The organism is Allobosea sp. FG18, from assembly GCF_057809495.1.
Window position 1 is genome coordinate 168768 of the sequence record NZ_JBMDKB010000008.1, and the last position, 42469, is coordinate 211236.

A 42469-nucleotide genomic window follows, 5' to 3' on the forward strand; every position below is an offset into this window, starting at 1 on the left:
AAGGCCAGGGCATCAGGGCCGTACCGTCAGCCCGGATTTCGATCTCCGTGCCGAAATGCAGATCACGCCAGCGCCCGACCAATCGCGCATCGAGCGGCGTATCGGCCGGCACGCGAGCGAGCGAGCGCTGCACGCCGCCGATCAGGCCGGTGAGGCGATCCTTCCCTTCCTGTTTCAGGCGGATGTCGAGATAGGCCGGCAGGCTGCGCAAACTGCCGTCGCCATCGGTGATCAGACGCTCGAAACCACCCATATAGCTGATCGAATCCGTGGCGAGCTCGGCCCAGAACGGCCCTTCGTCGCTGACGAACAAGCCTGTTGGCGCATTCGCGATCGTGGGGAGTTCCTGCCCGAGCAAGCTCGCCAGCACGCTCAGAGCCGGCCAGAGCGCCTCTTCCTCGCGATTGGTCAGCACGACGACGCCGACGCCATGGGCCGGCGACATCCAGAAATGGTTGCGGTAGCCGGCGAGCGAGCCGCCATGGCCGACGATCTTGGCCTCGCCTAGCCGGCTGCAGACCAGGCCCAGGCGGTAGACGCTCTCGCTGCCGTCAGCGAAATGGCGCGGCGCGGTCAGGCGCTCCAGCATGCCGGCGAGCGGGCCTCGGCCGGCCAGCAGACCCGAGGCCCAGCCGGCGAGGTCGGCGGCGGAACCGACGATGCCGCCCGAGGCCGAAAAATGCGGGCCGTTATGGCCACGCCGCCAGGACGTCCCATCGTTCCAGTAGCCCGTGGCGAGGCCGGGCACGATCTCCGAGCCGTCATAGGGCAGGCGGAAGGAGGCACTCAGCTCGCCCGAGAGTTCCGCGACAGTCTCCTTATAAGGCTTACCGGTGACCTGCTCGAGGATGCGCTGCCCGAGCCGCCAACCGGTGTTGGAATAGGCCATCTCGGTGCCGGGCTCGGCACTCAGCGAAGGCAGGCGGCAGGCAAACGCGAAGACCTCCTCCGCGCTCAGTGTCGCGGTGAAGGGCACGCCCTGCTGCCAGAGGGACTCCATCATGTCCGGCAGGGCGCCGGTCATGTCCAGCGCCCGGCCGAGTTCGACCGCGGCGAGCGGCGCCGGCAATTCGCCGAGCCAGCGGCCGAGCGGCGCATCCAGCGGGATGCCGGCGCGCAACAATGCCACCGCCAGGATATGCTTGCTGATCGAGGCGAAGCGGTTCGGCGTCTGCGGCGTGAAGGGCACGCCGTATTCGATGCTGGCGAGGCCGCCGGCAAAGGCTTCGCGCACGCCGTCGCGGTCGAACAGCACGACGGCGCCGCCCGGCCCCGCCGCACCCTGCCAGTTCGCGACGATCTCCTGCGCGCGGGTCGCGGCGCGGGTCCAATCCAAAGCCATGTCGTGCTTCCTCAACCCTGCGGCCGGACTTCGCCGAGCAGATTGCGCAAGGCCCGCATGAAAACGCGCGCGCCGGGGCCGATCGCATCATCCGGAAAATCGAAATCCGGATTGTGCAGATGCGCGGTCTCACCCGAGCCGAGCAGGAACATCGCCGATTTGGAGCGGCGCCCGAACAGGCCGAAATCCTCCGAGCCGCGCGAGGGCGGCGTCGGGCCATGCGGCACCTTCTCCTCGTCCATCGCCCGGCGCAGCATCGCGACGGCTTCCGGCTCGTTCTCGCAATGGTGGAAGATGTCGTGATAGCTGATCTCGACAGTCAAACGACCGGCCTCGGCCGCCTCGCGCGCGAGCTTCTCGGCGGCTTCGCAGAGCGCGCCCATCTGAGCGTCGTTGACGGTGCGCAGCGTCGCCCAGAGTTCGCCATGGCCCGGCGCGATGCCGAAAGCCTGCTCGCCGATCTCGACATGGGTCACGGTGACCAGCCGAAAATTGGCGTCGAGTGGCCCGCCCGGCCCGAGCGCGGTCAGAGCGGGGATCAGCGTCGCGATGGCCGGCGCCGGCGAGCGGCCGTGCTCGGGCGTCGAGGCATGCGATGTCTCGCCGGTCAGGATGATCTTGATGCCGCGCGAGGCGCAGTTGGCTGCGCCTTCCGAGATACGGGCGTGACCGACCGGGACGCTGGGGCGGTTGTGCAGGGAGAAGGCGTAATCCGGCACGATCTCCTCGAATTTCGGATCGGCCATGACGGCAGCGGCGCCCGCGCCGGTTTCCTCGGCCGGCTGGAACAGCAGGATCGCGCGGCCCTTCTTCGGCGGGTTGCGCTGCAGGCCACGCGCGAGGCCTGCAAGGATGGTCATATGACCATCATGCCCGCAAAGATGGCCCTTGCCGGGGATTTCGGAGCGGTGCTCACTGTCGGAGATTTCCTCGATCGGCAGCGCGTCGAGCTCGGCGCGGATCAGCACGGTAGGGCCTGGCTCGGTGCCCTCGTAGATCGCCGCGACGCCGTGGCCGCCGAGTTCGGTGACGATGCGGTTCGGGCCGGTCGGCTTCAGGAAATCGACGATGGTCGCGGCGGTCTCGCGCTCCTCGCCCGAGATTTCAGGCCTGCGATGCAGCCGATGCCGGAGATCGACGAGATCGACCATATCGCTGTTGGTCAGAAACACGGATGAAGCCTCCCGGGCTGTTTCGCCGGCGGATCACCGGCTCTTTCCCGGAAAGGTTCGACACTTCAGCCGCTTCGGCAACCCGCGTCATCGCCGGGGGCGGCATGCGCGGGCGCGGGATCAGGGCCTTTTCCAATTTCTCCGAAATCGCGAAAGGCCCTGAATTCTTGTTTATCGCATTTTCTTCACGCGAACCGGTGCCCACTTCGCTCGAAAATGCTCTAGTTCCCGAGTTCGGCCTCGACCTCGGCGTCGAAGGCTTGCGCCAGCATGGCGCGGCAGGCCTCGGCCTGCTGGCGCGCCGAATCGAGCGCGATATGAGGGAGAATCTCGGCGAGATCGCGCAGGGCGAAATCGACGGCCGACATCAGCCCGAGCACCGGCTCGGCGGCAGCAGCCGGCTGCTGCGGAAGGCGGAACGCAATGACCTGACCCATAGGCATACTCACGCTGAAAGCGAATCGGCCTTCAGTGTGCGGGGGCAGTCTTCAGAAAGTGGTTAACGGCGGAATTGCGGCAGAGCCTTCGGCTTAACCATAGCCGTGCAGGCTGGCGCCATGGCGCTTCAGCCAAGCCTCCGCCTCCTCGGTATGAGGGCAGAGCTTGTGGGTCAGCGCCCAGAAGCGATGCGAGTGGTTCATCTCCCTGAGATGCGCCACCTCATGGGCCGCGAGATAATCGAGCACCGGGGACGGCGCCAGGATCAGGCGCCAGGAGAAGCTGAGGTCCCTTTGAGAGGAGCAGGAGCCCCAGCGGCTGGTCGTGTCGCGGATGGTGATCTTGCGGGCGGAGATGCCGAGCGTCGCCGTGTGGCGGCGTACGGCCTTCTCGATATCCTCGAGCGCGAGCTTCCGCAGGAAATCCTTGACCCGGCGCGAAACATGGGCGGCATCGCCGGCCACTGCGATCACCGGCGCGCCGTCGGCATCGCGCGTCGCCTGCGTCAGCCCGCGCGCCTTCGACCAGTGCACGATGCGATGCGGCACGCCGCGCAGCGGAATGCTCTGGCCGGGCTCGAACAGCACCGGGCGCGGGCGCTTGGCCATGCGCGCGGCGATCCAGCCGCCATGGTTCTCCGCGAAGGTGCGGCCTGCCGCGAAATCGGCACGCTCGGGCAAGGTCAGGGTGATCTCGCCGGTTGCCTGCGAGACGCGCAGCGTCATCCGCCGTGCAGCGGCGCGGCGCTTGATCAGAACGGCATAGCGCGCGCCGGCATGCACGACCTCGATCCGGTCGGGATCCGGCTGGCGCCTGAACAGGGAGATGCGCATCGCCTGCGATTGTGCGGGATTCGCGGGCGATGGGAAAGGGAGGTCTTAGCGGACGACCTTGAGCGCCTTGCGCTGCTCCTTGGCGCTGTCGCCGCGACGCTCCTTGGCCGCTTCCATGTCGAGGCTGACCATGAAGTCGGAGATGCGCGGCTGGATTTCGGCACGGAAGCGCGAGCCGTTGAAGACGCCGTAATGTCCGACCTTCGGCTGGAGATAATGGGCGCGCTTGTCGTCGGGGATGTTGACGCAGAGATCATGCGCGGCTTGCGTCTGGCCCACGCCGGAGATGTCGTCCATCTCGCCCTCGACCGTCATCAGCGCGACGCGGCGGATGGCGGTGAGATCGACCGGCTTGTCGCGATGCATCATCTCGCCCTTGGGGAGGGCATGCTGGACGAAGACGGTGTCGACGGTCTGGAGATAGAACTCGGCGGTCAGGTCCATCACCGCCAGATACTCGTCGTAGAAATCGCGATGCTTCTCGGCGGAATCGCCGTCGCCGCTGACGAGATGCTTGAACATGTCGTAATGGGCGGTGACATGGCGGTCGATATTCATCGCCATGAAGCCCGAGAGCTGCATGAAGCCCGGATAGACCTGCCGGAACGCGCCCAGGCTCGGGAACGGCACGACGGTGATGCAATTGCGGCGGAACCAGTCCGTGCCGCGCTCCATCGCGAGCTGGTTGACGGCGGTCGGCGAGCGGCGGGTATCGATCGGGCCACCCATCAGCGTCATCGAGCGCGGCGCGCAGGGGTCAGATTCGGCCTCCATGCGGGCGATCGCGGCGATGACCGGCACAGATGGCTGGCAGATCGCCATGACATGGGTGTCCGGGCCCAGCATCTGCAGCATGCCGATGACGTAATCGATGTAATCGTTAAGGTCGAAGCGGCCCTCGGAGAGCGGCACCAGGCGGGCATCGACCCAGTCGGTGATGTAGACCTCATGGCCAGGCAGGAAGGCCTCGACCGTGCCGCGCAGCAGCGTGGCGTAATGGCCCGACATCGGCGCGACCAGCAGCACCTTCGGCTGCGGCTTGCGGCGGCTGGATGGAATCTTGCGGTCGAAATAGACCAGCTTGCAGAAGGGGCGCTCCCAGACGACGCGCTCCTCGACCGCGACCTTGACGCCGTTGATCGTGGTCTCGTCGAGGCCGAAGGCGGGCTTGCCGTAACGGCGCGTCATGCGCTCGAACAATTCGCAGGAAGCCGCGACGCTGCGGCCGAACGGCGTGTAGGTCAGCGGATTCGCCGGATTCTTGAAGGCCAGATGCATCGCATCCGAAACCCCGCGCACCGGGCTCACCATCATGTGAACCGCTTCGTAGGCATGGTAGGCAAACGACATGGCGGCCCCGTACATACGATCCAATGTCCTTCTGGCGACGCAGCATGCGATGATGCGACGCAGCATCGCACCTTACGTTGATTTTGTTCTCATTCAACCCGGCTAAAGGCTAAGATTTTCCTGCGATGTGGATGAAGCAGGCAAAACTGTTGGCAGGCGCCGCGCAGGAGATCCTCGAATCTTGAGCTTCCCGGACCTATCCGCCCCGGTTCTGGCGCGCTCCAGCCGTCACCTGCGCCTCGATACGCTGGTCCGGCTGCGCTGGCTTGCCATCGCAGGCCAGAGCCTCGCCGTCGCCGGCGTGCATTTCGGCCTCGGCTTCCCCCTGCCCTTCGGCTGGTGCTTCAGCGTCATCGCGGTGTCCGCCTGGCTCAATATCGCGCTCCGCATCCGCTTTCCGCTGAGCCACCGCCTGCAGGACAGGGCCGCGACCGCCCTGCTCGGCTTCGACATCGCCCAGCTCGCGGCCCTGCTCTTCATGACCGGCGGCCTGCAGAACCCGTTCGCGATCCTCTTCCTGGCGCCGGTGATGATCTCGGCGACGGCGCTGCCGCCGCAGCGCACGCTGGTTCTCGGCCTGCTGGCGATGGGGCTCGCGACCCTGCTCAGCCGCTATCATCTGCCCTTGCCCTGGGCTGGCGCCGACCGGCCGGTGCTGCCGGCCTTCTACCAGCTCGGCAACTGGGTGGCGCTCGTGCTCGGCCTCGCCTTCACCGGCATCTACGCCTGGCGCGTCGCCAAGGAGGCGCGCGACCTCTCCGACGCGCTCGCGGCGACCGAACTCGTGCTGGCGCGCGAACAGCACCTGTCGCAGCTCGACGGGCTCGCCGCCGCCGCCGCGCATGAGCTCGGCACCCCGCTCGGCACGATCGCGCTGGTCGCCCGCGAACTGACCCGCCTCGCCCCGCCCGATGGCGAGATGGCCGAGGACATCGCGCTGCTGCGCGAGCAGGTCGAGCGCTGTCGCGGCATTCTCGGCAAGCTCTCCAGCCTGCAGGACGAGGATGCCGGCCCGCTCGGCCAGCTCACCCTGCGCCTGCTGATCGAGGAGACCGCCGGACCGCAGCGCCCCTTCGGCGTGCCCTTCGAGATCACCATGACCGGCAACAAGCCGGAACCGGTCTGCCGCCGCAATCCCGGCATGATCTACGGCCTCGGCAATATCGTCGACAATGCCGTCGATTTCGCGCGCTCGACCGTGGCGATCACGGCGGAATGGAACCAGAGCCAGGTGGTGCTGGTGATCGCCGATGACGGGCCGGGCTTCCCGCCCGACGTGCTGATGCGGGCGGGCGACCCCTATCTCTCGCGCGGCTCGGGGGAAGGTCGCGCCGGCGGCGGCCTCGGACTCGGGCTCTTCATCGCCAAGACGCTGCTGGAGCGAGGTGGCGCGACCCTGGAATTCTCCAACCGGCCAGCGCCCGCGAGCGGCGCTTCGATCCGGATCACCTGGTCCCGTGACGATTTCGAAGCCGATCTGCCGGTTGATGGGGGTACCCAGGCGAACGCATCGGCCTTAAATGAACCTGGCTGAGCGGGCTTCACAGGAAGCTTGACGACCAACCGAAACCCTAATGCGCGCAGCCGCAGCGCGCCGAGAAGCGGCAAGGAGAAGACGATGCAGGATGCAGCGAGCGAAATCGACAGGCCCGACCCGGCGGCCGACATGTCCCTTCTGCTGGTGGACGACGACAAGCCGTTCCTGACCCGTCTCGCCCGCGCCATGGAGGGCCGCGGCTACGCAGTCCGCATCGCCGACAGCGTCGCCGCCGGCATCGCTGCCGTGGAAGAGGCCGCTCCGGCCTTCGCGGTGATCGACCTGCGCCTCGGTGACGGCAACGGCCTTGACGTGATCGCGCGTCTCAAGGAGCGCCGCCCCGACGCGCGCGGCGTCGTGCTGACCGGCTACGGCAATATCGCGACCGCCGTCAGCGCCGTGAAGCTCGGCGCCTTCGATTTCCTCGCGAAGCCCGCCGATGCCGACGAGATCCATTCCGCGCTCGCCGCGCAGCGCGATGCCCGCCCGCAGCCGCCGGAAAACCCGATGTCGGCCGACCGGGTGCGCTGGGAGCATATCCAGCGCGTCTACGAACTCTGCAGCCGCAATGTCTCGGAGACGGCGCGCCGCCTCGGCATGCACCGGCGCACGTTGCAGCGCATCCTGGCGAAGCGCGCGCCACGCTGATCCGAGCCGGCCTTCAGGCCGAGCCCTCGGGGTCCTCGACCGCGGCCAGACGGCTGGAGGCCAGCCGCGCCAGCGCGATGGTCAGCATCTTGCGGCGCGCCGCGCTCAAGGGATGGCGCGGCGGCTCGCGCAGCAATTCGCCGCCATAGGCGTCGGCGACGATCAGCCCGACATCGTCGGGCAGGATCTCGCGCGGGAATTCCGGCGCGACGGCGAAGAGGAAGCCGTCGCAATAGTCGCGGTAATCCGGCCACTTGCCGTCGACACGATAGTCGGCGATGCCGGACTTGACCTCGACGACCCAAAGCTCGCCCGAAGGCGAGAGCGCGACGATGTCGCCGCGCCGGCCATTGGCGAAGGTCATCTCCTTGACGATGGCGTAGCCGCGCTCGCGCAGATGCCGCGCCGCGCCACGGCAGACGATGCGCGTGATATCGGGCCGCGCCGGTGGCGGATTGAGAACGGAATCCGAGAGAGACATACACGTATGTTCCCTCTTTGTTTCTCAGAATGCAAGCCGGGTCTTATACCGGCAGGCAGCCATCCGTGCCGGCGCCGCAGACCAGCGCACAGACCTTCTCGCCACCCGACAACGCAACGCGCCGCGACTGGAGCGCTGCCAACGCTGCCGCGCCCGACAAGTCGGCAGCGATACCGAACTCGAACCAGAGCGCTTTCGCCGCCTGTTCCATCTCGGCATCGGTGATCAGCACGATCTCGTCGACATTGCGCGCCGTCGCCTCGTAGATCGCCTGATCGGTCTGGCGGCAGGACATGGTGGCGACGCGGGTCTCCAGTCGGTCGAGCGCGACGAGACGGCCGGCGGCGAGGCAGGCATGGAGGGTCGGCGATCCCACAGGCTCGATGCCGATAATCCGCGTCTGCGGACGAAGCGCCTTCACCGCCGTCGACAGGCCGGTGATCAATCCGCCCCCGCCGATGGCGACGAGGATGACATCGACATCCGGCATGTCGTCGAGGATGTCGAGGCCGAGCGTGCCCTGCCCCGCCACGACAACCGGATCGCTGAAGGGATGGGCATAGGTCGCGCCGGTTTCGCGGGAATGGGCGAGCGCGGCGGCGTTGGCATCGTCCCAGATCGCGCCGACGATATGCACGTCCGCGCCCCAGTCGCGCAGCTTCGCGATCTTGTCCGGCGCGGCATTGGACGGCAGGAAGATCGTCGCGCGCACACCGAGGACATGGGCGGAACGGGCGATGGCGAGGCCGTGATTGCCGCCGGATGCGGTCACGACGCCGCGCGCGAGTTCATCCTTCGACAGGGTCAGGAGCCGGTTCATCGCGCCGCGCGCCTTGAAGGAGCCGGCGGCCTGCAGCAGTTCGAGCTTCAGCGTGACGTCGCCGCCGAAATCGCTGCCGCGCGTCCTGGTGTAGGGCAGCGTCGGGGTTTTGCGAATGTAGGGCGCGATGCGCTGGCGGGCGGCGCGGATATCGTCGAGCGCGATCATCACAGGGTCCCGCGATAGGGCGCCGCGACGATCAGGCAGCAATTGCCCGGCTTCACCCGGCCCGGCTGGCGCCGGCCGTAGAGGATGCCATCGGCGGCGTAGTGCAGCGTCTCGGGCGGGCGCGTCGGGTCCCAGGTGCAGTGGATGCGTCCGGCCGGCTCGCCGGCGCTGACCTTGGTGCCATTGGCGTGGAAGGGCTCGAAGATGCCGTCCGCCGTCGCATAGACGTAGGCGGAGATGCCGGGCAGTTCGAGGATCTGGCCGTCGCCGCGCTTCGGTTCCGGCTTCTCGCGCACAACAACACCAAGATGATCCAGCACATTGGCGACGCCGCGCCGGCAGACCGAGAGCGCCTCCAGCGAGACCGTTCCGGCGCCGGCCATCTCGGTGCCGACCGTGACGAGCCCGGCGCGGCAGGCGGCGGCGGTCGCGGTGCGGGGCTCGCCGAGATTGCTGATGACGACCATCATCGGCGCGTCGAAGGCCTGGACGGCCGCGACATTGCGCTTGTGCAGGGCAGGATCGTCGGTCGGCTCGACGATGGCGCTCGGGATGATGTCGAGCGAGGAGCCACCGGAATGCAGGTCGAGGAAGGCGTCGCCGATCGGCAGGATATGGTCGCTGACGAAGGCCGAGATCTGCTGGGTGATGGTGCCGCGCGGATCGCCCGGGAAGGTGCGGTTGAAGTTCAGCCCGTCGACCGGCGAAGTGCGCTGGCCGGCCATCACGGCATGGACATTGTTCGCCGGCATCAGGATGAGGCGGCCCTGGACGCGGCCGGGATCGAGATCGCGGATCAGGTCGCAGATCGTGATCGGCCCCTCGTATTCGTCGCCATGGTTGCCGCCCTCCATGATCACGGTCGGGCCGGTGCCGTTCTTGATCACGGCGATCGGCACGCGGGTCGCGCCCCAGGCGTCGTCATGCGGCGAATGCGGGATCATCAGGAAGCCGGTCTGCTTGCCCTCGCGGTCGAGATCGACGGTGAGGAAGGCGCTGGACGGGCGCGGGGTCGGTTTGGGGCGCGCGGCGCTGGCTGTGCTCATGGGATCACGCAGGGTGCAGGACAGGGATCGGCGCCGCTGGCGGGCCGTTGGAAAGCATGGAAAGGCCGGGCGCGGCGGCGCGCCCGGCAGGAACCGCTACGACGTCACAGCGTCGGCAGCGGGTCCATCGGCATGTCCAGATACTTGCGGTGCAAACGGTCGAGCTCGCCGTTCATCGAATTGAAGAAGATGAAGCCGTCGAGCCAGCGCACGAGATTATGCTGGTCCATCTGCACGCCCATATGAGCCGGGCTGCGGCGGATGACGAACTTGCGCTCGAACTCCTTGTTCGGATTCTGCTTGGCGAGCGCCTGCGCCACGATCGAGTTGGTGGCGAGGAGATCGGCCTGGCCGGTGATATAGGCGGCGGCGGCCGTCGCGTCGTCCTCGGTGCGCATCAGGCTGGCCTTCGGCGCGGCGGCCGAGATGGCGAGTTCCTGCGTCGTGCCCTTGGCGGCGGCGACGCGGGCCGAGCCGATCGTCTCCGGGCTCGACACGGTCGAGCTCTTCGAGCCGTAGACCGCGAGGAAGGTGTTGGCATAGGGCGCCGTGAACTGGATCTGCTTGGCGCGTTCAGGCGTCAGGCCCATCACCGAAATCACGATGTCGACCTTGTCGGTCATCAGGAACGGGATGCGGTTGGCGCCGGTGATCTGCTGCATCTCCAGCTTCACGCCCAGGCCCTTGGCGACCATCTCGGCCATCTCGATATCGAAGCCGATGGCCTTGCGGTCCTTGTCCTGCGAGCCGAAGGGCGGCGCATCGAGCGGCACGCCAATGCGGACCACGCCCTTGGACAGGATGTCCTGGAGCTTGTCGGCCTTGGCCTCGGCGGCGCCGAAGGCGGCGATGGCCAGGGCGGCTAAACCAGCGAACAGTGAACGCATCGTCTTCTCTCCCCTCGTTGATGTTGTTGGCATTCCGCCTCAGTGCAGGACTGCGCTGAGGAAGGTCTGGAGTTCCGGCGTCTTCGGCTCTGCCAGCACGGCGGCGGCGGGGCCCTGCTCGTGGATGCGGCCCTCATGCATGAAGACGACGCGCGAGCCGAAGCGGCGGGCGAAGCCCATCTCGTGGGTCACGAGGATCATGGTCATGCCCTCCTTCGCGACGGATTCGAGGACCTTGAGCACCTCGCCGGTGAGCTCGGGATCGAGCGCCGAGGTGACCTCGTCAAACAGCATCAGCTTCGGCCGCATGGCGAGCGAGCGGGCGATGGCGACGCGCTGCTGCTGGCCGCCGGAGAGCTGGGACGGATAGGCGTCGAGCTTGTCCTCGAGGCCGACGCGGGCCAGCACTTCGCGCGCGACCTCGCGGGCAGCCTGCGGAGCCTGCTTCTTCACGACGCGCGGGGCGAGCGTGATGTTGTCGCAGACCGAGAGATGCGGAAACAGGTTGAAGCTCTGGAAGACGATGCCGACCTCCTGGCGCAGCTTGCGCAGGTTGGTCGCGGGGTCGTTGACCTGCGTGCCGTCGACGCGGATGACCCCGGCCTGTATCGGCTCCAGCCCGTTGATGCAGCGGAGCATCGTGCTCTTGCCCGAACCGGAGCGGCCGATCACGGCGACGACCTCGCCCTTGGCAATATCGAGCGTGACGTCCTTCAGCACCTGGACCGAGCCGTAGCTCTTGTTGATCCCGTGGATTTCAACGAGCGACATCGAGCTTCCGCTCGATCGAGCGGCTCCATTGCGAGAGGGGGAAGCACATCGCGAAATAGATCGCGGCGACGGTGATGTAGACGGCGAAGGGCTTGTAGGTGCCGGCTGCCGTAAGCTGGCCCTCGCGCGTCAGTTCGACGAAGCCGATCACCGCGGCGAGCGAGGTGTTCTTGATGAGCTGGACGAGGAAGCCGACCGTCGGCGGGATCGCGACCCGGACCGATTGCGGCACGATGACGTAGCGCAATTGCTCCCCGAGCGAGAGGCCGAGCGAGGCGCCGGCCTCCCACTGCGTCTTCGCGATCGAGACCAGTGCGCCACGCCAGATCTCGCCGAGGAAGGCGCTGCCATAGACCGAGAAGGCGGTCGCCGCCGCAAGCCATGGATTGACGGAGATACCGACGAGCGGCAGGCCGAAGAAGATCACGAAGAGCCAGACGAGAAGCGGCGTGCCCTGGACGATGTGGATATAGGCGGCGGCGAGCCAGCGCAGCGGCGCGAAGGGCAAGATGCGGGCGATGGCGATGACGATGCCGATCAGCGACGCCCCGATGAAGGCGGTCGCGGTCAGCGCCAGCGTCCAGCGCGCCGCCGCGATCAGGTACATCACATCGATGAGGCCGAATTCCCGGATCATCGCCTGACGAACGCCCAGTAATAGATGCCCGCGAACAGGCCGCGGAAGGCGAAGGCGAGCCCGAGATAGAGCACGCCGATGACGGTGTAGACCTCGAAGTCACGGAAGGTGCGCGACTGCACGATCGAGGCCGCGTGGAACAGGTCCTCGACCGAGATCTGCGAGACGACGCTGGTCGCCAGCATCAGCAGCACGAACTGGCTGGCGAGCGCCGGGAACATCGCCTTCAGCGCCGGGAACATCACGACATAGCGGAAGACCTGCAGGCCGGAGAGCCCGAGCGAATGGCCGGCCTCGACCTGCGCCTTCGGCACGGCCTCCAGCCCGGCGCGGACGATCTCGGTGGTGTAGGCGCCGAGATTGATGACCAGCGCGATGATCGCGGCAGTGAGCCCGTCGAGCCTGACGCCGAAACTCGGCAGGCCGAAGAAGATCAGGAAGAGCTGCACCAGCAGCGGTGTGTTGCGGATGACCTCGACATAGGTGCCGACGATGCGGCGCAGCCAGGACGGGCCGTAGACGCGGGCGGCGGCGCAGGCGATGCCGATGACGAGGCCACCGATCATTGCCAGCCCCGAGAGCAGCAGCGTGATCCAGACGCCTTCGAGGATCGACTCCCAGGCGGCGAAGACATCGCGGAACTGCAGGCCGTATTTCATCGCCGGCCACCGCGCGACAGCGGCGCGACGCCTCCAGAACCTGCGATATGATCCGACGATCGTACCATCCGCCTCCCCTTTGACGGGGAGGCTAGGTTCGTTTCTTATTTGATGTCAAGCTTCATATATGAAACAGAGAGACATGAGCGACCTGCCGGATACCGAGAACGGAGACAAGGGCAGCTACGCGGCGCCGGCGCTGGAGAAGGGGCTCGACATCCTCGAACTCCTCGCCGAAGTCGGCGAGCCGCTTTCGACCCGCGAGATCGCCGAACGCCTCGCCCGCTCGAAGAGCGAGATTTTCCGCATGGTCTTCGTGCTGCAGCAGCGTGGCTATCTCGCCCGCGAGGCCGGGACGGACCGGCTCGGCCTGTCGCGGCAGCTGTTCGACCTCGGCATCCGCACGCCGGCCGGGCGCCAGCTCACCTCGATCGTGCTGCCGGTGATGGAGCGCTTCAGCGAGGCGAGCGGCCAGGTCGCACATCTCGTGGTGCTGAGCCGGGCGCAGACGGTGGTTCTCGCAACGACCTCGGGGCATCTCGATGCCAGCGTCATCGTCAGGCCGGGCTATGGCCGGCCGGCGCTCGACGCCAATTCCGGCCTGCTGATCCTCGCCTTCCAGAGCGAAACGCGCAGGCGCCAGTTGATGCGGGAGGCGTCCGAGGCCGACAAGCAGCGCCTCGAAGCGGCCGAGACCGAGCGGATTTTCGCCGAGATCCGGGCCCTCGGACATCGCGTCGCCGCCAGCCGCGACATCATGGCGGTGACGGACATCGCCTGCCCGGTCATCGGGCCGGGCGGGCATGCGGAAGCGGCGATCCTCGTGCCCTGCCTGCAGCGCCACGGCATCGCGACCGACGAAGACGCGATCCTGAAAGCGCTCAAGGCGAGCTGCGCCGAGGCCGGCTCGCAATTGTCGCTGTAGCGGCGATGCAGGCCTGTATGTCAGGGCCGCTCTGAACTCTCCGGCGGCTGCGCTTCCCAGTCCCGGGCCGCCCCGGAGAGATGCTCGACGAGCAGTCTCACGGCGCCCGGCCGGTCGCCCTTGTCCAGCGCGGCGAGGATGGCGAGGTGGTCGCGGCAGGATTGCAGGATCTGCTCCGGCTCCAGCTCCCAGAAATCGGCGAATTGATGCATGCGCCGCAATGCGTTCTGACGCCTGACGGCCTGCAGAAAGAAGCGGTTGCGCGACCATGAGGCGAGCGTCTCGTGGAAGGTCGAGTTGACCTCGAACCAGAGCTGCGGCGTGACCGCGCCCACTGGCCGGCGCATCAGCGCCTCATGCGCCGTGCGCAACCGGTCAAGCTCCGCGGTATCGACGCTGTAGCCGGGCTGGCTCAGTGCCGCCGTCTCGATGGCGATGCGGAAGGCGTAGGATTCGAGGATGGCCTCCGGCGTATCGAGGCTCTCGGTAAAGCGCCAGCCATGGCCGCGCTGGCGTTGGACCAGCCCTTCCGACGAAAGCCGCATCAGCGCCTTGCGCAGATCGCCCTTGGCTGCGCCGAAATGCACCATCATCGCATTCTCGGTGACCTCGGTCGGGAGATCGCCTCGCGCCCGCTCGGTCAAAATTCTCTGGTAGAGTTCGCCGCGGCCTGCCGGCGCCGGCATATGCGCGGCGACCGCCACATCATCGACCGGCCGCAGCAGGCTGAAGCCCTCCTGGTCACGCGTCAGCAAGCCGGCCTCGACCAGCATCAGGAGCGCGCTTCTGACCGGCGTGCGCGAAACGCCGAATCGCGCCGCCAAAGGCTTTACGCCGACGGCCGCGCCCACCGGCCAGCCCTCGTCACGGGCCAGCCGCAGGATATCGCCGATGATCTCGCCGCGCAGGCTACTGGCCATGTCGTGGTTCCGCTTCTTGGGGAGCGATTTGACAATCTGCGGAATGATGCGCCACTGTGTATATTGGTCAATCAAAAAACACGACAGTGTCTCATGATCGAACCGTTCCCCTTCGTCTCGGTCTCTGGCTCACCCTATGAGCGCGGGCGCAGCTATGGCGCGGCAGTGCCGGATCGCATCGCCGGCAGCGCCCGGTTCTATTCCGGACAACTGGACGGGCTGGGTTCCAGCCCCACACTTCGCAGCAGACTGATCGACGAGGCCCGGCAAGGGATCGCCGCCTTCGACGAAGCCTATCTGGAGGAGATGCGCGGCATCGCCGACGGTTCCGGCGTGCCGCTCGACGCGATCATCATGATCAACGCCCGTACCGAGATCGTCGCGAAGGCAAGGCTGATCGCAAACCGCGCCGACGAGGAGGAGGAAGACGAGGCCGACAACGACGGCTGCACCGGCGCGATCATCCTGCCCGAGCGCAGCGCGACCGGCGGCGTCATCCAGGGCCAGAACTGGGATTGGCAGCCGGAATGCGCCAACACCGCGATCGTGCTCAGGGTGCAGCGAAAGAACGGGCCGGACCTCCTGACCTTCGTCGAGGCCGGCGGGCTTGGCCGGCACGGCATGAACGAGGCCGGCATCTGCGTCACCGGCAATTACCTGCGCAGCGACCGCGATTATTGCCAGGAAGGCGTGCCGCTGGCGCTGGTCCGCCGCAAGGCGCTGGAACAGGAGCATCTGGCGCTGGCGATCAAGGTGGTCGCGACCACGCCCAAGGCCTGCTCGACCAACATGATGCTGAGCCAGGACAAGGGCTTCGGTATCGATCTCGAATGCGCGCCGGACGAGGCCTTCCCGATCCTGCCCGAGGACGGGCTGATCGTGCATGCCAATCACTGGACCAACCCGACGGCGCTCTCGAAGCTGCGGGAGACTGGTATCGCCAGCGCACCGGACAGCCCCTATCGCGACTGGCGCGTCCGCCAGCTCCTGAACGAGCCGCGCCGCCCGCTCGGCCGCGAGGACCTGAAGGCGGCACTGTTCGACGATTTCCTGTCGCCCTTCTCGGTCTGCCGCCCGCCGCGCCCCGGCCAACGCGGCGACATCACCGCCAGCGTGGCGATGATCCTGCTCGAACCGGGCAAGGGCGTGATGGAGGTGGCGCCGCTGCCGGCGCTCAATCGGCATTTCACTTGCTACAGCCTGACCGGCGAGCCTTTCGCGACCGAGCAGGCCGCCTGACCGAGACCGACCGCGCCGCTTGTGGCGACACCTTGAGGGAGCCGATGCCATGAGACGTCCACTCGCCCTTGCCGTCCTGCTCGCAGCCTGCGCGAGCCCGGCGGCGGCCCAGTCGATCACCGTCGCAGTCGCCGCCGACATCCGCAGCAACAATCCCGGCGTCAACCGCGACGACAGCACCGATGACTTCGCCTTGCAGCTCGTCGAGGGCCTCGTCGGCTACAACGAGGGCGGCAATGCCATGCCGCTCTTGGCGCAGAAGGTCGATCTCTCGGCCGACGGCAGGACCTATACCTTCACGCTGCGCGACGGCGTGACGTTCCACAACGGCGCGACGCTGACCTCGGCCGACGTGCTGTGGAGCTGGACCCGCTACATGGACCCGAAGACCGAGTGGCGCTGCACGTCGGAATTCGACGGGCGCAGCGGCCTCAAGGTCGAATCCGTCTCGGCGCCCGATGCCAAGACCTTCGTCATGACCATCGACAAGCCGAACGCGCTGTTCCTCGATACGATGGCCCGCACCGACTGCGCGATGACCGCGATCCTGCACAAGGATTCCGTCAAGGCCGATGGGAGTTGGGACAAGCCGATCGGCACCGGCCCCTACAAGTTCGGCGAATGGAAGCGCGGCGAGTATTTCACCATGTCCGCCTTCGACGGCTACCAGTCGCCCGGCCAGGGCAAGATCGACGGCTATGTCGGCTCGAAGCGCCCGCTGCTCAAGGACGTCAAATTCCTGGTCGTCAAGGACGCAGCGACGGTGAAGGCCGGCCTGATCTCCGGCGCGCTGCAGATGAGCGAGACGCTGCCGAGCGATGTCGAGGAACTCAAGAAGGTGCCGAGCCTGAAGGTCGCGGTCGCGCCCAATGCGGTGCGCCACATCTTCCTGATCCAGACCAAAGACCCCGTGATGGGCAATAAGAAGCTGCGCCAGGCGATCGCGGCGGCGCTCGACTACCCCGAGCTGGTCGCAGCCGCCTCCAACAATCTGGCCACGCCGAACAACTCGCCGATCTACTCGACCTCCGGCTATTTCGGCGAGGTCGAGAAGCAGGGTCATAAGTACGATCCGGCCCGCGCCAAGCAGTTGCTGCAGGAGGCCGGCTACAAGGGCGAGAAGATCGTGATCCTCGCCAACAAGCGGCCGACCGTGCCGAGCTTCCCCGCAGCCGTGGTCTGGCAGCAGATGCTGCAGGCGGTCGGGATCAATGCCGAGATCGAGATCCTGGACTGGGCGACGCAACTCGACCGGTTCAACAAGGGCAACTACCAGATGCAGTCCTTCTCGTTCTCGGCCCGCTTCGACCCCGCGATCGCCTTCGAGCAGTTCTCCGGCCCGAAGGACAAGCAGCCACGCAAGGTCTGGGACAACCCGGAAGCGCAGGCGCTGATCGACAAGTCGATGCTGATCTCGGACAAGGCCAAGCGGCAGACAATCTTCGACGAGCTGCACCGGCGGGTCATCGACGAGGTGCCGCTGATCTTCCTCTATAACGGCCTCGATGCGGTCGCGATGAACAAGGCCATCTCCGGCTTCCAGCCCTGGCAGTCCAAGCTGCGGATGTGGGAAGTCACGCTGGCGAAGTGAGCCAGGGCCGGACCGGTCTCCCGGAGGCAAAGCCGACACTACCAAATATAAATGCGTCTCATTAGCAATAATGAGACGCTGCCGACCCATGCAGCGGCTGCAGCATTCCGCGCTCGCGCTGCAGCTTGACATGGCCTTCGCGGCCAACCGAACATGACGATCACATTGTCGGAAAGGTAGCTTATGCGCCTGTTTGCTGCGTCGCTCGCAACCGAGACCAATACGTTCTCTCCGATCCCGACATCCCGGGCCAATTTCGAGGCGTCCGCCTATTTCCCGGCGGGCCAGCATCCCGACCGGGCGACCCACACCACCGCCCCGCTCTATGTCGCGCGGCAACGCGCCAAGCGCGAGGGCTTCGAGCTGATCGAAGGGTCCTGCTTCTGGGCCGAGCCGTCAGGCACCTGCGCCAAAGCCGATTACGAGGAGATGCGGAACGAGATCCTCGCCCAGCTCAAGGCGGCAATGCCGGTCGACGGCGTGCTGCTCGGGCTGCACGGTGCCATGGTCGCGCATGGCTATGACGATTGCGAAGGCGACATCCTCGAACATGTCCGCGCCATCGTCGGCCCCTCCGTGCCGATCGGCGTCGAGCTCGATCCGCATTGCCATCTGACCGAGAAGCGCGTGCGCCTCGCCAATGCGGTCATCCTCTACAAGGAATACCCGCATATCGACTTCGTCGAGCGGGCCGAGGAACTGGTCGACATCATCCTCAAGACGATCCGCGGCGAGATCAAACCGGTGATGTCGCTCTACGATTGCCGGATGATCGAGCTGGTACCGACGACGCGCGAGCCCGGCCGCTCCTTCGTCGACCGGATGAGCGCGCTCGAAGGCAAGGACGGCATTCTCTCGGTCTCGCTGGCGCATGGCTTCCAGCAGGGTGACGTGCCGGAGATCGGCACCCGCGTCCTTGTCATCACCGACAACGACAAGGCGAAGGGCGATGCGCTCGCCGCGAAGCTCGGCGAGGAATTCCGCTCGCTCAAGGGGCAGTTCGCTCCCCCGGTGACGCCGCTCGACGAGGCGCTCGACCGGGCGCTCGGCGGCGCCGCCAACGGCCCGCGCGTGATCGCGGATTCCACCGACAATGCCGGCGGCGGCGCGGCCTCCGACAACACCAACATCATCCACCGCCTGCGCGAACGCGGCATCGGCGATGCTGCGGTCGGCCCGGTCTGGGACCCGGTCGCGGTCGAATTCTGCCTGACGGCCGGCGTCGGCGCGACCATTCCGCTGCGCTTCGGCGGCAAGGCGGCCTCGACCTCCGGCACGCCCGTCGATGGCGAGGTGACGGTGCTCGGCGCGATCCGCAACGGCACCCAGAGCTTCGGCACCGCCAAGGTGCCGATCGGCAACGCGGTCGGCATCCGCATCGACGGCATCGATGTCGCGCTGCTCTCGCACCGGACGCAGGCGCTCGGGCTGGAGATCTTCACCAGCGTCGGCATCGACCCCACGCAGAAGCGCATCGTCAGCGTCAAGTCGACCAACCATTTCCATGCGGCCTACGGCCCCATCGCCAGCGAGGTGATCTACACCGATGGCGGCGGGCCCTCGCATCTCGACGTGCGCAAATATCCCTATCGCAAGATCAACCGGCCGCTCTGGCCGCATGATCCGCTCCCGCCGGGCCGGCTCGTCGTCTGACGCCACCGCACCCGAAAGGAACAGGAGAGAAGAAGCATGACCCGATGAGGGCCAGACGAGGCGAATGCCTGCGGCCCTCTGTTGCAACGCGGAGGAGAACGACATGACCACGACACGCAGACGCTTCGTACAGGGCGGATTGGCAACCGGCGCGCTCGTCGCCGCACCAGCCACGATCCGCGCCCAGACCACGCCTACAGCCGCCCGCACCATTCGCGCCGTCCTGCACGGCGATCTTCGCGTCTTCGATCCAATCTGGACGACGGCGAACATGACCTCGTACCACTCCGGCATGGTCTACGACACGCTGTTCGGCGTGAACGACAAGTTCGAGCCGCAGCCGCAGATGGTCTCGAAATGGTCGCTCTCGGACGACCGCAAGACCTATACGTTCGAGCTGCGCGACGGATTGAAGTTCACTGACGGCACCCCGGTCACCGCCAAGGATTGCGTCGCCTCGATCCGGCGCTGGGGCGCCCGCGACGGCGGCGGCCAGCACATGATGGCGCGTCTGGCCGACACGCCGGTCAAGGACGACAAGACCTTCCAGATCGTGATGAAGGAGCCCTATGGGCTCGTCGTGGAATGGCTCGCCAAGGCCGCGACCAATGTCTGTTACATCATGCGCGAGAAGGAGGCCGGGACCGACCCGAACCAGCAGATCAGCACCATCATCGGCTCGGGCCCCTTCACCTTCAACGAGAGCGCGGTCGTCCAGGGCCAGCGCTATGTCTACGACAAGAACCCGAACTATGTACCGCGCTCGGAACCGGCGGTGATGACCTCGGGCGGCAAGGTCGTGAATGTCGACCGCGTCGTGTTCGAGAACATCGCCGACGAAGCGACCGCGATCGCCGCGATCCGGGCCGGCGAGATCGACATGATCGAGTATCCGAACGTCGATCTGCTCGACTCGCTCGCCGGCGAGAAGGCGATCAAGCTCGAGGTCTTGAACAAGCAGGGCCAGCTCGGCTGGGCACGCGTGAACTGGCTCCATCCGCCGTTCAACAACGTCAAGGCCCGCCAGGCCATGCTGCACCTGATCCACCCGACCGAGGTGATGAAGGCGACCTTCGGCGACGAGAAATATTTCCGCGGCTGCTCCTCGCTGTTCGGCATGGGCACGCCGATGGAGAACGACGCCAATATCGACTGGTTCAAGGGCGCGCCGAACATCGAGAAGGCGAAGCAGCTCGTGAAGGAGTCCGGCTATGACGGACGCCCGGTCGTCGTGCTGCAGGCGACCAACATCGCCTATATGAACAACGCCGCCAACCTGATCGCGCAACGGATGCGCCAGGCCGGGTTCAACGTCTCGCTGCAGGCCTCCGACTGGGGCGCCGTCGTCACCCGCCGCGCCGTCAAGGCCGCGCCGGACCAGGGCGGCTGGAACGTGTTCTTCACCTCCGGCTCGGTCAATGCCTTCGGCAATCCGGTCTCGCTCAGCGGCCATGCCGCCAGCGGCGAGAAGGGCTGGTTCGGCTGGCCGAGCAATGAACTGCACGAACAGCTGCGCGACAAATGGGCGGGTGCCTCGAGCGATGCGGAGCGCAAGCAGATCGCTCGCGACATCCAGCAGAACGCCTGGGATTTCGTGCCGCATGCCTATTTCGGGCAGTGGTTCCAGCCGGCCGCCCTGCGCAACCTGACGGGGCTGATCGGCATGCCCGAGCTGATCCCGTTCTGGAACGTCCGGAAGGGCTGATCCCAGCCCAATCGCGAACCGATCCGCGGAGCCCGCCTTTTGGCGGGCTCCGTTTGCCCAGCCGTCTTCAGGTCATCGTGCCGGCGGTGTGAGAGGCGAGCACGCACTGCCGTGCGCGGGTGGGCGTTCCGCAGCGCCCCCAAACAAGCAAGCCGACGGAGGACGAACGACGCAATGCTGAGTTATCTGGTACAGCGCCTGGCATCGACCATCCTGGTGATGACGCTGGTGGGCATCTTCGTCTTCCTCCTGCTCCACCTCTCGGCCGGCGACCCCGCCGCCATCATCGCCGGGGACTACGCCACCCCGCAGCAGATCGTCGCCATCCGCCAGCGGCTCGGCCTCGACGATCCCCTGCTCGTCCAGTTCGGGCGCTGGGGCTTACGCGTGATCCAGGGCGATCTCGGCGTCTCGATCTTCTCCAGCACACCTGTCTCGACGCTGATCCTGCAACGGCTTGAGCCGACGCTGTCGCTCGCCGTGCTCACCATGATCTTCGCGGTCTCGATCGCGGTCACGCTCGGCGTCCTGGCGGCCTGGAAGGCCGGCCGGCCGGTCGACCGTCTGCTGATGGGCTTTTCCGTGCTCGGCTTCTCGATGCCGACCTTCGTGGTCGGCTATTGCCTGATCTATGTCTTCGCGATCGAACTGCGCTGGCTGCCGGTGCAGGGCTACCGGCCGATCCTGGACGGCATCGGCCCATGGTTCATGCATCTCGTGCTGCCGACGGTGACGCTCGGCCTCGCCTATGTCGCGCTGATCGCGCGCATGACCCGCGCCTCCGTGCAGGAAGTGCTGGAGGAGGATTACATCCGCACGGCCAATGCCAAGGGCGTTCCAGCGCGCACCATGCTGATGAAGCATGCGCTGAAGAACGCGGGCGTGCCGATCATCACCGTGATCGGCATCGGCGTCGCCCTGCTGATCGGCGGCGTCGTGATCACCGAGACCGTGTTCAACATCCCCGGCATCGGCCGCCTCGTCGTCGACGCGATCTCGAAGCGCGACTACCCGATCATCCAGGGCGTGATCCTGGTCTTCTCGGGCGTCTATGTGCTGATCAACCTCGCGGTCGATCTCTCCTATTCGCTCATCGATCCCCGCATCCGGCATTGAGGAGGCGAGACCGATGACCGCAATCGATGCCCCAACCGTCCCCGCTCCCGCCGCCGGCAGTCGCCTGGCCCGCCTCGGCCGCTTCGCGCGCCGCAACCCGACGATGCTGCTGGGCGCCGCGATCCTGATCTTCTTCCTCATCGTCGCCATCATCGCGCCGCTGATCGCCGGCGACCCCATGCTGAAGGCGCCGAACCGGCGGCTCCAGCCACCCTCGCCCGAACTGCGCTTCGGCACGGACCAGCTCGGCCAGGACGTCTTCGCGCGCACCGTCTACGGCGCCCGCGTCTCGCTCATCGTCGGGTTCAGCGTCGCGACGATCTCGATCCTCGTCGGCCTGACGATCGGCCTCTTCGCCGGCTATTATCGCCGCTTCGACGCGATCGTGATGCGCCTGATGGACGGGTTGATGGCGATCCCCGCCATCCTGCTGGCAATCGCGATGGTCTCCCTGAACCAGGGCAGCATCGGTATCGTCATCGCGGCGATCTCGATCCCGGAACTGCCGCGTGTCGTCCGCCTCGTCCGTTCGATCGTTCTCAGCGTCAAGGAACTGCCCTTCGTCGAGGCCGCGCGGGCCTGCGGCTCCAGAACGCCGCGCATCCTGTTCCGCCACATCATGCCGAGCACGATCGCGCCGCTCATCGTGCAGGCGACCTATATCTGCGCGTCCGCCATCCTCGTCGAAGCCTCGCTCTCCTTCCTCGGCGCCGGCGTGCCGCCGGAAGTGCCGAGCTGGGGCAACATGATCGCGTCGAGCCGGCTCTATCTCGCCCGCGCGCCCTGGACGATCTTCTGCCCGGCGATCGCGCTCGCGCTGGTGGTGCTGGCGGTGAACCTGCTCGGCGACGGCCTGCGCGACCGGCTCGATCCGCGCCTGTCACGGCGGCTGTAGCTTAAGCTCAGACTGCACGCCGGGCATGCATTCGCGCGCCCGGCGAATCCCCGGCACCGCGCTATGCTGCCCTCGCCATCAATGGCGACAAGAAACTGGGAGCCTGCCGGGATGAACCGCCGCGACACGATCAGACTGGCATTGCTGCCGACGCCTTTCGAGCAACTCCCGCGCCTGTCGCAGGCCCTCGCCCGCAGCGGCAAGGGCCCGTCGATCTGGATGAAACGCGACGACTGCACCGGCTTCGCCGGTGGCGGCAACAAGGTGCGCAAGCTCGAATATCTCGTCGCGGAAGCCCTGAAGCAGGGTGCCGACACGCTGGTCACGATGGGCGCGATCCAGTCGAACCATGCCCGCCAGACGGCAGCGGCCGCCGCGCGCAACGGCCTCGCCTGCGTGCTGCTCCTCACCGATTCGGTGGCTAACCGCAGTGAATCCTACCGGACGAACGGAAACTGGCTGCTCGACCAGATTTTTGGCGCCGAGATTCGCCTGCTTCCGGCCGGCGGCGATGCGACCGTGATCGCGGACGAGGCTGTGGCCGGACTGAAGGCGCAGGGAAAACGCCCCTATTTCATCCCGGTCGGCGGCTCCAATGCACTGGGCAGCCTCGCCTATCGCGATGCCCTTCTGGAGCTGGCCGGACAGGCGAAGACCGAGGGTGTCCGCATCGACCATCTCGTCGTGCCGACGGGCAGCGGCGGCACCCATGCCGGCATCCTCGCCGGCATCGAGGATGCCGGACTCGGTTGCCGCGTGCGGGGCGTCAGCGTCTCCCGCTCGGTCGAGCAGGCGGGCGCCATCGTCTCCGGTCTGGTGAACGACATCTACGCACTGGAAGGCCGGCAGCGGGGCAAGCAGGCCGCGCTTGAGATCGATGATTCGCAGGTCGGCCCCGGCTATGGCCAGCCCACGCCCGCGATGATCGAGGCTGTCGAGCTGGTTGCGCGGACGGAAGGCATCCTGCTCGACCCCGTCTATACCGGCAAGGCCATGGCGGGGCTCGTCGCGCTGGTCAGGAGCGGCGCCATCGGTCCCGACGAGACCGTCGTCTTCTGGCATACCGGCGGTGCACCGGGGCTCTATGCCTATCCGGAAGTGTTCCAAGGGTAGAATCGACTGACGGCATCACTCCGTCGTCTTGCTTGCGTCATGGTCGGGCTTGTCCCGACCATCCACGTCTTCCTTCGGCAAACGTGGTGTTCAAGACGCGGATGCCCGCCACAAGGGCGAGCATGACGACTGCGCTTTCCGTGCCATTTCCCGGCACGTTCCACGTCACTTTTGCCTGCTCCGCGCCCCGTCAAGGAGCTGTGGAAAGCCTCCCCCAGACCGTATCGAGAAGCCCCCTCTGAGGGCCCGGTTTACCCTCTGTTAACCATTCCCTCGATACACCGAAGCAACCGAAAATTTACCAAGATAACCGACGTGTTAACTCAACCCCGGCCCATCCGCCTCAAGGGGCGGTCCTATCTTGCGCTGACGCTGACCCCGGAGCTGCCCTTCGAGGACTGGCTGGCGCGGCTCGACGATCTCGCCTCGCGCTCCGCCGGCTTCTTCCTGCGGCGCCCCGTCGTGCTCGACATCACCGGGCTGGATATCGACCGGGCGCAGCTTCGCACCTTCGTCAGCCAGCTCGGCTCGCGCCAGGTCAGGATCATGGGCATCGAGGGCGCCTCGCCGTCCCTGCTCGGCTCCGACCTGCCGCCGGCGATGGCGGACGGGCGCCCGACGTCCGATTTCGAGCCTCCGGCCGCTGCGGCAGAGGCGGCTACGGCCGAGGTTGCCGTCGCCGAGCCGGTGATGCCGGATCTGCCCAAGGCCGTGCCGTCGATCATCGTGACGCAGCCGGTTCGCTCGGGCCAGTCGCTGGTCTTCCTCGAGGGCGACGTCACCGTCGTCGGCTCGGTCGCATCCGGCGCCGAGATCGTCGCGGGCGGCTCGATCCATGTCTACGGCACCCTGCGCGGGCGGGCGATGGCCGGGACGATGGGCAATGCGGCGGCGCGCATCTTCTGCCGCAAGCTCGAGGCCGAGCTGATCGCCATCGACGGCTACTACAAGACAGCCGAGGACATGGGCCCGGAATTCCGCGGCAAGCCCGTGCAGATCTGGCTCGACGGCGAAACGTTCAAGGTCGAAGCGCTCGCCTGAGGCGAAGGCATCAACAATCAGAAGGAGCGGTCAATGGGTAAGGTCATCGTCGTCACATCGGGCAAGGGCGGCGTCGGCAAGACGACGTCGTCGGCCGCGCTCGGCGCCGCGCTCGCCCAGGGCGGGGACAAGGTCGTGGTCGTCGATTTCGATGTCGGCCTGCGTAATCTCGACCTGGTCATGGGTGCCGAGCGGCGCGTGGTCTACGACCTCGTCAACGTCATCCAGGGCGAGGCCAAGCTCACCCAGGCGCTGATCCGCGACAAGCGGGTCGAGACGCTCTACCTGCTGCCGGCCTCGCAGACCCGCGACAAGGACAACCTGACGACCGAGGGCGTCGCCGCGGTCATCGGCGCGCTGAAGGCGAATTTCGACTGGGTGATCTGCGACAGCCCGGCCGGCATCGAGCGCGGCGCGACGCTGGCCATGCGCCATGCCGATGTCGCGATCGTCGTGACCAACCCGGAAGTCTCCTCCGTGCGCGATTCCGACCGGATCATCGGCCTGCTCGATTCCAAGACGCTCAAGGCCGAGAACGGCGAGCGCATGGAGAAGCACCTGCTGCTCACCCGCTACGATCCCCTGCGGGCCGAGCGCGGCGACATGCTCAAGGTCGACGACGTGCTGGAGATCCTGTCGATCCCGCTGCTCGGCATCATCCCCGAGAGCATGGACGTGCTGCGCGCCTCCAACATCGGCTCGCCGGTCACCCTGGCCGACCAGGGCAGCGCCCCGGCCATCGCCTATTTCGACGCGGTGCGCCGGCTCAAGGGCGAGCAGCTCCCGGTCACAGTCCCCGGCGAGAAGCGCGGCTTCTTCGGCAAGTTCTTCGGAAGGAAGGCGGCATGAGCATGAATCTGTTCCGCCTCTTCTCCCGTCCCCGCTCGGCCCCCGCCGCCCGGGAAAGGCTGCAGGTCCTGCTCGCCCATGAGCGCGCCGCGACCGGCGGCGATGCCGACCTGCTCGGCAAGCTGCGCGACGAAATCCTGCGCGCGATTTCCAAGCACATGCAGATCGACGACGACAAGGTCAGCGTCCGGATGGAGCGCGGCGCCCAGGTCTCGACGCTCGCCGTCGATATCGAAGTGCCGCTCGACGCCGGCAAGAAGGCCGCCTGACGGCCAGATACCCAAGCGGGCGCGCGGCGGCTATCAGCCCGTCGTGCGCCCGCATATCTCATCGACCTCGTCGCGATCGATGCGGCGGCGGTCGAACAGCCGTCGGGCAATCATGGCCTGGGCCGCCAGCATCGGCGGCCGGTAGAGAATCGCCGTCGCCGCATTGGCGCAGCGGGCTTGCAGCGCGGCCTCATCCGGCGGCTGCAGAAGGGCGAGATAGGGCTTCATCTGCTGGAGATCGTCCTCATGGGAGGCGATCGCGCCCGGATACCACTTCAGCCCCTCTTCGTTCCAATAGATCATCTCACCGCAATAGCCGGCGGACAGGATGGTGATCTCGATCTCGGCCCGCTGGCGATCGATCGGACTGCCGGCCTGAAACCCGCGCTTGTAGGGCTCGAAACAGGTTTCACCCGAGACGCCATGGGGCGGCCGCAGCCAGGCATGCGTGATGCAGCGCCGATGCTCCCAGCCGACGACGATATGGCCGGCCTCGTGAAACGCGCAGGCGGCGCGCCGGATGTCGGCGGGGATATCGCTGAGAATCGGCATCGCGCCTCACTGTCACCGCCAGCGCCTCCTGCGCAAGAGCGCGGGAGGCCGGATGCCGCGGGAGTGCTCGCTGTCGATGCCAGCACCATCAGCCGGCCGACACCGGCGGCGCGGACCGGCCGTGAGCGTCGGGCGGCCCGGAAGGAGGCTCAGGCCTCGTGGCCGAACGGATCGTCGACACTATGGGCCGGCTCCGTGAACCAGCGCGCGCCGTCTTCCGCCATATAGGCGATGTCTTCCAGGCGAACGCCGAATTCGCCGTAGATGCACATCATCGGCTCGACCGAGAAGCACATCCCCGGCGCAAGCGGCGTGCGGTTGCCCTTGACCATGAACGGCTCCTCATGGATCGCAAGGCCGAGACCATGACCGGTGCGATGCGGCAGGCCCGGAACCTTGTAGCCGGGGCCGAAGCCGGCGGCCTCGATCACGCCGCGTGCGCCCTGGTCGACCGCTTCGCAAGGCGCGCCGAGCACGGCCGCCGCGAAACCGGCGAGTTGCGCGCGCTTCTCCAGGTTCCAGATCTCGCGCTGGCGCTCGGTGGGCTCGCCGAAGACATAGGTGCGGGTGATGTCCGAGTGGTAGCCGCCAAGCCGGGCGCCCATGTCGATGAGGACCATGTCGCCTTCGGCGAGCGTCTGCGGATAGGGCACGCCGTGCGGGTAGGCGGTGGCTTCGCCGAACTGCGCGGCACCGAATGTCGGGGTCAGGCCGAGCTTGCGATGGGCCTTGTCGAGGAAATCGACGAGCTCCGTCGTCGTCATGCCAACGCGCAGCGTGCGCGCCGCCGCGCGATGGACCGCCATCGTGACGTCCATGGCGCGCTGAATCAGAGCGATCTCGGCAGCCGATTTCAGCTGACGACAGGCGGCGGTGATCGCGCCACCGCTGGTGAAATCGAAGCGGTTGCCGGCCTTCCGCAGTCCGTCGACGGTATAGAACGGAGCTTCCGGGTCGAGCGCGACGGAGCCGCTCTCGTAGCCGAGGCTGCGGATGGTCTCGACGACCAGCGCGGTCGGGTCCTCATGCTCCTCCCAGCAGCGCACATCGTCGCCGAACTGCATGTATTCGCGCGTCTTGGGCTCCTCGAAGGCCGGGCTGAGATAGACGACCTCACCCTCGGCCGGGATGATCGCGCCGTGCAGCCGCTCGGTGAGCTTGAGCTCGATGCCGGTGAAATAGTGCAGGTTGGTCGAGGTATCGAGATAGAGGGCTTGCAGGCCCTGTTCGCGCAGGAGGCGTTGCGCCTTCGCGATCCGCGCCTTGAACTCGCCGACCGCGATCGGCGCGACGCCGGCGGCCATTGCCTCAAGCTTGGCCAGCTCCGCTTCGAAGCTCGAGCCTCCCACTCCAATGCTCATCGGTCGACATCCTCTTTCGATCGGCTCTTATGCCACCCGGCTTCGACTGGCCTTGCTGCACCAGCCGGGCTGGCGATCCGGCAGCCGTCGACGCCAGCACGATGTCGCCACCGTACATTGCATATTTTTTGTCGACAATAGGCGCGCAGAGGTTGCCGAGCGGCGATCCGGGACTCCTCGCCAACGCCAGCCCCGGCAACCGCGCCCTCAGTCGAGCAGGGCCGCGCCGAAATTCCGCTGCGGGTCGATATCGGCAACGAGGCGCCCGGTCGGGGTCGCCGCGCTGCCGCCGGTGCGCGCAAGCCAGCGGCCCGAGCCCGGAGCCGCGTGCAGCGTGCCGCCGCTGACGACATCCTCGCCCCGGACGAGAACATGTTCCGGCCAGCCGGTGACGCGGCGCCCCGCGAAGGGCGTGAAGCCGGTGAGGTCATGCATCGCCGCGTCGGTGATCGTCACCTGCCTGCCGGGATCCCAGATCGCGATATCGGCGTCATAGCCGGGGAGCAGCGCGCCCTTGCCGGGCAGGTTGTAGATTTCGGCTGGCGCCGTCGCCGTCAGATTGACGAAGGCTTCGAGCCCGCGCCCGGCGAATTCCGGCCGGCCCTTGGAAACCAGCGCGTCGAAGAGCAGCGGCAGCCGCGTCTCCAGCCCGGGCAGGCCATTGGCGATCTGCTTGAAATTCGGGTTGGGGCCGGCCGAGAGCTTGCCGGTCTCGTCGAAGCGATAGGGCGCATGGTCGGAGGAAACGGTCTGAATGTCGCCGAGCGCCAGCGACTGCCAGAGCGCATCCTGGTCCGCCTCTTCGCGCGGCGGCGGCGAGCACATCCATTTGGCGCCTTCCAGGCCGGGCTTGTCGAGATCGTGCCGGGTCAGGAAGAGATATTGCGGGCAAGTCTCGGCGAAGACCTTCAAGCCGCGCCCGCGCGCATCGCGGATCGCCTGCGCACCCTCGGCCGTCGAGACATGGAAGATCATGATCGGCTGATCGAGCAGCTCGGCCGCGGTGATCAGGCGGTTGAAGGCCTCGGCCTCGGAACCGCGCGGATGGCTGATCGCGTGGTATTTCGGCGCGACATAGCCCCGCTCGACAAGCTTCCTGCCCATCCAGGAGATCATGCCGTGGTTCTCGGCATGGACGCAGATCAGCGCCCGGTGCTGCCTGGCCGTCAGCAGCAGGTCGAGCAGCGGCTCATCGTCGACCTTGATCAGGTCGTAGGTCATGAAGACCTTGATCGAGGCGTGGCCCTCGCCGATCAGCGCCGGCAGGTCCTGCTGGATCGTCTTGGCGTCCGGATTGGCCACGATGAGGTGGAAGGCGTAGTCGATCAGCGCGCCGCGCCGGGCAAGCACGGCATAATCGTCGACGACCTTCCGCAGATCGAGGCCACGATGCTGCGCGGCGAAGGAGATCAGCGTCGTGTTGCCGCCGAAGGCAGCCGAGGTCGTGGCGCTCTCGAAGGTATCGGCATTGAGCAAGCCGCCGGCCGAGACCTGCTCGACATGGGCGTGGGTGTCGATGCCACCGGGCAGGACGAGCTTGCCGGTAGCGTCGATCTCGCGGGCACCAGCCGCAAGGCCGAGGCCCAGAGCGGCGACCTTGCCGTCCTTGACCGCGACATCGGCACGAAAGCTACCGGTCGCAGAGCCGACCGTGCCGCCGCGAATGACCAGATCGTAGTTCGCCGTCATCTGCCTTCGTCCTTCTCAACGCACCATCAGCGTGCCGATCGCCATGGCGACCGCGGCCTGCGTCGGATCGATCACGGGAACGCCTAATGCATCTTCCAGCGGGCGGCGATGGCGCGCCATGCCGGCGCAGCCCATCACGATGGCGCCGGCGCCATCCGCATCCCGCAGTTCGCGCCCGATCGCGATCATGCGCTGGAGCGTACCTTCGCCGGACGCGCTCTCGGCCACCGACATTTCAAGCGGACGCTCGCCCGCCAGCCGGTCCATCAGCCCCATCTGGCGGAGATAGCGGATATGGCGCGGGATCGAGCGCGACTTGATCGCGATCACGCCGAAACGGTCCGCCCGCGTCAGGGCGGTCAGCACGCCGCATTCGGCGATGCCGAAGACCGGGCTTGCCGTGCCCTCGCGTGCGACATGGAGGCCCGGATCGGAATAGCAGGCGATGACGAAGGCATCGACGTCGCCGGCCGCCTCGACCCGGCGGCGCAGCGGCAGGGTGACGCTTTCGACATGTTCCTGCGTCTCGATGCCGACCGGCCCTTCGCGCAGGGTTTCGCAGAGGATTTCCGGCCCCTCCGCGAAGGCGAGCGGCACCAGCGCCTGCCGCAACCCCTCGGTGACCATCTCGTTGGAGTTGGGATTGATGACGAGGATGCGGAGGCGGCGGCTCATCGCGAAGTATCCAGATTGGCAGGTCTAGGGTTCAGCATGGCATTGCCAGCCGGCTCAGGCGACCTCTCGCACGACCCAATCCGCCAGAATGGTGCAGGCCGCCAGGAAATCGTCGACCTCCATCGCTTCCAGCGGATTGTGGCTGCCGTGCTCGTTGCGCACGAACAGCATGGCGATCGGCACGCCAGCGGCGGCAAAGGCGGCGGCATCATGGGAAGCCGGGCTGCCGAGCGGCATCGTCGCGATGCCCTGCCGGGCCGCCGCAGCCTCAAGACCGGCGACAATGGCGGGATCGACCGAGCCGACCGCGGCGCTGGCGCGCGTGCCGAGTTCGAAGCTGACGCGCCTGCGCGTCTCGATCTCGCTGATGCCGGCCAGCATTCTGGCCTCGACGCGCTCCAGCACGGCCGGGTCATAGGCGCGCACATCGAGGCTGAAGGCGAAGCTCCCCGGCACTGTGGTCAGGCCGTGGACGGCGGGATCGGTATGGAAGCGCCCGAGCGTCACCGCCATCGGGAAGCCCGTCTCCTCCTCGTCCTGCCAGAGCTTGTCGAGCATCACGGCGAATTCGGCGCCGGCCATGGCGGCGTCGCGGCGGAAGCGGCGGGGCGTGCCGACATGATCGTGCCGCCCCACGATGCGCGCATCGGGATAGCGGAAATTGCCGGGCACGCCGGTGCAGATCGCGACCGGCAGCTCGGATTCGACCAGGCTCGGGGCCTGCTCGATATGGACTTCGAGAAAAGCCCGGATCGCGGCTGGGTCGAGATGGCGCTCGCGCCGGCGGATCGCCTCGGACATGCCGCCGCTGGCGTCGATGCTCGCGGCGAGGACGCGACCGTCATCAATGCGGTTCGCCTCCAGCGCCCCGTCCGGCAGGGTGCCGAGCGCCGAGCGGCTGCCGATATAGGAGACCTGGAACCAGACGCTCTCTTCCGCCCGCACGCCCATCGCGGTGACGTCGCAGCGCGGCGCGATGCCGAGCGCCCGCAAGGTCTCGATGACCACGAGCCCGGCGATCACACCTGCGGCACCGTCGAAATTGCCGCCATGCGGCACACTGTCGAGATGCGAGCCCATTAGGATGCGCGGCGCCCCGCCCTCGAGGCCCGGCAGGGTGACATAAGTGTTGGCGGCGAAGTCATGCGAGACAGCGAGCCCGCGCGCCTTGCCATGCTCCACAAGCAGGCGATGGCCGAAATCCTCGCCCGCGCCATAGGTATCGCGGGTGATGCCGGGGTTGTCGCGGCTGCCCTCCGCCAAGCGGGTAAAGAGGCTCTCCACCCAGTTGCGCTGGGCGGCGACGGCCGTGGCGATCGCCGCGTCGGTGTGGAGCGTCCTGGCGGTGGCAGTCATCTCGGTCCGGTCGGGTGTCGGGCGCAACCCTGCCACGTGCCGGTGATCGGCGGGCGTGACCAGGCCTGCGTCGTCTCATGATAGGTGCCGCCGAAAAGCAGCCGGAGAACTTTGAGCCAGCCTGTGCGGCCGGACAATGGCGCGATCTATGCGCATTTCCGTGGTGACATTCGCAGGCTGAATAGCGCGGCCCTCTCAGCCGGAGCCGAGCTTGGCAGCCGTTTCCGCGGCGACGAGCCGGACCTCGCGCAGGAAGGCGTCGGCAGCGCGCGAGATCGGGCGCTTGCGCGAGCGGACCGCCGAAGCCCGAACCTCCGAAGCCGGCGCGAAGGGGCGGATGGCCAGATCGTAATGGCCGCTGAAGACCGGGGACAGCGGATCGACCACGGCGACGCCGACACCGCTTTCCGCCAGCACGCAAGCCGTGTTGCAGTAGCGGACCTCGACGGAGAAGCGGAAGGGCACATCGGCCTGGGCGAAGGCGCGGCGGACGATCGTACCCATGCGGGTGCCTTGTTCGAGCGCGATATAGGGCGCGTCGCGCAGATCCTCCGGGGTGATCGTCGCCTTGGCCGCGAGCGGATGCTCGGGGCGCATGACGCAGACCATGTCGCCGGCGAAGAAGGTCTCGGCATCGAGTCCCCGATCGTCGTCCAGACCCATGACGAAGCCGAGTTCGGCCGTTCCGTTCTCCACGCTTTCCAGGACATGCTCGAAGCGGCGGATGTCGAAGGAGACCCGGACCTTCGGCCGTTTGATGAGAAAGTTGCGCAGCGCCGCCGGCAGGACGCCATAGCCCAGAGGCGGCGTCGCGATGATCCGGATATGGCCGGCACGGTTCTCCTTGATGTCCTGCACGCGCGCCTCAAGGGCTGCGTGCAGGGTGAAGATCGGCTCGGATTCCTCGTAGAGCGAGCGCGCCTCGGCCGTCGGGAACAGACGGTTGTTGACACGCTCGAACAGCGGGAAGCCGACCTGGCTTTCGAGATGCTTGATCGCGTTGCTAACCGCCGGCTGCGACAGCCCCAGTTCTTGCGCGGCACGAACCGTCGTCTCGCAACGGACGACGGCACGCAGAAGCTCGATCTGGCGAAGATTCATGACAGCGTCCCGAATAGAACAGGGCAACTCTATTCGGAAAGCAAATGATAGGCCAGCCTTTCGGCCCTACGCCCAGCGCAGGCTCGGCGGCGAGAGTTCGTCGACCGAGCGCCCGGCCCAGTCGAGCGAGGACGCCTTGGCGAGCGCACGACGCTGCGCCTGTTCCAGCCCGTCGGAGGCGGCGTGATAGTCCATGGTCAGCACCTTGCCGTCGGCGACGACCTGCTTGCCCTGAACGAAGACATGGGAGACGGCGCGGTCGGCCGCGGCATTGACCAGGCTCTTCAGGGGGTCGCGGGTCGGGCGCATCATCGGATGGGTCAGGTCGACCATGACGAGATCGGCCTGCGCGCCCTTGGCCAGCCGGCCGATATCGTCGCGGCCGAGGAGCTTCGCTCCGCCCAGCGTCGCGGCACGGAAGACCTGTCCGGTCGTCACCACCGCATGGCTCTCGCCGGTGATCCGGGCATAGACGCCGGCATGGCGCAGTTCCTCCAGCATGTTGTGCGGGAAGGTGTCGGTGCCGATGCCGATATTGACCCCGGCCTTCAGGTAGCGGCCGAGATCGCGCAGGGTGAAGCCGCGCCGGCCGAAGACGGTCGGGCAATGCGCGACCGAGGTGCCGGTCTCGGCGAGGCGGGTGAGATCGTTGCGGGTCGGCCAGCGCACCCAGGGGTGGTCATCGAGGAAGATCGCATGGGCGATCGAGGCGTTCGGCGCGAGGAAGCCGACGCTGTCCAGCCACTGGATCGGCGAGAGCCCGCTGCGGCGGACCATCTCGTGGAACTCGCTGATCGACTGGCCGGCATGCGTCTGGATCGGGATCTTGCGCTCGGCGGCGGCGGCGATCGAGGCGCGGAACAGCTCTTCCGTGCAGGTGTCGATCTGGGCCGGGCAAGCCATGCCCGAGAGCCGGCCGGATTCATGGGCGAGCGCAGCGTCGATGACCTTGAACGCGTCTTCCATCGCCTTGCGACCGGCCGCGTCGTCAAGTTCGTATTCGACCTGATAGCCGTTGCGGGTGAACCAGCGGCCATTGCGGTACATCGGCGCCATCACCATGCGCAGGCCGCTCGCCGCGGCGCGGTCGAGCCAGCCGTCGCTCGGGAAGGAGAGATCGACCAGCGTCGTCGTGCCGGACATCAGCAGTTCCGACCAGGCGACATGGTTCAGATGCGGAATACCCTCGGCATCGGCGCGGAACAGCCAAAGGAACTCGTAGAGCGAGGAGTTGTAGAGTTTCGGCGTGCCGACCTCGTCGGTCATGCCCTTGTTGCCGGGCTCGCTCGACGGGTGGGAATGGATGTCGACGAGGCCGGGCATGACCATGAAGCCCTTGCCGTCGATCTCGCGCGCGACCTCGCCCGTGAAGCCCTCGCCGAGATGCAGGATGCCGCTGGCATCGAAGACGACATCGAGATCGCGGCGATAGACATGGTCGTCGGCCGCTGCGTCATAGGCGATGACGATATCGGCTTTGCGGATGCGGGTGGTCATGGCAATCTCGTTTGCGCTCGTCTTTTCGAAGAGGACCGTCATCCCGGACAAGCTGCGCAGCAGCGCCGATCCGGGATCCATCATAGGGCTCCAGAGCTCTACGATGGATCCCGGTGCTCCGCTTCGCTGCGGCCGGGATGACGGCGTCGCGTGTGGTTCAGGCCTGCGCCTTCTTTTCCTGCGCGATGAAATGCTCGGCGATCTGCTGGCCGGTGGCGATCCAGACGTCGCCGAATCCGCGGGCGCGGGCCAGGAATTCGCGCATGATGCCGATCCGCATCGGCCGGCCGGAGACCTGCGGGTGCATCACCATCGAGACGAGGCCGCCCCATTCGCGGAGCTGGTCGAGCTCGTCGTTCCAGATCGAGAGCACATGCTCCTTCGGGAACATCGGGCGCGGGGAGAAGCGCTGGGACAGGCCGTAGAGCCAATCGTCGAAATACATGTCCACCGGCAATTCGATCGGGCCTTTCGAGCCGTCGCGCAGCTTGTGGCGATAGGGCCGGATGTCGTCGCGGAACGAGGAGGAATAGAGAATGCCCTTGTCGCGGAGATAGCCGAGCAGTTCGTCGTAGTTCTCGCCCGAGGGGGCGCGGTAGCCGACCGGCGTGACGCCGAGGATGCGCTTGAAGATGTCGAGCGTCTTGTCGATCTCTTCCTTGTCGACGGCGAAGTCGCCGGGCTCCGGCCGCTTGTGCGAATAGCCGTGATGGCCGATCTCGTGCCCATCCCTGGCGATGGCCTCGCACATCGCCGGATGCACCTCGACAACCCAGCCGGGGATGAAGAAGGTCGCCTTGATCTCCTGGAGGCGAAGCTGCTCGAGGATCTTCGGCACGCCGACCCGCTGCTCGTAGCCGCCATGGGAGAGCGTCACCAGCCGGTCGGTGTTCTTCGCATCGTAGTTCAGCCAGGCCGTCTCGGCATCGACGTCGAAGGCAGGGAAGACCGCGCTGCGAAAGCCGTCCGGCCAAGGATAATCTGGCGCGGGATCGGCGAGATTGGCGACGCGGTGAGGGAAGTCGGTCAGCATGAGGTCGTCTTTCGAGAGGGGCGCCCCTGCCGGATGGCCGGGGCGCGACGAATGCGGTTAGTGCGTGATCAATTCTTGGCTTCGCCGTTGATCATCAGCTTGTCGACCTTGGCCTCGCCAAGCTCCCATTTCTTCAGCACCGCGGCATAGGTGCCGTCGGCCAGCATGGTCGCGAAGGCCTTGGCGACGGCGTCGCGCAGTTCGGTGTCCTTCTTGGCGAAGGCCAGCCCCTGGTAGACGGTGGTGAAGGGCGTGCCGAGGATGGCATAGACGCCGGGCTCCTGGCCCATCAGATAGGGCAAGGTCTCGCTGCCCTGCACGGCGGCATCGAGGCGCTTCTGACGAAGCTGCGTGCGGGCATCGGCCGAGCCTTCGGTGCCGACGATCTGCATGGCGGGCTTGCCCTTGGCCTCGCAATTCTCCTTGCTCCAGGTCTCCATCTCCTTCGGGAAGGAGGTGCGGCGGCTGGCGCCGACCTTCTTGCCGCAGAGCGCGGCGAGATCCTTGAACTCGTCCTTGCGGTCGGCATTGGTGTAGAACTGCGCGCCCGAGGCGAGATAATCGATGAAATCGAGGGTTTCGCGCCGCGTCGGCAGGTCGCTCATCCCGGACAGGATCATGTCGACGCGGCCGGTTGTCAGCGCCGGGATCATGCCCTCGAAGCTGATCTCCTCCCATTTGATGGTGATGCCGAGCTTCTGGGCGATCGCGTTGCCGAGATCGATGTCGAGGCCGGTCAGCGTGCCGGTCTTGGGATCCTTGAACTCGAGCGGCGGGTAATTCGGCACATTGGCGACCGAGATCGTCTTCTTCTCCAGGATGCGCGCCGGCAGGCTCTGGGCCTGGGCGAAGCCGGCAGTGGCGCAGAGCGCGATGGCCGAGAGACCGAGCAGGATGGATGTCTTCGACATGGTATTCCCCTTTTTGTGATCAGTGACGGACGGCGTTGATGAAGGCGCGGGTGCGCGCCTCCCTGGGATCGGTCAGCACGGTGCGCGGATCGCCGAGTTCGACGATCTGGCCCTGGTCCATGAAGGCGACGCGATGGCCGACGTCGCGCGCGAAGCCGAGCTCGTGGGTCACGCAGATCATGGTCATGCCGCTCTCGGCGAGGTCGCGCATCACCTTCAGCACCTCGGAGACCAGCTCCGGGTCCAGCGCCGAGGTCGGCTCGTCGAAGAGCAGCAGTTCGGGCCGCATGGCGAGCGAACGGGCGATGGCGACGCGCTGCTGCTGTCCGCCGGAGAGCTGTGAGGGATAGGCGTCGCGCTTGTCGGCGAGGCCGACGCGCTCCAGCAGCGCGAGCGCCCGCTTCGTCGCGTCAGTGGCCGGCTCGCGCAGCACCTGCACCGGCCCCTCGATGATGTTCTGCAGGGCGGTGAGATGCGGGAACAGGTTGAAGCGCTGGAACACCATGCCGATCGAGCGGCGCTGGCGAGCGATGGCAGCATCGTCCAGCTCGTAAAGCTTGTTGCCCTCGCGGTGATAGCCGACCCGCTCGCCGGAGACCCAGAGCGCGCCGCCATCGATACGCTCGAGCTGGTTGATGCAGCGCAGGAAGGTGCTCTTGCCCGAGCCGGAGGGGCCGATGATGCAGAGCACCTCGCCCTTGGGGACGGCAATGTCGATGCCCTTCAGCACCTTGAGCGGGCCGAAATGCTTCTCGACCTTCTGGGCGAGGACCAGCGGAGCGCCGGCCGCGAGATGATCGGGATCGGTCGTGCGGACCTGAGGGAGGGTATCGGTCATCGTGCCGCTCCTCAGCGCTTCGCCGGCGCGGCGACGCCGCGGGCATAATAGGCCTCGATCCGGCCCTGGATCAGGCTGAGCACGGTGACCACGACCAGGTACCAGATGGCGGCCACGATCAGCAGCTCGATGACGCGCGAATTGGCGTAGTAGATGTTCTGCGCGCTGTGCAGGATCTCGGCGAACTGGATGACGCTCGCCAGCGAGGTGAGCTTCACCATGCCGATGAACTCATTGCCGATCGGCGGCACGATCACGCGCATGGCCTGGGGCATGATGATCCGCCGCAGGAGCTGCAGCCGCGTCATGCCCAGCGTCTGGGCCGCCTCGTACTGGCCGTTATCGACCGAGAGCAGGCCGGCGCGGACCACTTCAGCCGTGAAGGCGCCCTGCTGGATGCCGAGCCCGAGCAAAGCCGCGACGAAGGGCGTCATCACCTCGACGGTCTTGAACGAGAACAGGCCGGGGATGCCCAGCGTCGGGAAGACCAGCGCGAGGTTGAACCAGAGCAGCAATTGCAGCAGCGCCGGCACGGCCCGGAAGAACCAGATATAGCCGATCGCCGTATTCGAGAGCACGGGATTGGCCGAGAGCCGCATCACCGCGAAGACGACGCCGAGCGTGATGCCGAGCACCATCGCCAGGATCGCCATGACGATCGTGTTGACGAGACCGGTCAGGATCGCCGGCACGGTCAGGAATTCGGCGACATAGTCCCACTCGATCTGGCCGACGGCGAAGGCGCGCACGATCGCGGCCAGCGCGATGCAGACGATCGCGGCACCTATGATCCGCCCAAAATGCCGGCGGGGGACGATGATGAGGTTTTCGGTTTCGGCGGTCATCTGGCCTCGATGGCTTGAGGTCGTCGGTGAAAGGCGGTGGGTAAGCAAAAGACTTGCCGGAAGCTCAGACGGCCTCCGGCGCGATCAGCAGGATCTTCCCGACGTGGCTGCCGCTTTCCATGTAGCGATGCGCGGCAGCGGCCTCCGCGAGCGGAAAGCTGCGGTCGATAACGGGGCGGATGCGCCCGGCGGCGACATGCGACCAGAGATCATCACGGACGCCGGCCACGATCCGCGCCTTGGCCGCGGGCGGCCGGTCTCGCAGCGAGGTCGTGAACAGGGCGGCGCGCTTGCGCATCATCGCACCGAGATTGACCTGCGCATCGCGCCCGCCCTGCAGGCCAATCATCGTGATGCGGCCATCGAAAGCGAGCGCCGCGACGTTCCGGCCGAGATAGGCGGCGCCCATATTGTCGAGGATGACGTCGACGCCGCGCCCGCCGGTCTCGGCCTCGATCACGGCGACGAAATCCTCGTCCGTATAGGAGATCGCCCGGTCAGCGCCGAAATCGCGGCAACGATCAAGCTTGTCCCCGCTGCCGGCCGTGGCGAAGACGCGGGCGCCGATCGCCCTGGCCGCCTGGATGGCGAAGGAGCCGATGCCGCCGGCTCCGCCATGGACGAGCAGGGTCTCGCCAGCCTTGAGGGCGCCGAGATCGAGCACGTTCGACCAGACGGTGCAGGCCGCTTCGGGCAATGCGGCCGCCTCGATGAGGCCGATACCGACGGGAATCGGCAGCACCTGCGCCGCGGGCACCGCGACGAGGCTGGCATAGGCGCCGCCCGAAACCAGGGCACAGGCTGCATCGCCGACCTGCCAGCCGGCCACACCGGCGCCGATCTCCGCGATGACGCCTGAGCATTCATAGCCGATGATGCGCGGCAGGCTCTGCTCGATGCCATAGCTGCCGCGGCGCTGCAGCAGGTCGGCATAGTTCAGCGCCGCCGCGTGGACGCGCAGCACGATCTCGCCCGGCCCGGCGCGCGGGGCCGGGGCATCGTCCCAGACCAGCGCTTCCGGCCCGCCGAATTGCCTGAGCACCGCGGCCTTCATCGACGTATCGCCGATCGCCAGGGCCGGCATCACTGGCCGGCGTCGATCATGGGTTCGGCAAGGCTCTGCCGTTCGAGGCCGAATTTCTTCAGGGCCTGCTGATAGCCGCCGTTCTTCATCACCACCGCAGTCGCCTTGGCGACGGCGTCGCGCAATTCGACGCTCTTCTTGTCGAAGGCGAGGCCGAACAGGGTCTTGTTCAAGGGCTCGCCGACGAAGGCGTAGGTGTTGGGCTCGTCGGCCATGAGATAGGCGACATATTCCGGCCCGAGCACGGCGGCGTCGAGCCGGCCCTGCTTCAGTTCGAGCCGCGTCGCGGTCGCGCCGGCCGTGCCGTTCACCGTGATCGCGGGCTTGCCGGCGCCGGTGCAGTTCTTCTCGCTCCAGGCTGCGGTCACCGGCATGTAGCTCGTGGTGCGGGGCGCACCGACCGTCCTGCCGCAGAGATCGGCATTGCTCTTCAGTTCGCCCGCCTTGGTGGCAAGCGCGAAGGGCTGAGCGCCGGTCGCGAGATAATCGACGAAGGTGAGTTTCTCGCGGCGGGACGGCAGGTCGCTGATCGCGGTGCCGATCATGTCGATGCGGCCGGTCGTCAGCGAGGTCATGAGCTGTTCGAAGCTCATCTCCTCCCACTTCACGGCGATGCCGAGTTCCCGAGCGATCGCATTGACGAGCTCGACATTGAAGCCGGCGCGCTCGTTGGTCTTCGGATCCTTGAAGGCCATCGGCGGATAGGTGGTTTCGATGCCGACGACGATCTGCCCGGCCGATTTCAGTGCAGCCGGCAGCGGGATGCTGCTTTGCTGGGCGGAAGCCGGGGTCGCGGCGGCGAGCGCGGATGCGAGGGCGAAAGCGGCTGCCGAAAGGTGTCGTCCGGCCGGAAAATGAGCGGTCATCATGGTTCCCCGTTTTGCCGGCTGGCGAAATCGCGAGACCCTGAGGTCGAGCAGGTTCGGCAACCGAGCGCCTTTTTGGCGCTGCGCGATCTTAGCGGGCATGCCCGGGAACGGAGCGGCCACGCGCTATGATATATTTCCGGCCTCTATTCGGTGCGCTTATATGCGCGAGGATCGTGCGGGCCGGGCCTTCTCCGCCTGTCTTACGAGCGGAGATCGGACCATGAATCCCATCGAAATCTGGGCTTCCGGCTATGCGCTGACGCGCGGCTACCCTGCCCCGGAAGCCGTGCCGACCGGCCTGTGGCTGGAGATCGGCAAGCCGGACCAGCGCGGCCGTTTCGTACTGCCCGGATTCGATCCCGCGGTACTGTCGGAGCTGGCGCGGTCGATCGAGGCGCCGGGGATCTATATCGAGGCGCCGGCGCCACGCGAAGCCGCCGCGCCGCTGCTCCCGGACAACTGGACCCTACGCGAGCGCGCCTTTCTCATGACGACCACGCTCGCAGCACCCGAAGACCTGCCGTTGCCGCCCGGCTACCGGCTGGCCTCACGGGATGATGGCGCGGCGATCAGGGTCGAGGTCACGAGCGACGACGGGGACCTGGCGGCCAGCGGTTCTGCCGGCATGGTCGACGGCCATGCCGTCTTCGACCAGATTCTCACGCAGGCGGCGCATCGACGGCTGGGCCTGGGGACCACGGTCATGGGTGCCTTGACCCGGCGCGCGATGGAACGTGGCGCAAGCCAGGGCACGCTGATCGCGACGCCGGATGGCCGGGCCCTGTATCAGGTGCTGGGCTGGACGCAGTGGTCGGAGGTGACATCGGTGATCAGCCCCGGCCGCTAGCGCATTTTCGAGCGAAGTGGAAACCGGTTCGCGTGAAGAAAATGCGATAGAATAAAGGTCCAGAGCGCATCCGGGATTCGAAGAATCGCGGATGCGCTCTAGGCACCGGAACAGGACCATCCGCCTTGCGTTCCACACCGACGCGAGCAGAGGGTTGGACGATGCGACACAAGCCCACTCGGAAGAACAGGTGCAGCATGATGCGCGCTCTCATCGCAGCGACTGCAGCCCTGCTGGCCGCGCTGATGCCCCTTCCCGCCAGCGCCCAGTTCGACGCGACGCCCGGTACTGGCCCGCTCTACCCCGGCGGCCCGCGACAGGGGCTGGGGCCGCCGTCGATCACGGACAATGTGCCGGATCTCAGGCTGCATTCGAGCCAGGGCGGCATTCCGGGAGCCGGGCCGCCGGTCGGGGCCGGCGCCAACAGCCCGCGCTTCTACGAACCGAGCCGGTCATCGGGCCAGTACTATCGCAGGGCGGAGCGGACGAGCGGACTCGGGCGCCATTGCCGAACGTCTGCACGGCTGTGCGCCCTCGCGCGACCGGCCTCTCTCGGAGACGATTGCTCGTGCCGCACGTCCAAAGGGGTGCGTCGGCAAGGCGTCGTCGTTCGCTGATCCGATAGCCGGCTTTCCTCCGGCCCGATGAGGCGACAGACGCCCGATCATGCAGCCGCTCTCGTCCCGACAGGAATTGCGCCAGGCCTTCAGGCGCATCGAGCGCGAGCTGCCTCCCCGGCTGGCCGCAGGCCTGCGCTGGCTGCGTCATCCCGAGTCCCGGCTGGTCCGCATTCCCGCCGGGATCGGCCTGATCGCGGGCGGGATCTTCTCGTTCCTGCCTCTGCTGGGCGCCTGGATGCTGCCGCTCGGCCTGCTCCTTCTCGCCGCCGACTTCCCCGTGCTGCAAAGGCCGATGGCGCGCTTCGCGCTGTGGTGTCTCGGCCTGCTCGATCGCTTTCGCTCCCGGCGGAAGCGCGATTGAGGGCGCCCACCAGACGATCAGTTCGACGAGAGGCGAGCGGTCGCGTCCTCAGCTCTCGCTTTTGCCGAAGAGCTGCGACACCGCCAGCAGCAGCGACGTGATCACGATCATGATCGTCGAGATCGCGGCGATGGTCGGGTCGATCTGATCGCGCAGCGCCAGGAACATCATCCGCGTCAGCGTCGCATTGTCGCCACCGGAGACGAAGAGCGCGACCACGACCTCGTCGAAGGAGGTCAGGAAGGACAGCACCGCCGAGGTGACGAGGGCGAAGCCGATCTGCGGCGCCGTCACCTGCAGGAAGGCCTGCGTCCGCGTCGCGCCAAGGCTGCGCGCCACCCGCTCCTGATCGAGATCGAAGCTCTTCAGGGCCGAGCCGACGATCATCATCACGATCGGCACCGCCAGCATCGTATGCGCCAGCACGATGCCGAGGAACGAGTTGACCATCTTGAGCTGCACATAGGCGTAGAACAGCGCGATCCCGACAAGGATGACCGGCACGATCGTCGGCGTCAGCAAAGCGAGGATCGCGAGCCCGGCGAAGCGCAGGCGCGCAGCGTGCAGGCCATAGGCGGCGAGCGTGCCCATCGGCGTCGCCAGCAGCGCGGTGCAGAAGCCCGCCTTGAACGAGGTCGCGGTCGCCGCCATCCAGCTCGACGAGGAGAAATAGGCCTCGTACCAGCGCAGCGACCATTCCCGCGGCGGGAATTCCAGATATTGCG

At 66.9% G+C, this 42469-nt stretch carries 43 protein-coding genes (1 of these 43 running past the window's edge); 16 read left to right on the forward strand and 27 right to left on the reverse strand.

Features of this window, described 5'->3' with window-relative positions:
- The 5 genes from ACODTJ_RS11485 to ACODTJ_RS11505 form a co-directional block, all read right to left on the reverse strand.
- A protein-coding gene (locus ACODTJ_RS11485; protein ID WP_454658558.1) for a serine hydrolase domain-containing protein crosses the window boundary here: on the reverse strand, positions 1 to 1342 show its 5' portion. It extends 164 nt beyond the left edge of the window; only the first 1342 of its 1506 coding nucleotides appear in the window; its start codon is at positions 1340 to 1342; the stop codon falls past the left edge of the window.
- An 11-nt stretch (positions 1343 to 1353) separates the two neighbouring features.
- Positions 1354 to 2514 carry an amidohydrolase gene (locus ACODTJ_RS11490; protein WP_454658559.1) on the reverse strand — a complete coding sequence of 387 codons (1161 nt, stop codon included), beginning with the start codon at positions 2512 to 2514 and terminating at the stop codon, positions 1354 to 1356.
- Positions 2515 to 2735: 221 nt separating this feature from the next.
- Positions 2736 to 2951, reverse strand: a complete 216-nt coding sequence (locus tag ACODTJ_RS11495) for a hypothetical protein (protein ID WP_306223310.1) — start codon at positions 2949 to 2951, stop codon at positions 2736 to 2738.
- A gap of 93 nt (positions 2952 to 3044) precedes the next feature.
- Positions 3045 to 3785 (reverse strand): M48 family metallopeptidase, encoded by a 741-nt coding sequence (locus tag ACODTJ_RS11500; protein ID WP_454658561.1) that lies wholly within the window; start codon positions 3783 to 3785, stop codon positions 3045 to 3047.
- A gap of 45 nt (positions 3786 to 3830) precedes the next feature.
- Positions 3831 to 5135, reverse strand: coding sequence for a polyhydroxyalkanoate depolymerase (locus ACODTJ_RS11505; protein ID WP_454658562.1), 1305 nt, complete (start codon positions 5133 to 5135; stop codon positions 3831 to 3833).
- 181 nt (positions 5136 to 5316) lie between these two features.
- Here ACODTJ_RS11505 and ACODTJ_RS11510 point away from each other — a divergent pair, with 181 nt between their 5' ends.
- On the forward strand, positions 5317 to 6669 hold the full coding sequence (locus ACODTJ_RS11510) for an ActS/PrrB/RegB family redox-sensitive histidine kinase (RefSeq protein WP_454658563.1): 1353 nt from the start codon (positions 5317 to 5319) through the stop codon (positions 6667 to 6669).
- A gap of 84 nt (positions 6670 to 6753) precedes the next feature.
- Positions 6754 to 7320, forward strand: a complete 567-nt coding sequence (locus ACODTJ_RS11515; protein WP_454658564.1) for an ActR/PrrA/RegA family redox response regulator transcription factor — start codon at positions 6754 to 6756, stop codon at positions 7318 to 7320.
- Between the two features lie 13 nt (positions 7321 to 7333).
- Here ACODTJ_RS11515 and ACODTJ_RS11520 read toward each other — a convergent pair whose 3' ends face one another.
- The 7 genes from ACODTJ_RS11520 to ACODTJ_RS11550 form a co-directional block, all read right to left on the reverse strand.
- Entirely contained in the window at positions 7334 to 7801 is a 468-nt protein-coding gene (locus ACODTJ_RS11520; RefSeq protein ID WP_454658565.1) for an MmcB family DNA repair protein, read from the reverse strand.
- Positions 7802 to 7844: 43 nt separating this feature from the next.
- Positions 7845 to 8789, reverse strand: a complete 945-nt coding sequence (locus tag ACODTJ_RS11525; RefSeq protein ID WP_454658566.1) for a threonine ammonia-lyase — start codon at positions 8787 to 8789, stop codon at positions 7845 to 7847.
- Positions 8789 to 9835, reverse strand: coding sequence for a succinylglutamate desuccinylase/aspartoacylase family protein (locus ACODTJ_RS11530; protein ID WP_454658567.1), 1047 nt, complete (start codon positions 9833 to 9835; stop codon positions 8789 to 8791). Before ACODTJ_RS11530 ends, ACODTJ_RS11525 begins: the two co-directional genes overlap by 1 nt.
- 104 nt (positions 9836 to 9939) lie before the next feature.
- Positions 9940 to 10722, reverse strand: coding sequence for a transporter substrate-binding domain-containing protein (locus ACODTJ_RS11535; RefSeq protein WP_454658568.1), 783 nt, complete (start codon positions 10720 to 10722; stop codon positions 9940 to 9942).
- Between the two features lie 39 nt (positions 10723 to 10761).
- On the reverse strand, positions 10762 to 11493 hold the full coding sequence (locus tag ACODTJ_RS11540; RefSeq protein WP_454658569.1) for an amino acid ABC transporter ATP-binding protein: 732 nt from the start codon (positions 11491 to 11493) through the stop codon (positions 10762 to 10764).
- Positions 11480 to 12130: an amino acid ABC transporter permease gene (locus ACODTJ_RS11545; RefSeq protein WP_454658570.1), complete on the reverse strand. Its 651-nt coding sequence runs from the start codon at positions 12128 to 12130 to the stop codon at positions 11480 to 11482. The genes ACODTJ_RS11540 and ACODTJ_RS11545 overlap by 14 nt, the downstream gene beginning before the upstream one ends.
- Positions 12127 to 12789, reverse strand: coding sequence for an amino acid ABC transporter permease (locus ACODTJ_RS11550; protein WP_454658571.1), 663 nt, complete (start codon positions 12787 to 12789; stop codon positions 12127 to 12129). The genes ACODTJ_RS11545 and ACODTJ_RS11550 overlap by 4 nt, the downstream gene beginning before the upstream one ends.
- Before the next feature lie 142 nt (positions 12790 to 12931).
- On the opposite strand from ACODTJ_RS11550, the gene ACODTJ_RS11555 reads away from it, so the two are divergent.
- Positions 12932 to 13714 carry an IclR family transcriptional regulator gene (locus ACODTJ_RS11555; protein ID WP_454658572.1) on the forward strand — a complete coding sequence of 261 codons (783 nt, stop codon included), beginning with the start codon at positions 12932 to 12934 and terminating at the stop codon, positions 13712 to 13714.
- Positions 13715 to 13734: 20 nt separating this feature from the next.
- On the opposite strand, the gene ACODTJ_RS11560 is transcribed toward ACODTJ_RS11555, so the two are convergent.
- The gene (locus ACODTJ_RS11560; protein WP_454658573.1) at positions 13735 to 14634 is read right to left on the reverse strand and encodes a GntR family transcriptional regulator; all 900 of its coding nucleotides are present in this window, start codon (positions 14632 to 14634) and stop codon (positions 13735 to 13737) included.
- A gap of 93 nt (positions 14635 to 14727) precedes the next feature.
- Here ACODTJ_RS11560 and ACODTJ_RS11565 point away from each other — a divergent pair, with 93 nt between their 5' ends.
- From ACODTJ_RS11565 to minE, 10 genes are all read left to right on the forward strand, one after another.
- Positions 14728 to 15873 (forward strand): C45 family autoproteolytic acyltransferase/hydrolase, encoded by a 1146-nt coding sequence (locus tag ACODTJ_RS11565; protein ID WP_454658574.1) that lies wholly within the window; start codon positions 14728 to 14730, stop codon positions 15871 to 15873.
- A gap of 49 nt (positions 15874 to 15922) precedes the next feature.
- Positions 15923 to 17464 (forward strand): ABC transporter substrate-binding protein, encoded by a 1542-nt coding sequence (locus ACODTJ_RS11570; protein WP_454658575.1) that lies wholly within the window; start codon positions 15923 to 15925, stop codon positions 17462 to 17464.
- Positions 17465 to 17647: 183 nt separating this feature from the next.
- A complete protein-coding gene (locus ACODTJ_RS11575; RefSeq protein ID WP_454658576.1) occupies positions 17648 to 19117 on the forward strand; it encodes a M81 family metallopeptidase in 1470 nt (489 codons plus the stop codon).
- 103 nt (positions 19118 to 19220) lie between these two features.
- The gene (locus tag ACODTJ_RS11580; RefSeq protein WP_454658577.1) at positions 19221 to 20822 is read left to right on the forward strand and encodes an ABC transporter substrate-binding protein; all 1602 of its coding nucleotides are present in this window, start codon (positions 19221 to 19223) and stop codon (positions 20820 to 20822) included.
- Between the two features lie 174 nt (positions 20823 to 20996).
- The gene (locus tag ACODTJ_RS11585) at positions 20997 to 21938 is read left to right on the forward strand and encodes an ABC transporter permease (protein ID WP_454658578.1); all 942 of its coding nucleotides are present in this window, start codon (positions 20997 to 20999) and stop codon (positions 21936 to 21938) included.
- Positions 21939 to 21951: 13 nt separating this feature from the next.
- Entirely contained in the window at positions 21952 to 22833 is an 882-nt protein-coding gene (locus tag ACODTJ_RS11590) for an ABC transporter permease (protein ID WP_488848860.1), read from the forward strand.
- A 111-nt stretch (positions 22834 to 22944) separates the two neighbouring features.
- Entirely contained in the window at positions 22945 to 23946 is a 1002-nt protein-coding gene (locus ACODTJ_RS11595) for a D-cysteine desulfhydrase family protein (RefSeq protein ID WP_454658580.1), read from the forward strand.
- A gap of 306 nt (positions 23947 to 24252) precedes the next feature.
- Positions 24253 to 24987 (forward strand): septum site-determining protein MinC, encoded by a 735-nt coding sequence (gene minC / locus ACODTJ_RS11600; RefSeq protein WP_454659061.1) that lies wholly within the window; start codon positions 24253 to 24255, stop codon positions 24985 to 24987.
- A 33-nt stretch (positions 24988 to 25020) separates the two neighbouring features.
- Positions 25021 to 25836: a septum site-determining protein MinD gene (minD, locus tag ACODTJ_RS11605; RefSeq protein ID WP_454658581.1), complete on the forward strand. Its 816-nt coding sequence runs from the start codon at positions 25021 to 25023 to the stop codon at positions 25834 to 25836.
- 2 nt (positions 25837 to 25838) lie between these two features.
- A complete protein-coding gene (gene minE / locus ACODTJ_RS11610) occupies positions 25839 to 26105 on the forward strand; it encodes a cell division topological specificity factor MinE (protein ID WP_454659062.1) in 267 nt (88 codons plus the stop codon).
- Positions 26106 to 26138: 33 nt separating this feature from the next.
- Here minE and ACODTJ_RS11615 read toward each other — a convergent pair whose 3' ends face one another.
- The 13 genes from ACODTJ_RS11615 to ACODTJ_RS11675 all read right to left on the reverse strand — a co-directional run bounded on the left by ACODTJ_RS11615 (position 26139) and on the right by ACODTJ_RS11675 (position 39913).
- Positions 26139 to 26657 (reverse strand): hypothetical protein, encoded by a 519-nt coding sequence (locus tag ACODTJ_RS11615; protein WP_454658582.1) that lies wholly within the window; start codon positions 26655 to 26657, stop codon positions 26139 to 26141.
- A gap of 149 nt (positions 26658 to 26806) precedes the next feature.
- Positions 26807 to 28018, reverse strand: coding sequence for a M24 family metallopeptidase (locus ACODTJ_RS11620; protein WP_454658583.1), 1212 nt, complete (start codon positions 28016 to 28018; stop codon positions 26807 to 26809).
- A 207-nt stretch (positions 28019 to 28225) separates the two neighbouring features.
- A complete protein-coding gene (gene hydA, locus ACODTJ_RS11625; protein WP_454658584.1) occupies positions 28226 to 29707 on the reverse strand; it encodes a dihydropyrimidinase in 1482 nt (493 codons plus the stop codon).
- 15 nt (positions 29708 to 29722) lie between these two features.
- Positions 29723 to 30382 carry an aspartate/glutamate racemase family protein gene (locus tag ACODTJ_RS11630; RefSeq protein WP_454658585.1) on the reverse strand — a complete coding sequence of 220 codons (660 nt, stop codon included), beginning with the start codon at positions 30380 to 30382 and terminating at the stop codon, positions 29723 to 29725.
- Between the two features lie 54 nt (positions 30383 to 30436).
- Positions 30437 to 31738: a Zn-dependent hydrolase gene (locus ACODTJ_RS11635; RefSeq protein ID WP_454658586.1), complete on the reverse strand. Its 1302-nt coding sequence runs from the start codon at positions 31736 to 31738 to the stop codon at positions 30437 to 30439.
- Positions 31739 to 31933: 195 nt separating this feature from the next.
- Positions 31934 to 32839: a LysR family transcriptional regulator gene (locus ACODTJ_RS11640; protein WP_454658587.1), complete on the reverse strand. Its 906-nt coding sequence runs from the start codon at positions 32837 to 32839 to the stop codon at positions 31934 to 31936.
- Positions 32840 to 32905: 66 nt separating this feature from the next.
- Positions 32906 to 34336: an amidohydrolase family protein gene (locus tag ACODTJ_RS11645; RefSeq protein ID WP_454658588.1), complete on the reverse strand. Its 1431-nt coding sequence runs from the start codon at positions 34334 to 34336 to the stop codon at positions 32906 to 32908.
- Positions 34337 to 34493: 157 nt separating this feature from the next.
- Positions 34494 to 35369, reverse strand: coding sequence for a polysaccharide deacetylase family protein (locus tag ACODTJ_RS11650; protein WP_454658589.1), 876 nt, complete (start codon positions 35367 to 35369; stop codon positions 34494 to 34496).
- 68 nt (positions 35370 to 35437) lie between these two features.
- Entirely contained in the window at positions 35438 to 36280 is an 843-nt protein-coding gene (locus tag ACODTJ_RS11655) for an ABC transporter substrate-binding protein (protein WP_454658590.1), read from the reverse strand.
- Positions 36281 to 36299: 19 nt separating this feature from the next.
- Positions 36300 to 37118, reverse strand: coding sequence for an amino acid ABC transporter ATP-binding protein (locus tag ACODTJ_RS11660; protein ID WP_454658591.1), 819 nt, complete (start codon positions 37116 to 37118; stop codon positions 36300 to 36302).
- 11 nt (positions 37119 to 37129) lie between these two features.
- On the reverse strand, positions 37130 to 37963 hold the full coding sequence (locus tag ACODTJ_RS11665; protein ID WP_454658592.1) for an amino acid ABC transporter permease: 834 nt from the start codon (positions 37961 to 37963) through the stop codon (positions 37130 to 37132).
- Positions 37964 to 38027: 64 nt separating this feature from the next.
- Positions 38028 to 39047, reverse strand: coding sequence for an NAD(P)H-quinone oxidoreductase (locus ACODTJ_RS11670; protein WP_454658593.1), 1020 nt, complete (start codon positions 39045 to 39047; stop codon positions 38028 to 38030).
- On the reverse strand, positions 39047 to 39913 hold the full coding sequence (locus tag ACODTJ_RS11675; protein ID WP_454658594.1) for an ABC transporter substrate-binding protein: 867 nt from the start codon (positions 39911 to 39913) through the stop codon (positions 39047 to 39049). Before ACODTJ_RS11675 ends, ACODTJ_RS11670 begins: the two co-directional genes overlap by 1 nt.
- 223 nt (positions 39914 to 40136) lie before the next feature.
- On the opposite strand from ACODTJ_RS11675, the gene ACODTJ_RS11680 reads away from it, so the two are divergent.
- The 3 genes from ACODTJ_RS11680 to ACODTJ_RS11690 all read left to right on the forward strand — a co-directional run bounded on the left by ACODTJ_RS11680 (position 40137) and on the right by ACODTJ_RS11690 (position 41744).
- Positions 40137 to 40763, forward strand: a complete 627-nt coding sequence (locus ACODTJ_RS11680; RefSeq protein ID WP_454658595.1) for a GNAT family N-acetyltransferase — start codon at positions 40137 to 40139, stop codon at positions 40761 to 40763.
- A gap of 197 nt (positions 40764 to 40960) precedes the next feature.
- Positions 40961 to 41380: a hypothetical protein gene (locus tag ACODTJ_RS11685; protein WP_454658596.1), complete on the forward strand. Its 420-nt coding sequence runs from the start codon at positions 40961 to 40963 to the stop codon at positions 41378 to 41380.
- A gap of 49 nt (positions 41381 to 41429) precedes the next feature.
- Complete coding sequence (locus ACODTJ_RS11690) at positions 41430 to 41744, forward strand: hypothetical protein (RefSeq protein WP_488848868.1); 315 nt, start codon at positions 41430 to 41432, stop codon at positions 41742 to 41744.
- Between the two features lie 48 nt (positions 41745 to 41792).
- Here ACODTJ_RS11690 and ACODTJ_RS11695 read toward each other — a convergent pair.
- A partial coding sequence (locus tag ACODTJ_RS11695; protein WP_488848870.1) for an ABC transporter permease occupies positions 41793 to 42469 on the reverse strand: 677 nt, incomplete at its 5' end.

Excerpts from the sequence above, each read along its gene's own strand:
- ACODTJ_RS11640 (WP_454658587.1), bottom strand. The coding sequence starts at position 32,839 with ATGAATCTTCGCCAGATCGAGCTTCTGCGTGCCGTCGTCCGTTGCGAG.
- ACODTJ_RS11590 (WP_488848860.1), top strand. The coding sequence starts at position 21,952 with ATGACCGCAATCGATGCCCCAACCGTCCCCGCTCCCGCCGCCGGCAGT.
- ACODTJ_RS11580 (WP_454658577.1), top strand. The coding sequence starts at position 19,221 with ATGACCACGACACGCAGACGCTTCGTACAGGGCGGATTGGCAACCGGC.
- ACODTJ_RS11655 (WP_454658590.1), bottom strand. The coding sequence starts at position 36,280 with ATGTCGAAGACATCCATCCTGCTCGGTCTCTCGGCCATCGCGCTCTGC.
- minE (WP_454659062.1), top strand. The coding sequence starts at position 25,839 with ATGAATCTGTTCCGCCTCTTCTCCCGTCCCCGCTCGGCCCCCGCCGCC.
- hydA (WP_454658584.1), bottom strand. The coding sequence starts at position 29,707 with ATGACGGCGAACTACGATCTGGTCATTCGCGGCGGCACGGTCGGCTCT.
- ACODTJ_RS11585 (WP_454658578.1), top strand. The coding sequence starts at position 20,997 with ATGCTGAGTTATCTGGTACAGCGCCTGGCATCGACCATCCTGGTGATG.
- ACODTJ_RS11575 (WP_454658576.1), top strand. The coding sequence starts at position 17,648 with ATGCGCCTGTTTGCTGCGTCGCTCGCAACCGAGACCAATACGTTCTCT.
- ACODTJ_RS11645 (WP_454658588.1), bottom strand. The coding sequence starts at position 34,336 with ATGACCACCCGCATCCGCAAAGCCGATATCGTCATCGCCTATGACGCA.
- ACODTJ_RS11635 (WP_454658586.1), bottom strand. The coding sequence starts at position 31,738 with ATGACTGCCACCGCCAGGACGCTCCACACCGACGCGGCGATCGCCACG.
- ACODTJ_RS11630 (WP_454658585.1), bottom strand. The coding sequence starts at position 30,382 with ATGAGCCGCCGCCTCCGCATCCTCGTCATCAATCCCAACTCCAACGAG.
- ACODTJ_RS11515 (WP_454658564.1), top strand. The coding sequence starts at position 6,754 with ATGCAGGATGCAGCGAGCGAAATCGACAGGCCCGACCCGGCGGCCGAC.
- ACODTJ_RS11650 (WP_454658589.1), bottom strand. The coding sequence starts at position 35,369 with ATGCTGACCGACTTCCCTCACCGCGTCGCCAATCTCGCCGATCCCGCG.
- minD (WP_454658581.1), top strand. The coding sequence starts at position 25,021 with ATGGGTAAGGTCATCGTCGTCACATCGGGCAAGGGCGGCGTCGGCAAG.
- ACODTJ_RS11615 (WP_454658582.1), bottom strand. The coding sequence starts at position 26,657 with ATGCCGATTCTCAGCGATATCCCCGCCGACATCCGGCGCGCCGCCTGC.
- ACODTJ_RS11690 (WP_488848868.1), top strand. The coding sequence starts at position 41,430 with ATGCAGCCGCTCTCGTCCCGACAGGAATTGCGCCAGGCCTTCAGGCGC.
- ACODTJ_RS11525 (WP_454658566.1), bottom strand. The coding sequence starts at position 8,789 with ATGATCGCGCTCGACGATATCCGCGCCGCCCGCCAGCGCATCGCGCCC.
- ACODTJ_RS11570 (WP_454658575.1), top strand. The coding sequence starts at position 15,923 with ATGAGACGTCCACTCGCCCTTGCCGTCCTGCTCGCAGCCTGCGCGAGC.
- ACODTJ_RS11660 (WP_454658591.1), bottom strand. The coding sequence starts at position 37,118 with ATGACCGATACCCTCCCTCAGGTCCGCACGACCGATCCCGATCATCTC.
- ACODTJ_RS11560 (WP_454658573.1), bottom strand. The coding sequence starts at position 14,634 with ATGGCCAGTAGCCTGCGCGGCGAGATCATCGGCGATATCCTGCGGCTG.
- ACODTJ_RS11520 (WP_454658565.1), bottom strand. The coding sequence starts at position 7,801 with ATGTCTCTCTCGGATTCCGTTCTCAATCCGCCACCGGCGCGGCCCGAT.
- ACODTJ_RS11530 (WP_454658567.1), bottom strand. The coding sequence starts at position 9,835 with ATGAGCACAGCCAGCGCCGCGCGCCCCAAACCGACCCCGCGCCCGTCC.
- ACODTJ_RS11505 (WP_454658562.1), bottom strand. The coding sequence starts at position 5,135 with ATGTCGTTTGCCTACCATGCCTACGAAGCGGTTCACATGATGGTGAGC.
- ACODTJ_RS11685 (WP_454658596.1), top strand. The coding sequence starts at position 40,961 with ATGATGCGCGCTCTCATCGCAGCGACTGCAGCCCTGCTGGCCGCGCTG.
- ACODTJ_RS11555 (WP_454658572.1), top strand. The coding sequence starts at position 12,932 with ATGAGCGACCTGCCGGATACCGAGAACGGAGACAAGGGCAGCTACGCG.
- ACODTJ_RS11620 (WP_454658583.1), bottom strand. The coding sequence starts at position 28,018 with ATGAGCATTGGAGTGGGAGGCTCGAGCTTCGAAGCGGAGCTGGCCAAG.
- ACODTJ_RS11595 (WP_454658580.1), top strand. The coding sequence starts at position 22,945 with ATGAACCGCCGCGACACGATCAGACTGGCATTGCTGCCGACGCCTTTC.
- ACODTJ_RS11665 (WP_454658592.1), bottom strand. The coding sequence starts at position 37,963 with ATGACCGCCGAAACCGAAAACCTCATCATCGTCCCCCGCCGGCATTTT.
- ACODTJ_RS11540 (WP_454658569.1), bottom strand. The coding sequence starts at position 11,493 with ATGTCGCTCGTTGAAATCCACGGGATCAACAAGAGCTACGGCTCGGTC.
- ACODTJ_RS11535 (WP_454658568.1), bottom strand. The coding sequence starts at position 10,722 with ATGCGTTCACTGTTCGCTGGTTTAGCCGCCCTGGCCATCGCCGCCTTC.
- ACODTJ_RS11550 (WP_454658571.1), bottom strand. The coding sequence starts at position 12,789 with ATGAAATACGGCCTGCAGTTCCGCGATGTCTTCGCCGCCTGGGAGTCG.
- ACODTJ_RS11565 (WP_454658574.1), top strand. The coding sequence starts at position 14,728 with ATGATCGAACCGTTCCCCTTCGTCTCGGTCTCTGGCTCACCCTATGAG.
- ACODTJ_RS11500 (WP_454658561.1), bottom strand. The coding sequence starts at position 3,785 with ATGCGCATCTCCCTGTTCAGGCGCCAGCCGGATCCCGACCGGATCGAG.
- ACODTJ_RS11680 (WP_454658595.1), top strand. The coding sequence starts at position 40,137 with ATGAATCCCATCGAAATCTGGGCTTCCGGCTATGCGCTGACGCGCGGC.
- ACODTJ_RS11495 (WP_306223310.1), bottom strand. The coding sequence starts at position 2,951 with ATGGGTCAGGTCATTGCGTTCCGCCTTCCGCAGCAGCCGGCTGCTGCC.
- ACODTJ_RS11675 (WP_454658594.1), bottom strand. The coding sequence starts at position 39,913 with ATGACCGCTCATTTTCCGGCCGGACGACACCTTTCGGCAGCCGCTTTC.
- ACODTJ_RS11545 (WP_454658570.1), bottom strand. The coding sequence starts at position 12,130 with ATGATCCGGGAATTCGGCCTCATCGATGTGATGTACCTGATCGCGGCG.
- ACODTJ_RS11670 (WP_454658593.1), bottom strand. The coding sequence starts at position 39,047 with ATGCCGGCCCTGGCGATCGGCGATACGTCGATGAAGGCCGCGGTGCTC.